The organism is Bacillus sp. CHD6a (assembly GCF_001293645.1).
Taxonomy (GTDB): Bacteria; Bacillota; Bacilli; order Bacillales; family Bacillaceae_I; genus Sutcliffiella_A.
Window position 1 is genome coordinate 1 of the sequence record NZ_LBMD01000021.1, and the last position, 57,671, is coordinate 57,671.

General features: G+C 40.5%; 56 protein-coding genes (1 of these 56 running past the window's edge). 8 read left to right on the plus strand and 48 right to left on the minus strand.

What is annotated here, in order from left to right:
* Positions 1–587: 587 nt before the first annotated feature.
* The 3 genes from AAV98_RS14625 to AAV98_RS14635 form a co-directional block, all read right to left on the minus strand.
* Entirely contained in the window at positions 588–1,310 is a 723-nt protein-coding gene (locus AAV98_RS14625) for an amino acid ABC transporter ATP-binding protein (protein WP_060666292.1), read from the minus strand.
* Positions 1,303–1,929 (minus strand): amino acid ABC transporter permease, encoded by a 627-nt coding sequence (locus AAV98_RS14630; RefSeq protein WP_060666364.1) that lies wholly within the window; start codon positions 1,927–1,929, stop codon positions 1,303–1,305. Before AAV98_RS14630 ends, AAV98_RS14625 begins: the two co-directional genes overlap by 8 nt.
* 117 nt (positions 1,930–2,046) lie before the next feature.
* Positions 2,047–2,838, minus strand: a complete 792-nt coding sequence (locus AAV98_RS14635) for a transporter substrate-binding domain-containing protein (protein ID WP_060666293.1) — start codon at positions 2,836–2,838, stop codon at positions 2,047–2,049.
* Positions 2,839–3,106: 268 nt separating this feature from the next.
* Between AAV98_RS14635 and AAV98_RS14640 the strand changes: the two genes are divergently transcribed.
* The gene (locus AAV98_RS14640) at positions 3,107–3,631 is read left to right on the plus strand and encodes a hypothetical protein (RefSeq protein ID WP_060666294.1); all 525 of its coding nucleotides are present in this window, start codon (positions 3,107–3,109) and stop codon (positions 3,629–3,631) included.
* 123 nt (positions 3,632–3,754) lie between these two features.
* On the opposite strand, the gene AAV98_RS14645 is transcribed toward AAV98_RS14640, so the two are convergent.
* The 9 genes from AAV98_RS14645 to AAV98_RS14685 all read right to left on the minus strand — a co-directional run bounded on the left by AAV98_RS14645 (position 3,755) and on the right by AAV98_RS14685 (position 15,625).
* Positions 3,755–4,261, minus strand: a complete 507-nt coding sequence (locus AAV98_RS14645; protein ID WP_060666295.1) for an RNA polymerase sigma factor — start codon at positions 4,259–4,261, stop codon at positions 3,755–3,757.
* Positions 4,262–6,499 (minus strand): sensor histidine kinase, encoded by a 2,238-nt coding sequence (locus AAV98_RS14650; protein ID WP_060666296.1) that lies wholly within the window; start codon positions 6,497–6,499, stop codon positions 4,262–4,264.
* Positions 6,477–7,169 carry a response regulator transcription factor gene (locus tag AAV98_RS14655; protein WP_060666297.1) on the minus strand — a complete coding sequence of 231 codons (693 nt, stop codon included), beginning with the start codon at positions 7,167–7,169 and terminating at the stop codon, positions 6,477–6,479. Before AAV98_RS14655 ends, AAV98_RS14650 begins: the two co-directional genes overlap by 23 nt.
* A 259-nt stretch (positions 7,170–7,428) precedes the next feature.
* Entirely contained in the window at positions 7,429–8,073 is a 645-nt protein-coding gene (locus AAV98_RS14660; RefSeq protein ID WP_060666298.1) for a hypothetical protein, read from the minus strand.
* A gap of 27 nt (positions 8,074–8,100) precedes the next feature.
* The gene (gene amyS, locus AAV98_RS14665) at positions 8,101–9,687 is read right to left on the minus strand and encodes an alpha-amylase (protein ID WP_442853687.1); all 1,587 of its coding nucleotides are present in this window, start codon (positions 9,685–9,687) and stop codon (positions 8,101–8,103) included.
* Positions 9,688–9,969: 282 nt separating this feature from the next.
* Entirely contained in the window at positions 9,970–10,407 is a 438-nt protein-coding gene (locus AAV98_RS14670; protein WP_060666300.1) for a BrxA/BrxB family bacilliredoxin, read from the minus strand.
* 182 nt (positions 10,408–10,589) lie between these two features.
* On the minus strand, positions 10,590–11,609 hold the full coding sequence (gene meaB / locus AAV98_RS14675; RefSeq protein ID WP_060666301.1) for a methylmalonyl Co-A mutase-associated GTPase MeaB: 1,020 nt from the start codon (positions 11,607–11,609) through the stop codon (positions 10,590–10,592).
* Entirely contained in the window at positions 11,602–13,779 is a 2,178-nt protein-coding gene (gene scpA / locus AAV98_RS14680) for a methylmalonyl-CoA mutase (protein ID WP_060666302.1), read from the minus strand. Before scpA ends, meaB begins: the two co-directional genes overlap by 8 nt.
* On the minus strand, positions 13,769–15,625 hold the full coding sequence (locus tag AAV98_RS14685) for a methylmalonyl-CoA mutase subunit beta (RefSeq protein ID WP_060666303.1): 1,857 nt from the start codon (positions 15,623–15,625) through the stop codon (positions 13,769–13,771). The genes scpA and AAV98_RS14685 overlap by 11 nt, the downstream gene beginning before the upstream one ends.
* 205 nt (positions 15,626–15,830) lie before the next feature.
* On the opposite strand from AAV98_RS14685, the gene AAV98_RS14690 reads away from it, so the two are divergent.
* On the plus strand, positions 15,831–16,259 hold the full coding sequence (locus AAV98_RS14690) for a hypothetical protein (protein ID WP_060666365.1): 429 nt from the start codon (positions 15,831–15,833) through the stop codon (positions 16,257–16,259).
* A gap of 61 nt (positions 16,260–16,320) precedes the next feature.
* Here AAV98_RS14690 and AAV98_RS14695 read toward each other — a convergent pair whose 3' ends face one another.
* From AAV98_RS14695 to AAV98_RS14740, 9 genes are all read right to left on the minus strand, one after another.
* Entirely contained in the window at positions 16,321–17,283 is a 963-nt protein-coding gene (locus tag AAV98_RS14695; RefSeq protein ID WP_060666304.1) for an NAD(P)-dependent alcohol dehydrogenase, read from the minus strand.
* Positions 17,284–17,609: 326 nt separating this feature from the next.
* Complete coding sequence (locus AAV98_RS14705; protein ID WP_060666306.1) at positions 17,610–18,953, minus strand: dihydrolipoamide acetyltransferase family protein; 1,344 nt, start codon at positions 18,951–18,953, stop codon at positions 17,610–17,612.
* Positions 18,954–19,173: 220 nt separating this feature from the next.
* Positions 19,174–20,157: an alpha-ketoacid dehydrogenase subunit beta gene (locus AAV98_RS14710; protein ID WP_060666307.1), complete on the minus strand. Its 984-nt coding sequence runs from the start codon at positions 20,155–20,157 to the stop codon at positions 19,174–19,176.
* A gap of 12 nt (positions 20,158–20,169) precedes the next feature.
* Entirely contained in the window at positions 20,170–21,162 is a 993-nt protein-coding gene (locus AAV98_RS14715; RefSeq protein ID WP_060666308.1) for a thiamine pyrophosphate-dependent dehydrogenase E1 component subunit alpha, read from the minus strand.
* 275 nt (positions 21,163–21,437) lie between these two features.
* Positions 21,438–22,862: a dihydrolipoyl dehydrogenase gene (gene lpdA / locus AAV98_RS14720; RefSeq protein WP_060666309.1), complete on the minus strand. Its 1,425-nt coding sequence runs from the start codon at positions 22,860–22,862 to the stop codon at positions 21,438–21,440.
* A 16-nt stretch (positions 22,863–22,878) separates the two neighbouring features.
* The gene (buk, locus tag AAV98_RS14725; protein WP_197284304.1) at positions 22,879–24,006 is read right to left on the minus strand and encodes a butyrate kinase; all 1,128 of its coding nucleotides are present in this window, start codon (positions 24,004–24,006) and stop codon (positions 22,879–22,881) included.
* Between the two features lie 71 nt (positions 24,007–24,077).
* Positions 24,078–25,181: a branched-chain amino acid dehydrogenase gene (gene bcd / locus AAV98_RS14730; RefSeq protein ID WP_060666311.1), complete on the minus strand. Its 1,104-nt coding sequence runs from the start codon at positions 25,179–25,181 to the stop codon at positions 24,078–24,080.
* A gap of 179 nt (positions 25,182–25,360) precedes the next feature.
* Positions 25,361–26,260: a phosphate butyryltransferase gene (yqiS, locus tag AAV98_RS14735; protein ID WP_060666312.1), complete on the minus strand. Its 900-nt coding sequence runs from the start codon at positions 26,258–26,260 to the stop codon at positions 25,361–25,363.
* Between the two features lie 135 nt (positions 26,261–26,395).
* Positions 26,396–28,447, minus strand: coding sequence for a sigma-54 interaction domain-containing protein (locus AAV98_RS14740; RefSeq protein WP_060666313.1), 2,052 nt, complete (start codon positions 28,445–28,447; stop codon positions 26,396–26,398).
* A gap of 184 nt (positions 28,448–28,631) precedes the next feature.
* Here AAV98_RS14740 and AAV98_RS14745 point away from each other — a divergent pair, with 184 nt between their 5' ends.
* Positions 28,632–28,874 carry a DUF2627 domain-containing protein gene (locus tag AAV98_RS14745; RefSeq protein WP_060666366.1) on the plus strand — a complete coding sequence of 81 codons (243 nt, stop codon included), beginning with the start codon at positions 28,632–28,634 and terminating at the stop codon, positions 28,872–28,874.
* Between the two features lie 28 nt (positions 28,875–28,902).
* On the opposite strand, the gene AAV98_RS14750 is transcribed toward AAV98_RS14745, so the two are convergent.
* The gene (locus AAV98_RS14750) at positions 28,903–29,628 is read right to left on the minus strand and encodes a glycerophosphodiester phosphodiesterase (RefSeq protein ID WP_060666314.1); all 726 of its coding nucleotides are present in this window, start codon (positions 29,626–29,628) and stop codon (positions 28,903–28,905) included.
* A 92-nt stretch (positions 29,629–29,720) separates the two neighbouring features.
* Between AAV98_RS14750 and AAV98_RS20015 the strand changes: the two genes are divergently transcribed.
* On the plus strand, positions 29,721–29,879 hold the full coding sequence (locus AAV98_RS20015; protein WP_082380909.1) for a YycC family protein: 159 nt from the start codon (positions 29,721–29,723) through the stop codon (positions 29,877–29,879).
* 93 nt (positions 29,880–29,972) lie between these two features.
* Here AAV98_RS20015 and spo0A read toward each other — a convergent pair whose 3' ends face one another.
* The 15 genes from spo0A to accB form a co-directional block, all read right to left on the minus strand.
* A complete protein-coding gene (spo0A, locus tag AAV98_RS14755; protein WP_060666315.1) occupies positions 29,973–30,764 on the minus strand; it encodes a sporulation transcription factor Spo0A in 792 nt (263 codons plus the stop codon).
* Positions 30,765–31,036: 272 nt separating this feature from the next.
* A complete protein-coding gene (gene spoIVB, locus AAV98_RS14760; protein WP_082380910.1) occupies positions 31,037–32,332 on the minus strand; it encodes a SpoIVB peptidase in 1,296 nt (431 codons plus the stop codon).
* Positions 32,333–32,850: 518 nt separating this feature from the next.
* Positions 32,851–34,557: a DNA repair protein RecN gene (gene recN, locus AAV98_RS14765; RefSeq protein ID WP_060666316.1), complete on the minus strand. Its 1,707-nt coding sequence runs from the start codon at positions 34,555–34,557 to the stop codon at positions 32,851–32,853.
* Positions 34,558–34,579: 22 nt separating this feature from the next.
* Positions 34,580–35,029 carry a transcriptional regulator AhrC/ArgR gene (gene ahrC, locus AAV98_RS14770; RefSeq protein ID WP_060666317.1) on the minus strand — a complete coding sequence of 150 codons (450 nt, stop codon included), beginning with the start codon at positions 35,027–35,029 and terminating at the stop codon, positions 34,580–34,582.
* A 92-nt stretch (positions 35,030–35,121) separates the two neighbouring features.
* Complete coding sequence (locus AAV98_RS14775; RefSeq protein ID WP_060666318.1) at positions 35,122–35,958, minus strand: TlyA family RNA methyltransferase; 837 nt, start codon at positions 35,956–35,958, stop codon at positions 35,122–35,124.
* 6 nt (positions 35,959–35,964) lie between these two features.
* Complete coding sequence (gene dxs / locus AAV98_RS14780; protein ID WP_060666319.1) at positions 35,965–37,857, minus strand: 1-deoxy-D-xylulose-5-phosphate synthase; 1,893 nt, start codon at positions 37,855–37,857, stop codon at positions 35,965–35,967.
* A 22-nt stretch (positions 37,858–37,879) separates the two neighbouring features.
* Positions 37,880–38,479 carry a hypothetical protein gene (locus AAV98_RS14785; protein ID WP_060666320.1) on the minus strand — a complete coding sequence of 200 codons (600 nt, stop codon included), beginning with the start codon at positions 38,477–38,479 and terminating at the stop codon, positions 37,880–37,882.
* A 769-nt stretch (positions 38,480–39,248) separates the two neighbouring features.
* Positions 39,249–40,133, minus strand: coding sequence for a polyprenyl synthetase family protein (locus AAV98_RS14790; protein WP_060666368.1), 885 nt, complete (start codon positions 40,131–40,133; stop codon positions 39,249–39,251).
* A 12-nt stretch (positions 40,134–40,145) separates the two neighbouring features.
* A complete protein-coding gene (locus AAV98_RS14795; protein WP_060666321.1) occupies positions 40,146–40,382 on the minus strand; it encodes an exodeoxyribonuclease VII small subunit in 237 nt (78 codons plus the stop codon).
* Entirely contained in the window at positions 40,375–41,730 is a 1,356-nt protein-coding gene (xseA, locus tag AAV98_RS14800) for an exodeoxyribonuclease VII large subunit (RefSeq protein WP_060666322.1), read from the minus strand. Before xseA ends, AAV98_RS14795 begins: the two co-directional genes overlap by 8 nt.
* Before the next feature lie 84 nt (positions 41,731–41,814).
* On the minus strand, positions 41,815–42,690 hold the full coding sequence (gene folD, locus AAV98_RS14805; RefSeq protein ID WP_060666323.1) for a bifunctional methylenetetrahydrofolate dehydrogenase/methenyltetrahydrofolate cyclohydrolase FolD: 876 nt from the start codon (positions 42,688–42,690) through the stop codon (positions 41,815–41,817).
* Positions 42,691–42,717: 27 nt separating this feature from the next.
* The gene (gene nusB / locus AAV98_RS14810) at positions 42,718–43,119 is read right to left on the minus strand and encodes a transcription antitermination factor NusB (protein WP_060666324.1); all 402 of its coding nucleotides are present in this window, start codon (positions 43,117–43,119) and stop codon (positions 42,718–42,720) included.
* A 378-nt stretch (positions 43,120–43,497) separates the two neighbouring features.
* Positions 43,498–43,902: an Asp23/Gls24 family envelope stress response protein gene (locus tag AAV98_RS14815; protein ID WP_060666325.1), complete on the minus strand. Its 405-nt coding sequence runs from the start codon at positions 43,900–43,902 to the stop codon at positions 43,498–43,500.
* Between the two features lie 21 nt (positions 43,903–43,923).
* Positions 43,924–45,276, minus strand: coding sequence for an acetyl-CoA carboxylase biotin carboxylase subunit (gene accC, locus AAV98_RS14820; RefSeq protein ID WP_060666326.1), 1,353 nt, complete (start codon positions 45,274–45,276; stop codon positions 43,924–43,926).
* A gap of 16 nt (positions 45,277–45,292) precedes the next feature.
* Positions 45,293–45,808: an acetyl-CoA carboxylase biotin carboxyl carrier protein gene (accB, locus tag AAV98_RS14825; protein ID WP_060666327.1), complete on the minus strand. Its 516-nt coding sequence runs from the start codon at positions 45,806–45,808 to the stop codon at positions 45,293–45,295.
* A gap of 1,217 nt (positions 45,809–47,025) precedes the next feature.
* Here accB and AAV98_RS14830 point away from each other — a divergent pair.
* A complete protein-coding gene (locus tag AAV98_RS14830; RefSeq protein ID WP_060666328.1) occupies positions 47,026–48,003 on the plus strand; it encodes a nuclease-related domain-containing protein in 978 nt (325 codons plus the stop codon).
* 65 nt (positions 48,004–48,068) lie between these two features.
* Here the strand turns inward: AAV98_RS14830 and AAV98_RS14835 are convergent, their stop codons facing one another.
* The 9 genes from AAV98_RS14835 to AAV98_RS14875 all read right to left on the minus strand — a co-directional run bounded on the left by AAV98_RS14835 (position 48,069) and on the right by AAV98_RS14875 (position 54,109).
* Positions 48,069–48,722: a SpoIIIAH-like family protein gene (locus tag AAV98_RS14835; protein WP_060666329.1), complete on the minus strand. Its 654-nt coding sequence runs from the start codon at positions 48,720–48,722 to the stop codon at positions 48,069–48,071.
* A 3-nt stretch (positions 48,723–48,725) separates the two neighbouring features.
* Positions 48,726–49,394, minus strand: a complete 669-nt coding sequence (gene spoIIIAG, locus AAV98_RS14840; protein ID WP_060666330.1) for a stage III sporulation protein AG — start codon at positions 49,392–49,394, stop codon at positions 48,726–48,728.
* Between the two features lie 6 nt (positions 49,395–49,400).
* Positions 49,401–50,024, minus strand: coding sequence for a stage III sporulation protein AF (spoIIIAF, locus tag AAV98_RS14845; RefSeq protein ID WP_060666331.1), 624 nt, complete (start codon positions 50,022–50,024; stop codon positions 49,401–49,403).
* A gap of 12 nt (positions 50,025–50,036) precedes the next feature.
* A complete protein-coding gene (gene spoIIIAE / locus AAV98_RS14850) occupies positions 50,037–51,209 on the minus strand; it encodes a stage III sporulation protein AE (RefSeq protein WP_060666332.1) in 1,173 nt (390 codons plus the stop codon).
* A 27-nt stretch (positions 51,210–51,236) separates the two neighbouring features.
* Positions 51,237–51,626, minus strand: a complete 390-nt coding sequence (spoIIIAD, locus tag AAV98_RS14855) for a stage III sporulation protein AD (RefSeq protein WP_082380912.1) — start codon at positions 51,624–51,626, stop codon at positions 51,237–51,239.
* A gap of 16 nt (positions 51,627–51,642) precedes the next feature.
* The gene (gene spoIIIAC / locus AAV98_RS14860) at positions 51,643–51,846 is read right to left on the minus strand and encodes a stage III sporulation protein AC (protein WP_060666334.1); all 204 of its coding nucleotides are present in this window, start codon (positions 51,844–51,846) and stop codon (positions 51,643–51,645) included.
* A gap of 459 nt (positions 51,847–52,305) precedes the next feature.
* Positions 52,306–52,821, minus strand: coding sequence for a stage III sporulation protein SpoIIIAB (gene spoIIIAB, locus AAV98_RS14865; RefSeq protein ID WP_060666335.1), 516 nt, complete (start codon positions 52,819–52,821; stop codon positions 52,306–52,308).
* A complete protein-coding gene (gene spoIIIAA, locus AAV98_RS14870) occupies positions 52,818–53,750 on the minus strand; it encodes a stage III sporulation protein AA (protein ID WP_060666336.1) in 933 nt (310 codons plus the stop codon). Before spoIIIAA ends, spoIIIAB begins: the two co-directional genes overlap by 4 nt.
* Before the next feature lie 77 nt (positions 53,751–53,827).
* Positions 53,828–54,109 (minus strand): YqhV family protein, encoded by a 282-nt coding sequence (locus tag AAV98_RS14875; RefSeq protein WP_060666337.1) that lies wholly within the window; start codon positions 54,107–54,109, stop codon positions 53,828–53,830.
* 152 nt (positions 54,110–54,261) lie between these two features.
* On the opposite strand from AAV98_RS14875, the gene AAV98_RS14880 reads away from it, so the two are divergent.
* Entirely contained in the window at positions 54,262–55,767 is a 1,506-nt protein-coding gene (locus tag AAV98_RS14880) for a glycine betaine uptake BCCT transporter (protein ID WP_060666369.1), read from the plus strand.
* A gap of 45 nt (positions 55,768–55,812) precedes the next feature.
* Complete coding sequence (locus AAV98_RS20605; protein ID WP_168864693.1) at positions 55,813–55,986, plus strand: hypothetical protein; 174 nt, start codon at positions 55,813–55,815, stop codon at positions 55,984–55,986.
* A 41-nt stretch (positions 55,987–56,027) separates the two neighbouring features.
* On the opposite strand, the gene AAV98_RS14885 is transcribed toward AAV98_RS20605, so the two are convergent.
* Positions 56,028–56,735: a nitroreductase family protein gene (locus AAV98_RS14885; protein ID WP_060666338.1), complete on the minus strand. Its 708-nt coding sequence runs from the start codon at positions 56,733–56,735 to the stop codon at positions 56,028–56,030.
* 110 nt (positions 56,736–56,845) lie between these two features.
* Complete coding sequence (locus AAV98_RS14890) at positions 56,846–57,259, minus strand: RrF2 family transcriptional regulator (protein ID WP_060666339.1); 414 nt, start codon at positions 57,257–57,259, stop codon at positions 56,846–56,848.
* A 208-nt stretch (positions 57,260–57,467) separates the two neighbouring features.
* Here AAV98_RS14890 and AAV98_RS14895 point away from each other — a divergent pair, with 208 nt between their 5' ends.
* Positions 57,468–57,671, plus strand: partial view of a hypothetical protein gene (locus tag AAV98_RS14895; protein ID WP_231687751.1) — the 5' portion only. Its footprint extends 141 nt past the window's final position; 204 of the gene's 345 nt are visible here — the first part of the coding sequence; its start codon is at positions 57,468–57,470; its stop codon lies beyond the right edge, outside the window.

Below are 57,671 nucleotides of genomic sequence, written 5' to 3' on the forward strand. Positions count from 1 at the left end.
TTTTTCCGTTAACATTGTCCTCACTCACGCACTATGAGGACAGGGTTTCTCTTTTTTGGCTAACATTGTCTTCATTCACGTTCTATGAGGACAATGTTTCTCTTTTTTCGCTAACATTGTCCTCATTCACGCCCTATGAGGACAGGGTTTCTACTTTTCCCGTTAACATTGTCCTCATTCACGCCCTATGAGGACAATGTTTCTCTTTTTTGGCTAATATTGTCTTCATTCACGTTCTATGAGGACAATGTTTCTACTTTTCCCGCTAACATTGTCCTCATTCACGTCCTATGAGGACAGTGTTTCTCTATTTTCGTTAACATTGTCCTCATTCACACCCTATGAGGACAATGTTTTTACTTTTCAGCTAACATTGTCCTCATTCACACCCTATGAGGACAATGTTTTTACTTTTCCGCTATCTTTGTCCTCATTCACGCCCTATGAGGACAGTGTTTCTACTTTTCCGCTAACATTGTCCTCATTCACGCCATATGAGGACAATGTTTCTACTTTTCCGCTAACATTGTCCTCATTCCAAAAAAAGAAAACCAACTCCTCAAAATAGAGCTGGTCCCTCGTTGAACTTACAACATCTTTTCCAAAAACACTTTCGCACGCTCGGACTTAGGCATTGTAAAGAACTCAGCAGGCGGCGCATCCTCCACCAACATTCCATCATCAAGGAATAATACGCGATCTGCCACTTCGCGTGCAAAGCCCATTTCGTGTGTTACAATAGCCATCGTCATTCCCGTTTGCGCTAGTGACTTCATAACTTCAAGCACCTCTTTTACCATTTCTGGATCCAGTGCAGAAGTTGGTTCATCAAACAACATAACTTCCGGGTCCATAGACAGTGCGCGGGCAATCGCAACACGCTGCTTCTGACCACCTGAAAGACGATTAGGATATTCTTTTGCTTTCTCAGCTAGTCCAACTTTTGCAAGCAAGTCCATCCCTTTCGCTTCCGCTTCCTTTTTCGAAATTCCTTTTACCGAAACTGGAGCATAGGTTAAGTTTTCAAGAACCGTCTTGTGAGGAAACAAGTGAAAGTGTTGGAATACCATCCCAAGGTTCTGACGTACTTTATTAATATTCGTTTTCTTATTTGTAGCATCTTGGTCTTTAATCCAGATGTGACCGGAAGTTGGCTCTTCCAATAGATTCATACAGCGAAGTAATGTGGATTTACCAGATCCCGAAGGCCCGATGATTGCCACTACTTCCCCGGCTTTTATTTGAGTAGAAATTCCTTTTAGCACTTCTAGCTTGCCAAATGATTTGTGTAGTTCTTCTATTTTAATCATAGCGTCTCATTCTCCTTTCAATGAGCTTGCCAACGAATGTCAGAATCATTACTAGTACGTAATAGATAAGTCCAGCGAAAATAAAAGATTCCAAATATGCATACGTGTTTGAAGCAGTCATAAAGGAACGTCTCATAACATCCATTACCCCGATAACCGTAACTATTGCTGATTCTTTTGTAAGAGTTATATATTCATTCATTAGTGCAGGTAAAATATTTTTCAATGCTTGAGGTAAGATAATGTCTTTCATCATTTGGCGATATGGCACACCAAGGGCCATAGCTGCTTCTCGTTGTCCTTTATCGACAGCCATAATCCCTGCACGAATTACCTCAGAGATATATGCCCCTGAGTTTAACCCGAAAGCAAGAATGGCAGCAGTTACTGGTTCAAACGTTATACCTGTTGCTTGAGGCAACCCAAAAAATATTAACATTAATTGAAGAACAAGCGGTGTTCCTCTGAAAATGGAGGTATAAACATCCGCAAAGATTTTAAGTAGTTTTATTCTACCAATTTTACATAAAGCCAAAAGCGTTCCTATGATAAAACCTAGTATCCCCGCTAGTGATACGACTTGAAGCGTAACCTTCACACCAGCAAGAATATAATCCATGGAACCTGTGATGGCACTAAAATCTAAGAAGTCTATCGTCAAGTGCTACCAGTCCTTTCAGTCATAATAACAAGAAAATCAAAAGGGGAATACTGCACCCTTTTGATAGCGTAAAGCTTATTCCTCTTCTCCACCAAACCATTTGTTAATTAACTTTTCCATCTCACCGTTCTCTTCCATCTCTTTTAATACACGGTTAAATTCCTCTGTTAATTCACTGCCTTTAGGAAGGGCAATCGCAGATCCTTCTTCATCAGACTCAAGCGTGAATCCAGTCAAATCACCATCTTTTTCCATGAACCCTTTCATCACTGTATCTTCAATGATCGCTGCATCAAAACGACCTGTTTTTAGATCTTGTACAATTTGTGGGATGCGGTCGCGGTTTTCAATTGTGATAGTCACTTCTTCTGCAATTTCTTCCGCTTTGTCATACTGAATCGATCCCATTTGCACACCAACCGTTTTACCTTCTAAATCTTCTAAACTAGTAATATTGCTATCTACTAATGAAACAATCATGTGATTTGCTGTATAATATACATTTGTAAAATCAACTTGTTCTGCACGCTCTTCTGTCGGTGTCATACCAGCCAAGATAAGATCAATATTTCCTGATTTCATCGCAGTGATTAAACTTCCAAAGTCCATATCTTGCACTTTCAATTCATAACCAAGCTCTTCTGTAATAGCTTTTGCGAGGTCAACGTCAAATCCGATAATCTCTTCTCCAACTTCCGTATCAATATATTCAAATGGTGGGTAGTCAGCGGAAGTCCCCATGACTAAAACTTTCTTGCCATTTTCACCTTCTCCACTCGTTTCATCCCCATTATCAGATGTTCCACAAGCGGACAACAAGCTTACTACTAAAATACTAATAAATGAATACAATAACCATTTTTTCACAATAATTTCCCCCTGTTCTTTTTTCAGAAAAATTAAAAAATTTATTCTAATTATGAAACAAACCTACATTTAAATCAAGTATTATAATGTGTATGTTTATTCGAATAAATGTATTTTAACACAAGTTAATATTTATGCAATATAGTTAATAAAGATAAATATTATTTTTATATTTTTATTATTCTGAAATATTCACTTACTGTTATAGTTCCATTAGTCTAGGTTCATGTTATACTTGCAATGAACTAGAAAAAGGAGGTGATTTAAGATGAACACAGATGCTAAATTGGATTTGATTTTAAATAGGATGTTGGATTTTAAGGATGACATGAAAAAAGATTTAAGTGAGTTGAACGACAAAACTTCCATCCTTTCTGAAAACCAGATGCTAATGAAGGAAGAGATTCGCGGACTTAACGAGAAAACTTCCACACTCGCCAAGAATCAAATCCTAATGAAAGAAGAGATTCGCGGACTTAACGAGAGTACTTCCACACTCGCCGATAATCAAATGCTTATGAAGGAAGAAATTAGCGGGCTTAGTGAAAAGACATTCATGCTTTCTGCAGGACAGAACAAGATAAAAGAAGAACTCCATTCTTTGACAAGTACTACTAGCACACTTCGCGAGGAATTCTATTTATTCAGGCATGATGTGAACAAAAGATTTAATGAAATCTACGCTACCTTAACAAGGATAGAAGAGGATCAAACTAAAGACATTGAAGCGATACTAGAAGAAATATCTGCAAAATTGGATGAAAGAGATCAACGTGAGAATCAAAATAATTAAACCCGTTAAATATGCCCTTGGAGTTTGTCCCCGTAAGAATTCTCTAGTAAAACATTAATTCAAATCACTACAAAAAAAGTGCACGGAGCACTTTTTACGAAAGTGGTCCCTGCACTAATATGATTAAGCACTCAATTCTACTGCCATTTGTTCTTTTAACTTCCTTCGAGCTCTATGGATCTTCGACTTCACAGTAGCTGGATTCATCTTTAACGCCTTAGCAATTTCCCGCTCTTTTAGTCCTCTTTCCATTTTTAAACCGAGCAGTTTCTTGTCTTCCGTTGTGAATCCTTCCATCTTTTCATCTAGGAGCTCCTTTAACAGTTTCACTTCCACTTCTGCTTCCACGTTATGACCTGCTTCTTTTCCTAGACAATCTAACAGCTCCAATTCCATCGGACATCCTTTGTTTTTTCGCTCTCTTCTGACAAAATCAATAGCTGTTCTCGAAGCAATTACGCAAAGCCAAGCACCTATTTTTTCCATTTCCTCTAAGCTATCTAACTTCTTATACGCCTTTATGAAAGTTTCCTGCACATTGTCTTCAGCTAAATGGCGGTCGCGTATAACGGCTAAGCTCACGTAAAGCACTCTTTCATAATGCTCATTATATATTGTCGTGAAATCCACCTATTCCACCACTCTCAAACAGATATTCACTTTGAATAAATCGCCGTCCGTTTCAATATCCAGACTTCCTTCATGAAGATCGATGATAGATTTTGCAATAGCAAGACCTAGTCCAGATCCCTCAGTATGCCTGGAGGTATCCCCTCTTTTAAAGCGTTCGTATAATTCCTCACTTTGATCATTCAACTCGTATTTTGATACATTTTTAAACGTAATTTTCGCTTTGTTTTCAAACTGATGGACTTGTATATATACTCGTGAATTTTCAAGGGAGTATTTCACGATATTACCTATTAAGTTATCAAATACTCGCCACATTTTCTGCCCATCTACCATGGCATATAAAGGTTTATCCGTGTTGGCAACACGAAATTGTAAATTAGATTCCTTCAATGAATCATCATATTCCGCCAAGGCTTGTTGAAGGAGCTGGGTTAAATCTACACGCTCTTTTACAAGCTCGATATTCCCGCTCGCCATTTTGGAAACTTCAAATAAATCTTCAATTAATCCCTTTAATCGTTGTGACTTTCTATCAATAATCTCAAGGTAAGCGGACCGGTCCTCAGCTGTCAGGTCGTTTTTCTTCAAAAGCTCTGTGTAAGTGATGATCGAGGTTAACGGTGTTCGAAGATCATGGCTGACATTTGTAATCAGCTCTGTTTTCAAGCGCTCACTTTTTGCCTGCTCGTTTAAAGATACCTTTACCCCTTGATTCAATACATTTATGTTTGCTGCCATTTTAGCAAGGATGGAATTTCCCTTTACTTCCATTGGCTCCCCTAATTTACCTGATGCCATCTCCTCTGTTTTGATGGAGATCTTATTGAAATAACCGACACTTTTTACTAAAAGAATGAACGTCGGCACCCCTATAAAAACAGCAAAGAGGAGATACAGCAGGAAGAATGCTATATCAATGAAAATGATAAAGAAACCAAAACCTAGTCCAAAGACTATCGCAAGCAGAATGAATACTTGGATGCCTGTCGTTGTATTTAGGAAAGCTTCCTTAACGACTTCATAGATGTGTTGATATACTTTTTTACAAATTTTTAAAATCATAAAAAATAAACTATTCTTCCAAAGGTGATTGAAGTCCGTTTTACGCTTCATACTATTTGACATATAGCGTAACTGGAAGTAAGTGAATAAACATAGGATTGTAGAGATCATCACACTTATAACAAATTCAGTTAAATACATAGTAGAACTATAGGTTAGCTGATTGATACAATCATGAACCCACATTAGACTGAAAACGACTAACAAAGCGGAGAAACCTAGCACTATAAAGCTAAGGTCAATTGGAATTTTGTCATAAAGATTTTGCCATTTTCCTCGTTCCTTTGATACGGAAACAACTTTTATCATCGCGACAAACCAAATCAATAAAGCAATTAAAGATCCTATCCCAAGTCTCCAAAACCAAAGCTTATTTTCTTCAAAACGAGTTATTGCAATCATCAATTCGCTATTCGAAGCCAGTTCTTTTGGTACCCCTATTGTCCCTTCAAAGTCCCCGCTCGCTTCAGCTATTATTTGGTATAACCAGTCTTCATAAGGCCAATTACTAGAATAGAAATAATCCTTCCCAAAAATCATATATTCCGTAACATATTGCATATTGTTTTCGCTAAAAAATTGGTCTGCTGATGCTTTTTTCACACCTGTATTGCTATAAATTTCTCCTTCTTGTTCAAAAAAGTATTGAAGCTCTTCATAAAACCTTGATGGATACGATTGAAAGTTTGAATCTTTAGCAAAATACTCTTCCACTATTTGTTCTTTTTCCGCTCTTACTTTCTTCTCTACATGCTCATCACTTGAGAAGTTTTTTCGAATATCATCTAACACTTCATCTCTTTCTGCAACGAGCTCTTCAGGTTGATCACTTATTTCACCATTCTCTGCTAGTTGAATTTTTTCTTCATATTGATAGCGGATATTATTCAACTGCGCATCTAAGGAACCGTACTTATATCGATGTTTTTCTATTTCTTCCATGGAAACGGCAATCTTTTCTTTCACACTTTCCTCTGATATCGAACCAAACTCATTTATAAGCAAGTAGTTGGCATATTCTTGTAACTCATATTGAAATTCTTCCGTCTCAAAATAACTTCCCTGATTAAACCTATCTAAATTATAGATAAAATAAAAGCTCCCACTTATCGCACATACAAAAGTTAGTGCCATAAAAAAAGCGATTATTCTATTTCTCCATCTTGTACCCAATCCCCCATACCACCTTTAAATATCTTGGATTTTTTGGATCTATCTCTATTTTCTCTCTAATTTTCCGAATATGTACCGCCACCGTATTTTCCGCATTGTAGCCCGGTTCATTCCATACCCTTTCGTAAATATCATTGATGGAAAATACTCGTCCAGCATTAGTCATCAACAGCTCCACTATCTTGTATTCAATCGGCGTAAGCTTGACCGGATCTCCTTGAACCGTAACTTCCTTCGACTCTTTATCAATGGTCAGGCCGTTCAAATCAATGATTTTTTTAATTCCTTCGTATGTTCCAAGTGAGACATACCTCCTGAGCTGCGACTTCACTCTTGCAACAAGCTCCATTGGATTAAACGGCTTAGTTACATAATCATCTGCTCCCACTTGCAGTCCGAGAATTTTATCGGTATCCTCACTTTTGGCACTTAGAATGATAATTGGGATGTTTTTTTCCTCTCGAATTTTGTGCGTCGCAGATATCCCATCAAGCCTTGGCATCATGACATCCAATAAAATGAGATGCACCTGATTTTCATGCAGCATTTCTAGCGCTTCCACCCCATCTTGAGCTTTTAACACCCTAACACCTTCATTTTTTAAATAGATTTCAATTGCATCTCGTATTTCCTTCTCATCGTCCACTACTAATACCGTATAGTTCGTCATCTCTCACCCTTCTCCCACTTACCATTGTTTCTCTATGTACACATCATATATGGTAAATCTTAAGTATTATTGAAGAATTTTCTTAAGAATTTCTTAAGTTACTAACCTATTATATAATTGTTACGAAGTGGGAAACATGGAAACATTAATTTATATATAAGAATTAATCATAAATTCTATTAGAAGTAAGCTATTTTTTGTTTTGTATAAAAAAAAAGCCACAAAAATCCAGTTAACTGGTTTTGTAGCTTTTTTCATCTTATGTGAGACGAGGGACATGTTCCCACAACTTGTAAAATTTTTGAAAATTATTATCCTTGTAAGAAGTGTTTTCTCCTATTAGCTCTACATAGAAAAACAAATTGTCTGTTAGGTTATCTTCGTTTAAATTAACGGTATATTCCCACAGTTCTACCTTGCTATATGGAATGTACTCTTTAAACCTCGCTTCACTAATTAGTGAGTAGCTCTCATTAAAACATACAAATCGAACACTTTTCTTGTTATACGAAGATGTTGTCAAAATGGATCCTGTTAGTTTTAGGTGTTGTAAATATAGTAAATGATGTTTAATTATTGATTCTTCAAGAACAATATCTCCAAATCTTCCTCCAATATGATAATCCTCTGTTATATAGGAAGAAGAAAGGCTTAATTGAAAAGTAAGCCCTTCTGCTAATAATCCTGAATGTTTCGTTAGCAAGATATCAAACTTGATAACTCTTTGATTACCCAATACCGTTACATTCGTAGAATGGACTTTGTCAGAGTGAGCACCTATTGAATAGTTCATCATAGGTTCTTTATTATCCATTGTGCTAATAGGGACGGTTGCATACGCTTCTAATTTATACATGTTATATGATAGATCACTAATTTCCGCATGTAGCAGCGCAATCTTCATTTATTTATTCTACCCCCAGAAGAACAGTTATTGCTTCACCCAAACAGAAACAGACCCTCCGTTAACAGAGAAATTCCCCCATCCATCTGCGTTTATTGTGACGGTGCCGGTTTTATTCCCTGTTATATCTCTCCAGACTTGTCCTGCTTTATTTTTACCAACATACATCCATTTACCACCACCAGGACCATCTGACATAATGGTGGCAAGTCCTGAATTTGGATGAGAACTGTCGCCCTCTCTTGTCCATCCGATAATATCTTGATGATCAAAATAGTCATGCTGTAATCCATACGCATAAGTTTGACGCGCCTGTAAAATCGGGTCTATTTTTGTTTTTAATGCGGGAACACCATTGTTTGGGATACCGTTATAATCTCCATAAAAAACGGAAGGATAACCTTGTTCCCTCGTCAGGATTAATGCATATGCTAGTGGTTTAAACCATGATTGAACAAAGGATTCCAATGCTTGCCCAGGCTGGGAATCATGATTATCAACAAATGTGACCGCATGTCTAGGGTGCTTTTGCACGACAGAACCATTTAGAATATTTCTCATATCATAATATCCACCGCTGCTAGATGCATTGTACAAATTATAGTGAAGAGGGACATCAAAAACCGAATGGTTCCAGCTTGTTTTATTCAAATAGTTTTCAATTGCACCAAGGTCATTTTTCCAAAACTCTGCCACTGCAAACATTGGTTTGCCTGTGGTGTTACGAACATGTGTAAGCCAATCTCTCGTAAAGCTATATTTTATATGTTTCACTGCATCAATTCTGAATCCATCAAGATTTAGAGTATCGGTATACCAAACACCCCAGTTTCTAAGTTCATTAATTACTTCAGGGTGATCCATATCAACGTCTGCATACATTAGATAGTCATAGTTACCATTCTCTGTATCGACTTCCCAGTCCCATGCCTTGCCTGTTCCTCTAAACTTATAAATCTTGTTTTGAAGCTGACGGGACTGATCCCAATCTGTCCCATCAAAATGATACCATCGCCATTTAAAGCTGGAATGCGTATTTCCTCGGCCAGGAAAATCAAACTTTGTCCATGCTTCAATTGCATACTCTCCTGAGGTTTCCTGATTTCGGTTGCTGCGGTTCACTTCCACTGCATTTACCATTTCGGTACCATCTGCTGCACCTTTATGATTCATGACGACGTCACCATATACCTGAATACCTTGATTCTTTAAAGATGACACTGCAGACTGAAGCTGGCTGCGGGTTCCATATTTTGTACGAATGGTACCTTTTTGGTTAAACTCACCTAGGTCATATAAATCATACGCTCCATATCCTACATCATTTTGTGAAGTCCCCTTCCAAGCAGGTGGAATCCACACAGCTGTTATACCTTTACTCTTTAAGTTAGCTGCGTCGTCTCTTAACCTGTTCCAATGATTTCCATCGTTTGGCAAATACCATTCAAAATACTGCATCATGGTTCCATTGGTGCCATTATGGTGAGCTTGCGCTGGTTCAGATGTATACGGAATCAACACCGCTACAGCTAGAATTATTGTTAATACAAAACTTACAATTCGGTTCTCAAATTTCATAACATACCTCTCTCCCTTTTGTGCAAACGCTTTCATAATATTCCAAAAAAATAAGTCTCTTTTGATATCACACCCCTACTCTTTTTTTCAATGTGCAAACGTTGGTATAATTTTCATAGATGTCCTTTTCAAATTTATATTAACATGACGATTTTCTCATGTGCAACCGTTTTCTTTTTATTCCGAAAATAATGAATCTTTATTCCTATTAGTTTCTCTTACATTTCTTTGATGGTGGAGGATCTAGCGGTAAATATAAATTTTCAACACAACATAAAAATGCCGATCCCATATTTGGAATCGACATTTTCTTAAATCTTATAGCTCTTCACAATGCTCTTCAAAATACCCTTGAAGCTTTGTGATAACAGACATTGGCGCATGGCCTTCAATTTCGTGTCTTTCTACCATCGTTACAATTTTGCCGTCCTTCAATAAGGCAAAAGAAGGAGAGGATGGCGGATAGCCTTCGAAATATTCGCGTGCTCTCTCCGTTGCTTCTTTATCTTGACCGGCAAATACCGTAACCAAGTGAGTTGGGCGCTTGTCATAATGCACCGCATGTGTTGCAGCTGGACGAGCGATACCGCCGGCACAACCACAAACAGAGTTCACCATTACAAGTGTCGTTCCTTTACGTCCAAATGCTTCTTCTACATCTTCTACCGTTCTAAGTTGCTCATAACCAGCATTATCCATTTCTTCTCTGGCAGTACGAACAACATCATTCATAAACATATTAAAATCGATATTCATGTTGTATCACCTCACGTTTTAAACTACTCTTATCATACCAATTTTTTTCAAATAAAAAAACAAAAAAGGTTTATTTTCTAATTTGGCGGGTATTATATCAGTACCATCTAGATGTCCATACCCCTATACTCCCAGATGAAGGAAAGTGAAATGCTCACTTTCCTTTTTTTTGTGCACGCTAATTAATGTTTGTAACTTCCAACTAACTTCTCTACCGCCAAAGATACAGAAATTTCTTCTTCTTCTACTTGCTTCTCTAGCATGGGTATCTGCTTTTTCACTAGTTCATCTTCAAAAAACATCCGCTCAATCTGATCCTTCAAAGAAGTATAGAACCAAGTCTTCTTTTGTGCATTCCTGCGGTCAACAAAAACTCCTGCTTCTTTTGTTCTTTCCATGAAATCTTGAACGATTCTCCATGTCTTATCAACATTCACATTATTCAAAGCGGAACAAGTAAAGGTCTTTGTTTCCCATCCTTCTGTTGCAGGCTGCAAGAAGTGAAGGATTTGTTTGTATTCATGAGCAGTTTTCTCGGCTCTTGTTTTATTATCTCCATCCGCTTTGTTCACCACAATCGCATCCACAAGTTCCATAATGCCTTTTTTCATACCTTGCAACTCATCGCCCGCACCTGTTAGAACAAGCAGTAAGAAGAAATCGACCATATCACGCACTATGGCTTCACTTTGTCCGACTCCAACAGTTTCTACTAAAATTACATCATAGCCAGCTGCTTCACATAAAAGTATGCTTTCACGCGTTTTCCTATGAACTCCACCCAATGTTCCACTAGAAGGAGAAGGACGGATGAACGCCTTAGGGTGCCTAGCAAGCTGCTCCATTCTGGTTTTATCCCCTAAGATACTTCCACCTGTCTTAGAACTGCTGGGATCGACTGCAAGCACAGCGACTTTATGGCCCTGCTCGCACAAATACAATCCAAAAGCTTCAATAAAAGTACTCTTACCTGCACCTGGAACGCCGCTAATTCCGATGCGGACAGTTCGACCAGTCGAAGGCATGATCTCTTGTATAATCTCTTGACTTTTATGAAAATGTCGTGTTGCATTGCTTTCCACAAGTGTGATGGCTTGAGCAAGGTCCGAACGGACTCCGGCTTGGATACCTGTTATGATATCCGCTGTACTTCGCTCCACTTTCTTGAGCACCTTTTTTCGAGGTTTACGCTCTTTACTCATGCGTCTCTTCCACTTCTTCATAGCCAAGGCGTTCGTAGATTTCCTCTAGAACTTTTTCCGCGGCACGAGGGATAACCGTTCCAGGCCCGAAGATAGCAGAAGCGCCTTTGCTATAGAGGAATTCATAATCCTGCGCTGGGATTACCCCGCCAATTACCACAATGATGTCTTCACGATTCAATTTTTTCAGCTCTTCCACGAGTTGTGGAAGAAGTGTTTTATGCCCGGCAGCAAGGGAACTGATGCCAATAACGTGCACGTCATTTTCCACTGCTTGCAGCGCTGTTTCTGCAGGTGTTTGGAAAAGAGGTCCGATATCCACATCGAATCCAAGGTCAGCAAATGCCGTGGATATGACTTTTGCCCCCCTGTCATGGCCGTCCTGTCCCATTTTTGCAATCATAATCCTCGGTCTTCTTCCTTCAAGCTCAAGAAATTCCTCAATTTTATCCTTCACAGTCTTCATCTCTTCCTCATTGGAAAATTCACTGCTATATACGCCGCTGATCGAGCGGATAACAGCACGATGGCGATTGGCTACCTTTTCAATGGCATCTGAAATCTCTCCTAAACTCGCGCGGGCGCGGGCAGCATCCACGGCCAGCTCCAGCAGATTGCCTTTCTCTGTGCGGGCGGCATCTGTCAGTGCTTCAAGAGCAGAAATAACTTCCGTTTCATCTCTGTTTTCACGAAGGTCTTGCAAACGAAGGATTTGCTTTTTACGAACTTCGGCATTATCAATGTCCAAAACATCTATTGCCATGTCTTCTTTTTCCAAACGGAATTTGTTCACACCAATGATGGATTCTTTGCCTGAATCGATTTTTGCTTGACGACGTGCAGACGCCTCTTCGATTCTCATCTTCGGTAATCCAGTTTCAATCGCTTTTGCCATACCACCAAGCTCTTCTATTTCTTCAATATGTGCCCAAGCTTTATCAATCAATTCCTTTGTCAAGGTTTCCACATAGTAAGAACCAGCCCAAGGATCAATTACTTTGGTTATCTCCGTTTCCTCCTGCAAATACAACTGTGTATTACGAGCAATACGTGCGGAAAAGTCCGTAGGTAGTGCAATGGCTTCATCCAATGCGTTGGTGTGCAAGGATTGTGTATGCCCATTGGCAGCCGCTAAAGCCTCAATGCAGGTACGCGTCACATTATTAAATGGATCCTGTTCGGTTAAGCTCCATCCAGACGTTTGTGAATGGGTCCTTAAGGCCATAGACTTTGAATTTTGAGGTGCAAACTCCTTCATCATTTTCGCCCAGATAAATCGAGCGGCACGCATTTTTGCCACTTCCATAAAAAAGTTCATACCTATTGCCCAGAAGAATGATAGTCTTGGCGCAAACTTATCAATATCAATGCCAGCTTCCAATCCTGTTCTCACGTATTCCAGGCCGTCAGCAAGCGTATAGGCAAGCTCAATATCAGCAGGCGCTCCCGCTTCTTGCATATGGTAGCCAGAAATACTGATACTATTAAACTTCGGCATATGCTGGGACGTGTATGCAAAAATATCTCCGATAATTCGCATCGACATCTCAGGAGGATAAATATACGTATTACGAACCATATATTCTTTTAAAATATCATTCTGAATAGTCCCAGAAAGCTTCTCTGGACTTACCCCTTGTTCCTCCGCCGTAACGATGTAAAAAGCCATAATCGGCAGGACCGCACCATTCATCGTCATCGACACAGACATTTTATCCAATGGAATTCCATCAAAAAGCACCTTCATATCGAGAATGGAATCAATAGCAACACCAGCTTTTCCAACATCCCCTTCTACACGCGGATGATCAGAATCATAGCCACGGTGTGTAGCAAGGTCAAAGGCAACCGACAACCCTTTTTGCCCCATTTCCAAATTTCTTCTATAAAATGCATTGCTCTCTTCTGCTGTCGAGAAACCGGCATACTGACGAATCGTCCATGGACGGTTAACATACATCGTAGGATAAGGTCCACGCACATACGGTGCAATACCTGGAAGAGTTTCTAAGTGATCGGCTCCATCCAAGTCGGCCTTTGTGTAATTTGCTTTCAATTTAATCTGTTCATTAGTTTCATAAAATAGTTCTTCCACCGCTTCGTTGGAAAGTGGCACTTGATTAGCTGTGGTTTCCTTATTTAGTGTTTTAGTTGAAAAGTCAGGCTTCATTGTCGGTCAACCCCATTTCTTGGTGTATCTTTATTAATTGCTCATAACAGTTGGAGCGCATATGGATAAAATCAACAACTCCTGTTTCCTGCAGCTCTTTTTGACGAGTTGCATCAGGCAATCCAGCAACCAATACTTTACGGTTTGGCGAATGGACAGCCATAATCGCTGCATTTAACAACTCTTCATAAGTGTCATCACTGCCACAAATGCATACATATCCAGTTATGTTTTGATCAGATACCCACTCCACCATTTCTTTAGCATTTTCAAAGCTTGGGCTGACTACAGGCTGAAGTCCTCCTACTTGGAAAAAGCCTGAAGCAAAGTCAGTTCGTGGCTTGTGTGATGCTAATGAACCAAGGTTAATCAAGGTAACTTTTGGCGCTGTCCCCTGTGTTTCCTGATACAACTTCGCTTGGTAACGTAAGCGTTCAAAGGCTTCAGATAGCCTTAGGGGTTGAATCGCCTGTATTTTTTCTGGAGCATGCTCATTTTCTTTGGTACGTTTTGTGCTTATTTGCCACTTTAACTCCTCTTGAAGATTGGCAAACATATTGATACCCACCAACACTTTTTTCCTGCTTTGGACATCCTTAAGACGCTTTTCTTTTATCTCCGCAATACGGTCTTGAAGGAAATTCGTTCGCAGAGCTTCCATTATTCCCCCAAGCTTGTCCAGCTCCTGAAACAACTTCCATGCCTCATCAGCTAATTGATTTGTTAGCTTTTCGACATAAAATGAGCCTGCTGCTGGATCCACAACTTTGTCTAAAAAGCTCTCTTCTTTTAAAATAAAGTGAGTATTTCTGGCAATTCTTCGTGAGAATGCGTCCTCACCTTGCAGGTAGCTGTCCACATTCAAACTATCTGCTCCCCCAACTGCTGCAGAGAGTGCCTCTGTTGTTGTCCGCAGCATATTGACATACGGATCTAAATTTGACTTTGTGAACATGGAGGTTGTTGCATGTAATGTCATTATCTGTGCTTTTTCATTCCCTCCAAAAGCCTCCACAATATTTGCCCATAGCACTCTTGCCGCCCTCAGCTTGCTAAGTTCCAAGAAAAAGTCACTTCCAACAGGAAAAGTAAATGCTATTTCCTGGGAAGCCTCTTCAATGGACATCCCTCTGTTCATAAGCGCCTGTAAGTATTCAACTGCTGTTGCCATAACAGCTGTGAGTTCCTGCACGGCATTGGCGCCCCCGCAGTGGTAAGCATTGGACTGAATCCACACTGTTTTAAGTTTTGGAGCATTGTTTTCCTTCCATTCGATATTGGATTTCATTTCATCATAATACTGCTCCAATGGCTGATTCAGTGATCCTATTGCTGCAAGCTCGCCAATTGGATCAGCTCCAATGATTCCTTGCATACTCTTCGTTTCCAACTGACTATCAATTAACGCATTGATGAACGTTGTGGCACAGGGGCCTGCATGTACTTGGAGTGTTATGTCATTTAATGAAATATTATTTAATAAAGTCTTTAAGTTTGTTTGGTCTTTTATCATTAATGCATTAGCTTCTGTTGATGGATAAGAGGCAAAATGAATGGATTGCAAGCCGCTTTCTAGTTCCGCTTTCAGTTGAGCATTTAATTCTGCAAATGAATCAGATCCATATAATTGCTGGCTGACTGTCCAATCTGCATTTTCTATTAATTGTTTGGATGCATTATTTCTATCATCTTCAGTATATACCGGGTTACGTGTAATGCCTTCATATGTAACGGTATTTAGCTTGGATACAGGCTTCCCCTTTAACGCTTTTTCTGCCTGCTCAGCCCATTCTTCCATTGTCACTTTCGGGAAACTATTGTTTTTCATTTCTTTTAATCTACTCATCTTTATCCCCTCGTTCCCTTAATTACGTAATCGCTTACAAATTTAAATTTTTAAAAAGTTCATATATTTATTTTAATATAGTTATGTTGGCACGGCAAATAAAGAAAGCATTGGAATTACTTATTTTTCGGTGGTATTCACCCGTCAAAAAAACTATACTTACTATATAAATGCTAGTTTCAAAAAAAGGTAGTGATTGGTAGCGATGTTATACATATGGAATATTGAAAACATAATCAATGAAACATTAGAGGAGCTTGGTTTAGATATAAACTTTGAATTTGACAATAACATGAAAGCACCAATGAGTTTTAACATCTCCACTAACACGATTAAATTCAATTATTTGCAGATCAATGGGTACAAAGCCAAAATAAATCATAAAATTAGAGAATCCGACGAAAACTTTGTAAAACTCATACTTTTTCATGAAGTCGGCTATTACCTGGATTTTAAGAAAAACAAGCATGACTTAAGAATCTTAATGTATGGTGGGGAAGATGAAAAGGAAATCATGATGCGTCAAATTGAAAAAAATGCGTGGGTATTTGGAAGAACGGTTGTACCTGCTCACCTTTTGGATGCTTATGATAAGATGCGAGAGTTGGATGGGATGTTCTTGACGACAAGTTAATAGAATAACTAAAAAAGGGAGTAGGATACATAGCGGTTCCTACTCCCTTTTTAAATTCTTATCAATCGTAGTTTTCATCAACAATAACCCCAACATTTCCTTTTTTGTGTCCCTTTTCCACATAATTGTGAGCAACAGACAATTGTTCCAACGGATAGCTTTTATCAATAACTGCTTTATACTTGCCTTTTTCAATAAGTTCTTTCAAAAACCTGATGTCGTCTTCTTTTTCCAATGCAACACCGGAAATTATTTTATAGCCGCGTGCCATGCCACTCCAATACCCCTGCACCATCTGAGTAGCTCCTGCTGCGCCAAGAATCCAGGTTCCTTTTTTCTTAAGAGTTTTCTTGACCGCTTCATAAGGAATTTTCCCTACAGTATCAAAAATGACATCATAAATTTCTCCGCCGATTTCCTCTTTGGTATAGTCAATTACTTTATCTGCCCCTAAAGATTTAACCATTTCGACATTAGTTGTGCTACATACCCCAGTAACTTCAGCACCGTATAGTTTGGCTAGTTGAATGGCCGCTGTACCGACTGCACCTGATGCCCCGTAAATGAGAATTTTTTGCCGTGATTGTATATTTGCTTTTCTTAGAAAATGAATGGCAGTGTGCCCTCCGAATGGAACAGTGGCCGCTTGAACATAGCTTAAATTGTGTGGTTTTAATACGACAACTCCATTTTCTGGAAGACATACAAATTCTGCGTAAGTACCTAAGCTCATCCCTGTAGATCCAAAAACCTGGTCCCCTGCTTTAAATCGAGTCACTCTACTTCCAACTGACTCAACTATTCCTGCCATTACTCCGCCAAGAATGGATTTCTTTGGACGAGTGAGCCCAAAGAACAATTTCACTGCAACCGGATCCGCCTTTCTTAATCGCCAATCTGCGGCATTAACAGCTGTCGCTACTACTTTAATTAGAATTTCATTATCTTTTGGAACTGGTTTATCGACCTCTTTTATTTGAAGGACCTCTGGTGGACCATATTTGGTATACACAACAGCTTTCATGGACTGCCTCCCCTGAATAAAGTTATTTAGTTGCCTGCAACCATTGTATGTTGGTCCACCAGGAAATACGTCCACTTGTCTGTAGGACATTTAAAAAAACGGCCGTCCAAAATGGCGATCAAAACTTTTCGGGCGATTCTAAAGGTCTTTCGGGCGATATTTCGAAAAAACGGGCGAAAATTTAAATTTACGGGCGATTTTGAACTGCAATCGGGCGATATTTCGAAAAAACGGGCGATTTTCACAAGTAATCGGGCTAAAACAAAAAAACCGACAAAGCCCTCCCTTTAGAAGGACCTTATCGGTTTCCACAAATACCTTACCTATTAATAAATAGAAGTATTATCTTTAGACATTTTCTCAATGATTTCTTTAACGCGAGCTAGGAAGCGTCCGCATACCAGACCATCAAGTACACGGTGATCCAGAGACATACATAGGTTTACCATGTCGCGAACAGCAATCATGCCGTGGTCCATTACTACTGGACGTTTCACGATGGATTCCACTTGCAGGATGGCTGCTTGTGGGTAGTTGATGATTCCTTGTGATTGTACAGAACCGAATGAACCAGTGTTGTTGACAGTAAATGTTCCACCTTGCATCTCTGCAGATGTTAATTTACCAGCACGAACTTTGTTGGCAAGATCTGTAATTTCACGAGCAATGCCTTTGATTGTCTTCTCATCAGCGTTGCGGATAACCGGCACATAAAGTGCGTCATCTGTTGCAACGGCGATTGAAATATTGATGTCTTTCTTCTGAACGATTTTGTCGCCAGCCCACATGGAATTGATTTGTGGGAATTCTTTCAATGCTTGCGCTACCGCTTTTACGAAGAATGCGAAGAAAGTTAGGTTGTAGCCTTCTTTTTTCTTGAACTCGCTCTTCAAGGAGTTGCGGTATTCTACAAGGTTTGTTGCGTCCACTTCAATCATCGTCCAAGCATGTGGCGCTTCGTGCTTGCTACGCAGCATGTTTGCAGCGATTGCTTTACGTACACCTGTTACAGGGATTTCGATGTCGCCTGCTTCCACTGGTACGTTTACTGGTTGAGCCGCTTTTGGTGCACTTGCTGCTACCGGTGCAGATGGAGCAGTTGATGCTGCAGGCGCAGCCTTTGGAGCTTCCACTGCTGGAGCTTGAGTAGCTGCAGGTTTGGAAGCTGCAGTAGGAATGTTACCGGAATCGATCACCGCTTGGATGTCTTTTCTTGTAATACGTCCGCCTGCGCCGCTTCCTTTTACTTGCTCAAGATCTACATTGTTTTCTTGTGCAAGACGAAGAACCGCTGGAGAGTAGCGACGTTTGTTTGGTGCGTCTGCATCATCTTCTACAGCTGGTGCTGTTGGTGCTTCAGATTTCGCTGCAGGTGCAGGTGCACTTCCCTCTTTTGGTGCGTCAGAAGTAGCTTTTGCTTCTCCGCCGCCTTCTGTTTCGATATAGCAGATGATCTCTCCAACTGCTAATGTATCACCATCTTCTGCTACAAGTTCCTTGATTGTTCCTGTAAATGAAGAAGGGATTTCTGCGTTAACTTTATCTGTCATGACCTCTGCAAGAGGGTCGTATTTGTTTACTTTGTCGCCTACGCTTACGATCCAGCGGCTAATTGTTCCTTCGGTTACGCTTTCTCCAAGCTGTGGCATTGTAATTTTTTCTACTGCCATGATGAGAACCTCCTTTAATCGGTTGGCTCTGTTGAACTCTGCAGTTGATCTCCGTTCCAGGAGCTTGCTTTCCGCGGGCGGTCCGGGAGCCTCCTCAGGCTACGCCTTGCGGGGTCTCCCATGTCCCTTCCTCCCGCAGGAGTCAAGCTCCTTCCACTACAATCAACCGCAGGAAACTCAACATTACCATTCTTTCACTCTTCCACTTAAAAATCAGGTTTTAGTATTGAGCAAGCTCACGCATCGCTTTTTCTACTTTGTCTGGGTTGACCATGAAGTATTTTTCCATTGTTGGAGCATATGGCATTGCAGGCACGTCTGGTCCAGCAAGACGCATGATTGGTGCATCAAGGTCGAATAAGCAGTTTTCTGCGATGATGGCAGATACTTCACTCATGATGCTTCCTTCTTTTGTATCCTCTGTAAGTAGAAGTACTTTTCCTGTTTTGGAAGCAGCTTCCACGATTGCTTCCTTATCAAGTGGGTAAACCGTACGCAGGTCAAGAATGTGTGCGGAGATTCCGTCTTGTGCAAGACGCTCTGCTGCTTGAAGTGCAAAGTGTACACATAAACCATATGTGATAACTGTGATGTCTTCACCCTCACGTTTTACATCCGCTTTACCGATTGGTAGTACGTAATCATCTGTCGGCACTTCGCCTTTAATCAGGCGGTATGCACGTTTGTGTTCAAAGAATAATACTGGATCTTCGTCACGGATTGCCGCTTTCAATAATCCTTTTACATCATAAGGAGTAGAAGGCATGACAATTTTTAAACCAGGTTGGTTCGCGAACACTGCCTCAACTGATTGAGAGTGGTAAAGGGCACCGTGAACTCCCCCTCCGTATGGCGCACGTACAACTAATGGACAAGTCCAGTCGTTGTTAGAACGGTAACGGATTTTCGCCGCTTCGGAGATAATTTGGTTAACTGCAGGCATGATGAAGTCCGCGAACTGCATTTCTGCAATTGGACGCATACCGTACATTGCTGCACCGATTGCCACACCAGCGATTGCTGATTCAGCAAGTGGCGTGTCGATAACTTTGTCTTCACCAAATTGATCGTAAAGACCGGTAGTCGCTTTAAAAACTCCACCTTTTCTTCCTACGTCTTCCCCAAGCACAAATACTTTAGAATCTCGTTCCATCTCTTCACGGATGGCCATTGTTACTGCATCTATATAAGAAATAACTGCCATGATGGTTCCCCCTTACTCTGCGTAGACATGCTTCATTGCGGATTCAGCATCTGCATATGGAGCATTTTCTGCGTATTCTGTTGCTTCGTTTACTTCTTTTGCAATTTTATCGTTCATTTCTTTTTCTTTTTCATCTGTTAATACGCCAGCCTCTTTTAAGTAAGCTGCAAAGCTGATGATTGGGTCATTCGCTTTTGCTGCTGCCACTTCGTCACGCTCACGGTATGCACGATCGTCGTCATCACTGGAGTGAGGAGTCAGACGGTAAGAGATAGCCTCAACAAGTGTAGGGCCTTCGCCACGACGTCCACGGTCTGCTGCTTCTTTAACCGCTGCATATACTTCAAGCGGGTCGTTTCCGTCAATAGTGATACCAGGCATTCCGTATCCTAATGCACGGTCTGAGATTTTCTCACATGCCACTTGTTTTTCATAAGGAACAGAAATTGCATATTTGTTGTTTTCGCACATGAAGATTACTGGCAGCTTGTGTACCGCTGCATAGTTAGCGCCTTCATGGAAGTCCCCTTGGTTGGATGAACCTTCACCAAATGTTACAAACGTACAAAGGTCTTTTCCTTCTAAACGCCCACCAAGTGCCACTCCAACTGCGTGTGGTACTTGTGTTGTTACAGGGGAAGAACCAGTTACGATGCGGTTTTTCTTTTGACCAAAGTGACCTGGCATTTGACGTCCGCCTGAGTTTGGATCTTCTGCTTTTGCGAAACCGGAAAGCATTAATTCCGTTGCTGTCATACCAAAAGTAAGTACAACACCCATGTCGCGGTAGTATGGTAGTACGTAATCTTTTTCGCGATCTAGAGCGAATGCCGCTCCTACTTGAGCTGCTTCTTGACCTTGGCAGGAGATTACGAATGGAATTTTTCCTGCACGGTTAAGTAACCACATGCGCTCGTCAATGCGGCGAGCTAATAACATTGTTTCAAACATTTCTAGTACGTTTTCATCTGTAAGCCCTAAAGCTTGGTGACGATTTTCTGCCATTTAAGTTTACCTCCTATATGTAGAGAGTTGGGAGCATGTAGCTCCTCTAACAATTAAATCAATATCGATGTAGGCTGTTGATTTCCGCTGCAGGCACTCGCTTTCCGCGGGCGGTCCGGGAGCCTCCTCAGGCTTCGCCTTCCGGGGTCTCCCATGTCCCTTCCTCCCGCAGGACAAGGAATGCTTCGACAGCAAGACATCGCACGAAGAAAATGCGTAGCATTTTCGAGGAGTCTCGTGCCTTCCGCTTCAATCAACATTCCTTCTTGCAATTTTTAAGAATGTATTGCTTTTCCATCTACTGCAAGAGCTGCTTCGCCGATTGCTTCGGACAGGGATGGATGAGGGTGGATGGTGTGTCCGATTTCCCAAGGTGTAGCATCAAGGACGCGCGCAAGGCCAGCTTCAGAAATCATATCTGTAACATGCGGTCCAATCATGTGAACACCTAGGATATCATCGTTTTCTTTATTCACTACTAGTTTCACAAACCCATCAGATTCACCATAAACAAGTGCTTTTCCGATAGCACGGAAAGAGAATTTGCCAGTTTTCACGTTGAAGCCTTTTTCTTTTGCTTCTTCTTCCGTGTAACCGACAGATGCCACTTCAGGACTTGAGTACACACATTTTGAAATCATGGAATAATCGATTGGAGCAGGATTTTCATTTGCCATATGTTCCACTGCTACTATTCCTTCGTGTGAAGCAACGTGTGCAAGCTGTAAACCACCGATTACATCACCAATTGCATAGATGTGGGATTCTTTTGTTTGGAAAAAGTCATTTGTTTTAATGAAACCTTTTTCTACTTGAATGTCTGTATTTTCAAGACCAATGCCTTCTACGTTAGCTTGACGGCCAACGGATACTAGCATTTTCTCAGCCGTAAAGGATTTTTCTTCTCCTTTATGCTCGGCTTTAATTGTAACCGTTCCCTCTGCTGTTTCCAGTGTATCTGAAAGAACCTTCGCACTTGTCACTACTTTGATGCCGCGCTTTTTCAATAGACGTTGCATTTCTTTGGATACTTCTTTATCTTCTGTTGGTAATACACGATCTGCATACTCCAGTACCGTTACCTCTACTCCGAAATCATCTAACATGGACGCCCACTCGATTCCGATTACGCCTCCACCAACGATGATAATTGATTTAGGAAGTTCTTCTAATGATAATGCTTCATCAGAAGTCATGACTTGTGTTCCATCAATTTCAAGTCCAGGTAGAGAACGTGGACGAGAACCAGTTGCTACAATAACGTTCTTTGGGATTAACATTTCATTCTCATCACCATTTTCAAACTCAACAGAGATTGTTCCTGGCATTGGAGAGAAAATGGAAGGTCCTAAGATACGGCCTGTTCCGTAAAATACATCGATTTTACCTTGCTTCATTAGATGTTGCACACCGCCGTGAAGCTGGTCGATGATTTTTTGTTTGCGTTCTTGTACTTTGAAGAAGTCTAGTTTTACTTCTCCTGAGATTACCCCGAACTCTTCACTGTTCTTCGTTTGCGCAAATACTTCTGCACTGCGAAGTAATGCTTTACTTGGGATACATCCTGCATGAAGGCATGTTCCCCCAATTTTTTTCTTTTCTACCACTGCTGTTTTTAAGCCAAGTTGAGATGCACGAATAGCCGCGACATACCCGCCTGTTCCGCCACCTAGGATGACTAAATCATATTCTTGTGCCATTATTCCTTGCTCCCTTCTAGCTCTGTACTACTTTTGTGTCTACAACCGTTCCAGGATATACTTTTGCTACTTCCTCTCCACGTAATACGCGAAGTGCTCCTTCTGTAAGAGCTTGTAGTTCGTTTTCCCCTGGTTGTACGATAACGTCTGCAATCCAGCTAATGCGCTCGGAAATCTGTTTAACAAACCCTTTTCCGTAAGCAAGTCCACCTGTCAAAATGATGGCATCTACTTTTCCTGCCAGTACTGCACTTGCGGAACCGATTTCTTTGGCAACTTGATATGCCATTGCATCGTATACTAGAGCGGCCTTTTCATCGCCTGCTTCAATCATTTGTTCCACTTTCACTGCATCATTAGTGCCAAGGTATCCAACAAGGCCACCTTGTCCTACAAGCTTTTTCATTATTTCATCACGATAGTGATCACCTGAGAAGCATAACGATACAAGATCACCAGCAGGGACCGTTCCAGCACGTTCGGGACTGAACGGGCCGTCTCCATGAAGGCCGTTGTTCACATCAACTACTCGACCTCCAACGTGTGTCCCAACAGTGATACCTCCACCCATGTGAGTAACAATCAGATTTAGCTCTTCATATTTTTTTCCAAGATCTTTGGCTACCCTGCGCGCAACCGCTTTTTGATTCAAAGCGTGGAAAATACTTTTGCGCTCAATTAGAGAAAATCCTGATATACGAGCGATGTCAGACAGTTCGTCTACTACTACCGGGTCAACGATGAAAGACGGGATATTCAGTCCGGTAGCGATTTCATAGGCGATAATTCCCCCAAGATTAGATGCATGCTGACCAGCAAAACCGATCTTTAAATCATGTAACATTTCTTTATTAACGGAGTATGTTCCACCTTCAATTGGACGAAGAAGCCCACCGCGGCCACATACTGCACTAAGTTTGGAAATGTTGATGCCTTCTTGATCTAATGTCTCAAGAATGGTTGTTTTTCTGAATTCATATTGATCATAGATACTTGCAAAGGAATTAATCGTTTCGCTATCGTGACGTAAAGTTTTTTCAAATACAGAACGTTCATTATCAAATACGCCGATTTTCGTTGATGTAGATCCTGGATTGATGACAAGTATGCGATATTCCTTTTCTAACACTGTTGAAACCTCCATTTCAGACGGACGGCAAACGAGAGAATTCATCATCAGCCCGTTTGCCCCTTCTGAGAAACTTAATATTTATATTAGCGTCCGTTACGACGGCTTAAAATATGATGTCCATTTTGTAAAAATTGACTGCGAGAATTTTTCATTCTTTCAATACGCTCTTCAGCAAGACGATCAGCTGCACGGTAAGTCGGTATACCGTCACGCTTTGCAATTTCTATTACTCTCTCAATGTTGTCGTAGATTCCTTCTACTTTTTTCATTGCACGTTCACGGTTGTAACCGTATAGCTCATCCGCTACGTTAATTACACCACCAGCATTGATTACATAATCAGGAGCATAAACGATACCCATTTCGTGGATGATATCTCCATGTTTTGTATCAAGCAACTGGTTATTAGCTGCACCAGCGATAACTTTTGCTTTTAATTGAGGAATCGTTTCGTCATTGATTGTTGCTCCAAGTGCACATGGTGCATAGATGTCGCAGTCTACACTGTAGATGTCGTTGATGTCTACTGCTCTTGCACCGAACTCTTCTACTGCACGGTTAACCGCTTCTTTATTGATATCTGTTACGATAAGCTGAGCACCTTCTTCGTGAAGATGACGGCAAAGGGTGAATGCCACGTTACCTACACCTTGAACAGCTACTACTTTACCTTCTAATGAATCTGTACCAAATGCTTCTTTCGCTGCAGCTTTCATTCCTCTGTATACTCCGAATGCTGTTACTGGAGATGGGTTACCGGAAGAACCGAAAGCAGGCGATACACCTGTTACATAGTCTGTTTCTTCATAGATCAAGTCCATGTCTGCTACAGTTGTACCAACATCTTCTGCTGTAATATAACGTCCGTTCAATCCTTGGATGTAACGGCCGAAAGCACGGAACATTTCTTCGTTCTTGTCAGTGCGTGGGTCACCGATGATAACTGTTTTTCCCCCACCGAGGTTTAATCCAGCTGCAGCGTTTTTGTATGTCATTCCTTTTGCAAGACGAAGTGCATCTTCAATAGCTGCACCCTCGTTTGCGTAAGTCCACATGCGTGTTCCGCCAAGTGCTGGCCCAAGTGTAGTATCGTGAATAGCTATGATTGCTTTTAGTCCTGATTGTTTGTCTTGGCAAATCACCAATTGCTCGTAGTCGTAAGTCTCCATATATTTGAAAATTTCCATGATAAAATTCCTCCCCAAGATAGTAAATGATTTTTAGTTTTAGAAATTTGTTCTACACCGCTGTTGATTTCCGATAAAGGTTGCGCTTTCCTAGGGGCTGACGTGAGCCTCCTCAGCTACGCCTGCGTAGTCTCCGCCCTTTTCTCCAATCAACAGCTATGTTTTTTATGAACTTTGATTTATTTCACAGAACAAACTGCAAGGGCTAGTGAGTTTAGTTTACTCTCTGCTGAGTCAGCTCTGGATGTTAACACTATCGGTGCTTTTGCGCCGGCAATGATTGCTCCGACTTTTGCTTTTGCAAAATAGATTAATGATTTATATAAGACATTTCCAACTTCAATGGTCGGAACAAACAAGATATCCGCTTGTCCTGCCACGTCACTTTGAATTCCCTTATGTTCAGCAGCAAGCGCGGAAACGGCGTTATCCAAAGCTAGTGGACCATCAATGAGGCAGTCCTTTATTTGACCTCTATTATTCATTTGTGTTAGAAGGGCTGCATCCACCGTAGCTTGCATCGCAGGGTTTACTACCTCTACGGCAGCGAGTGGCGCAACTTTCGGGAGTTCAATCCCTAGTGCTCTTGCGACCTGGACAGAGTTTTGAACAATCTGCACTTTTTGTTGAAGATCTGGTGCCACATTCATTGCTGCATCTGTTACAAATAGTAATTGTTCATATCCCGGCACTTCAAATGCGGCAACATGGGATAACACATTGCCCGTCCGCAACCCGTACTCTTTGTTTAACACTTCTTTAAGAATGGTTGCTGTTGGAACATTTCCTTTCATCAATACATCTGCTTCGCCGCTAGAAACAGCTTTTACAGCAAGTTCTGATGCCTTCTTAGCACCATCAGCAGAAACTATTTTCAGTGCATGGTGAGATGGATCCACATTGTGCTCTTTCAGTAATGATAGTATTTTCTCCTCATGTCCAAACAGAATAAAGGAAGCCAACTGCTTGTTTAAGGCATGAGAAACCGCTTCGATCACTTCTTCATCTTCGGCTGCTGCAATTGCTACCACTTTAGAAGTGAGCTGGGTTGCTTTGGTGATAAGTTCCTCTAGTTTCATTTTCTCAACCCTTCCTTTCTACGCCAATTTTATCTATGCAAGAAGCGTGCCAACTTGTTTTTTGTGAAAACGCTTCATTTTACCCCTTGCCATCAAGCAATATTTTTCATACCATGCAGTTTTTTGCATGCATCATTAATCAATCATGAATTTCTCCATTTTATAATAAAGATTTCTAATCGATACTCCGAGCTCTCTAGCAGTCTTTGTCTTGTTACCTTTATTCTTCTTTAATATTTTTTGGATAATTTTCGCTTCGTACCCTTCCAACATTTCAGCTAAAGTGTAATCACTAGAAACTGTTTCTGCAGATTCCTGTATTACTTTATCGCCACTGATGGCCAAGTCCGGAATATGTTCCTTGTCAATAAACACTTCATTAAACGTCATAAAGATTATGGCTCGTCCGAGGACATTCTCAAGCTCTCTAACATTACCCGGCCAATCGTAAGCAGCAAGGTGGTTGATCGCTCGTGGAGTTAATCCTTCTACATTTCTTCCGTAATCTTGATTTATTTTTCTAATAAGATGTTCACTTAACGCTTCAATATCTTCTTTTCTTTTACGTAGTGGAGGAATATGGATAGGCATTCTGTTTAAACGATAATAAAGATCCTCACGGAATGACCCGTCCGCAATCCCTTTTTCAAGATTAACATTTGTGGCAGCAATCACTCTGACGTTAATGGTAATTGCTTTTGTTCCACCGACGCGTATGATTTCATTTTCTTGCAGAACCCTTAATAGTTTTGCTTGAGTATTGGCAGATAATTCTCCAATCTCATCGAGGAAAATACTACCGTTATTCGCTTCTTCAAATAGCCCTTTTTTCCCGCCTCGCTTGGCACCGGAAAATGCACCTTCTTCATAACCGAACAATTCACTTTCCAATAAAGATTCAGAAAGAGCAGCACAATTAACTCTGATAAATTTGTTATATTTGCGGCTGCTTGCGTTATGAATAGCGTGGGCAAAAAGTTCTTTCCCTGTGCCGGACTCCCCGCGCAATAAAACAGTTGCTGGTGTTTTCGCCCCAAGTTTTGCTTGTTCAATGGCAAGGCTCATTTCTTCAGAAGATCCGATAATATCCTCAAAAGAGTACTTCGCTTCGAGTGTTCTGATAATCTGTCTTGCCCGGTCCAACTCAGTGGTAAGCGTCTGTATTTCAGAGACATCGTGGATAACACCCACACTGCCTTTTAACTTCCCATCCACTATTATTGGTGCGACGTTTACAATGACTTCTTTTTTAGACGGCCCTACTTTTAAGTTCACACCACGAACAGCTCTTCTAGTTTCCAGTACCTTCATATGCATACTGTCACCTTCATAAATATCTGCTGTTGCAGGCTTACCTATGACTTGTTGTTCTTCAAGTCCAGTCAACCTTGAGTATGCAGGATTTATCATTAAACCTCTGCCAAATTCATCGACCACAGAAATTGCTTCATCAGACGACTGAATGATCGCTTCCAGCATGGTTTGAATTCCTTTAAGGTTTGTCACTTCCTCTGCAAGGTTCATAACTTCTGTGATGTCCTTGAAAACAGCAAATGCACCAATTACCCTCCCATCCTCATCAATAAGAGGAGATCTTGTTGTAATGATTTTTTTACCGTTTTCAAGTAGCATTTCTTTGTTTTTCTCTACTTTTTGCGTATGTATCACATCTTGCAGTCTGCTTGTCGGAACATTTTCCAAGATATGTTGACCAAGCATATGCGCTTTTTTAATTCCTACTATTTTTTCAGCACTTTTATTGTAGATGATAACCTTGCCGTATTGATCAACCACCATCAACCCATCATGTAACAGATTAAATATGAGGTCGCGTTTGTGGGATTCATATTTCATTTTTGCAATCAGTTCTTCTTTTTCTTCCACTAAAGTGGCTGTAATATGAGCCACAGTTCCAGGAACAAGAACTGTTCTGGGGTTCTTTTCCTCGCGAATTTCGCGAAACACCTCGTCTGAACCAGTCGCTTCAATGATGATATCTACCTTCTCAGATAAGAAATCTTTCCAATTACATCCGACAGTAATACCCATGTCTTTTGCAAGCTCCAAGCCGGGTGCCGCCTGGTTAATATCGACAACAGCAAGCAAGTGGAACATTCCTGAATGCGTTAACATTTTTAAAATCGCAGAACCGCCTTTACCAGCACCAACTACTAACACTGTCTGCATAATAAACCCCTCTACATCTATCACATAGATTCTCTTACTGGACAATTGAAAGAAAATTCACAGTCTTCTATAAAAGGTATGAAATTTCTTGCATACTTTTATCTTAAATGTTTTTACTCTTCTATGCAAGGTATTTTCTGCTATAATGGAAACCGAAAGCTTTGAAAGTGAGGCAACAATTAATATGCAACGAATAATTGCTTTAATCATTTTATTGATTCCAGGAATCATAGCTGTTTATGGAATAAAATTGATGCGTGATATGGTATTTAATATTGCTCATCCTTTAATCCCTTCATTAACCTTGCAATTCATTATTGGATTTTTATTCTTTTTAATGGGATTATGGTTTGTCGCCGGTTTCATTTTTCACCGAGACCGCAAGCGGAACAATGTTCAAAAACGCTTCCAAAAAAGAGACAAATAAGAAAACCGGCTGTCTCATGGCAGCCGGTTTAGTTTTGATATTTTATTTGTACAGCTTTCTTAGGGTAATCCGTGAAAAATCCTGCACACTTTTCTTCAAACAATCTTTTCATGACTTTTTCATCATTGACCGTAAAAGGTCTGACAGTTACTCCTGCATGTTGAGATCGTTGAATGACACTTGGAGTTGCAACCTTAATATGAGGGTGAATACCACTTCCTCCAACCCACTTTGTATATTCCCACGGCTTATAAATTGCTTCCATATACAAAACAGCTTTTTCTATGTTTGGCGCTAACGTATTCAATCGAGCAATGCTGTAATGATTAAAGCTTGAGAAGATTATCAGGTTTTCCATCTTATATCTGTCCACTAGATCAAGCACTTTCTCCTCCATTCCCGCATAGGGAAGAATGCTGTTCTTTAGTTCAATATTCACTATCGTCTGCTTTCTTGACGCCCACTCCAACACTTCTTCCAATGTAGGAATTTGTGCATGTTTGTAATGCTTTTTAAATTTATGTACAGCATTTAATTTTTTCAACTCATGCCATGTCATATCTTGTACAAAACCTTTACCGTCGGTTGTTCGATTCACTTTTTCATCATGAATGACTACAGGAATGCCGTCTTTGCTTAGTTGAACATCTAATTCAATCCCATCTGCTCCATCTTTGTATGCTTGTTCAAAGCTAATCATCGTATTTTCCGGATGAGTACCAGCTGATCCCCTGTGACCGAAAATTTTCGTCATTTTTACACACCTTTCTACTAGAGTCTTGTCAGAAATAATTGTAAACGAACGTATTATTTAGTAAAATTTTTAGATGAAGCGAGGTGAACTACATGCGTCCATTACAAATATCCGCTGAAACCGCTCAAAAACTTGCTGAGGCTTTGAATGTGCCCATTGAACAAATCATGCATCTTCCTCAACATATTCTTATTCAAAAACTTGTAGAGATAGAGCGTAATGAATCCAGTAACAGCAATCATAAGGAGTAATTCTACTTTTTGATAAATGAACATAAACAAACCCAACATACAAATTTGCATGTTGGGTTTTTCAATTGCTGGTGTTTCTTATATCTTACCCTCTCAAGAAGCTCTGTGCTCCAGTCTCAGTTTATCCGCAACCATTGCAATGAACTCACTATTTGTAGGTTTAGCTTTTGACATTGATACTGTATAACCGAACAAAGAAGAGATGCTGTCGATATTACCACGTGACCAGGCAACTTCAATCGCATGGCGGATGGCACGCTCAACACGGCTCGCTGTGGTATTGTATTTTTTCGCGATATCAGGATATAAGACCTTTGTGATGGATCCCAATAATTCAATATCATTGTACACCATGGAAATTGCTTCGCGTAAGTATAGGTAACCTTTGATGTGAGCTGGCACTCCAATTTCATGAATGATACTTGTAATGTTTGCATCAAGATTTCTACCTTTAGGTTCTGGGCTGGAGGAACGAACAGATGATGAACTTGATCTCTTAAGGATTGGTGAAGCCTTTCCACTCACTTGACGGATGTTGCTCACTAGATTTTCCATATCAAATGGCTTTAGAATAAAATAGGAAGCTCCCAAGTCTACCGCTTTCTTTGTTACATCTTCCTGTCCAAAAGCAGTTAACATTATTACGTTAGGAGATTTTTCTAGATTTAAACCACGCATTTTTTCAAGTACTCCTAAACCGTCTAGATGAGGCATAATGATGTCTAGTACTAACACATCTGGATTTTTATCTTGAAGCAACTGAAGACATTCTTGACCATTGTGAGCTACCCCTACAACTTCCATGTCCTCTTGCGCTGAAATATACTCTTCCAATAGACCGACCAATTCACGGTTGTCATCTACAACACATACTTTAATTTTCATTTAACTAGTTTCCTCCTCAGTCCCTATACTTTCTATAAAGCATGACGCCTTAAATTTTATTCTAAATGTTAAATTCGACAATGCAACCTCTTTTCCTTTAAAAAATTTAAAAAACCGTAAAAATTATATAAAATCTTTATTTTTCTCCAGAATACTCTTAATTTCGACGTATATCGCAAACTGTTACATTTATTGGATAATATGTCGAATAATCTTTATCATTTTCATCTTAACGTAATTACAAACAAAACAAAAGAAAAAAGTGAGCTGTTTTAGCCCACTTTCTTCTCTTTGTCTTTTTGATAAATATCAATGCCCGCTTCGTTCAGCATCCATTCAATGTGAACCCCATAACCGCTTGTAGGGTCATTTACGAATACATGGGTGACCGCACCGATTACTTTGCCGTTCTGTATAATAGGGCTTCCACTCATTCCTTGAACGATTCCCCCTGTTTTATCTAAAAGGGCTGGGTCCGTAATCTTTATGACCATTCCCTTGGTGGCAGGGAACTTCTGTGGAATACTACTCAGTACTTCTACATCAAACTCTTCAACCTTATCCCCTTCGACCACTGTCAAAATCTTGGCAGGGCCTTCCTTCACCTCAGAAGATAATGCGATTGGCAAAGCTTTGTCCATAATGCCATTTTCAATGTCTTTATGCAGGGTTCCAAAAATACCGAACGGACTATTCCTTGAGATATCACCGATGGCCGAACGGTCGCTTGAAAATCGTGCAAGCTTTTCACCCGGAACACCATTACTACCTTTATCAATGGAAGTTACCGTGGATCGTACGATTTGACCATCTTGGACAATGATTGGTTTTTTCGTATCCATATCGGATATTACATGACCTAATGCTCCATATTTCATGGTGATGGGGTCATAAAATGTCATGGTGCCAATACCAGCTGCAGAATCGCGTATATATAATCCAATTCTAAAGGAGCTTTCTTGCTTGTCTTTTAAAGGAAAAAGTTTCGTTTCAATGGTTTCTTTTTCACGTGTGATAACAACATCAAGGGGATTTCCGGTTTTTCCGGACTCTTGTACGAATGGAGCAACGTCACTCATTTGTTCAATGGTTTTCCCATTTATCTTTGTTATAATATCGCCAACCTGAATGCCCGCTATTTCTCCGGGTGATTTCTTTCCATCTTCTGTGTCCACTTGGTGATGACCTACTACTAATACACCTAAGGTATTTAACTTCACGCCGATCGATTGACCACCAGGATACACTTTATATTCAGGTATGACATCTACATTGACTTTCTTTACAGGGATACCGGCCAGTTCTAGAACAACCTGACCTTCCCCAGCCTTTTTGCCTTGAAATCCTAACGTTTTATCGTTTGCCTCAATCCCGAGAGAGGAAGAAGAATCGTCATTCACTTTAGCAGTCACCGGAACGGATGACTGGAAATGTAATCCTTGTCCTTCAAACATCGTTAATTTATTTGGGATTTGGACATACTCTTTAAATGGTTGACTTACACATAATACCATGATTGAAACAAGGAGAAATACACCAACAATTTTTCTAATTATATCTTCTCTCAAACATTTCACTCTCCTCGGTCCTATCCCACACCATTCATGGCTACATTATATAATTTTGCCTTGTCAGGCTACATTTATAACAACGATATTAATTTAAATGCTACCCTTTATGGATAGTTATGTTATTTGAGGGGAATAGGGATAATAATTGGGAGTAGGAATGGGGAATATTATGTAAAATGGGCCAGCTTTGGAAACGTCAATGTTGAATTTCAGTGAACGATGAACGACTTTGCACGGGCTTGAGGGCAAATTTAGTCGTTTCTACAGTTGGTGAAGTGCAATCAAATGGCTTCCCTTTTTGTGGCGTAAGAGCCGTTTGAGATTTGACCAAACAACGCCTTTTAGTGTCCGAACCCTGCCTTTATTGAGTGTATAAATGTCTAAACATCAAACAAAGTTGTCCGAACCGTTTTACACACACTAAAAATGACCCAAAAAGCTTATAAAAATTGCTGATTTTGTACAAAACTACAAAAAACCGTCCACATCTCCAAATGTGAACGGCACACTGCTGGTTACCCCTGCTTAATATTCCCTGCAATCTGCAATAGTTCCCGTGCATGCTCCTTCGTCAAAGAAGTAATTTCCACACCCGAAATCATCCTGCCAATTTCCCGGACCTTTTCATCTTGATCCAATCCACGTACCTTGGTTTTCGTGCGCTCACCAGATACTTCCTTGCTGATGAACAGATGGGTGTCTGACATGGCAGCAACTTGAGGTAAATGCGAGATACAAAGCACCTGCGAATCAACCGAGACCTGGTAGATCTTCTCCGCGATAGCTTGTGCGACCCTGCCGCTGACTCCGGTATCGACCTCATCAAAAATAATGGATGTGATACCTTGGTGTCTTGAGAAGATACTCTTCAAAGCAAGCATTATTCGCGAAAGTTCCCCTCCAGAAGCAACTTTTGCCATTGGCTTCAACGGCTCCCCTGGGTTTGTTGTCAAATAGAACTCCACCACATCCACACCGTTTTTCCCAAACATGACATCACCTGATGCCTTTTCCTTTTTTACATCCATATTTACATCAAAAATGGCTTTTTCCAAGTACAAGTCTTTCAGTTCTTTATGGATGCTCTTCATTAATTTTTCGGAAGCTTTTCTACGTGCATCAGTGAGTGATTTCGCTTCTAAAACAAGATCTTGCTTGAGTGACTCCAATGATTCCTGCAACTGGTGTATATGTGAATCACGGTTTTGTAAAGTTTCAAGCTCTTCTTCTATTTTTGCCCCGTATTCTAATATCTCTGCAACTGAGCTGCCGTACTTCCGCTTAAGTTGCTTAATTTCATTCAATCTTCCTTCAATAAAATCAAGGCGGTTTGGATCAAACTCAAGCTGATCTATTTCGTCTCTAATACGATATGATAACTCTTCTAATTGATAATAAGAATTGGATATAATTTCATACACATCTTTAAGGTTTTTATCAATTTCTTCTAAACCTTCTGATTCAGACATAGCTTGTCCGACCCAATCAAGCCCTTTTTGTTCTCCGTGCATGGCATGGTAACAGTTGTTGAGCGATTGATATAGGCGTTCAAAGTTGCTGATTTTGTTTCGTTCTTCCATCAAATCATCTTCTTCATTAATAGTTAGTTGTGCATTGTTGATCTCTTCAGCCTGGAATTGCAATAAATCAAGTCGATGAGCAACCTTTTGCTCATTTTCAGTGAGTTCTAGCAGCCTTTTTTCAACGTCCTTAAAAGAAGAATAAATATTTCTATACTCTTGAAGTTCCTTTTGAACGGCCACTCCGCCAAACTGATCTAAAAGAGAAAAATGCAAGTCCGGATCCATCAGCTCTTGGTGTTCGTGCTGACCATGGATATCCACCAATGTTTGTCCTACTTCCCTTAGCAGGGCAATGGTGACAAGCTTTCCATTAACACGACAAACACTTTTTCCGGTAACATGGATTTCTCTTCGCAAAACAACCATTTCGTCTTCTATATCAATTCCAAGCTCTTGACAAACTTTATAAGCAGGGTGCTGTTCATCCTCAAGCAGAAATAATCCCTCTAGTTCCGCTCTTTTTTCACCAAATCGGACAAATTCATGGGATCCCCTTCCACCAGCCAACAAGTGGATGGCATCAATGATAATGGACTTACCCGCTCCAGTCTCTCCGGTTAAAACCGTTAATCCTTTATCGAAGGATACGGAAAGGGATTCGATTATCGCAAAATTTTTAATGGTTAACTCAGCAATCATATCATCACATCCTCGCGTGATTTTATAGCATATTAATAAAGCGATCGGATAACTCTTTTGCATCCTCCGGTGTACGACAAATAATTAAACAGGTATCGTCACCACAAATAGTTCCTAGAATTTCCGACCAATCAAGATTATCAATTAGGACACCGATAGCATTAGCATTACCCGGCATCGTTTTCATCACAATCATATGGCCTGCGATGTCTATTTTCACAAACGCATCCATCAAAGAGCGTTTTAGTTTTTGCAGAGGATTAAAGCGTTGATCTGCTGGGAGGCTGTATTTATATCTGCCGTCTAATAGCGGAACTTTTACAAGATGAAGCTCTTTAATGTCCCTTGAAACAGTTGCTTGGGTTACATTAAACCCTAAATTTTTCAAGCGATCGACTAGCTCGTCTTGTGTTTCAATTTCGCTATTTGTAATTAATTCTCTAATCTTTATGTGTCTTTGGCCCTTTGTCATGTTGGCACCCCTTAATAATCTATATAACCTAGCTTTATGTTAATGGAAACCTTTCAATATGTAAAAGAAAAAAGGAACAACCATCGTAATAGTTATTCCCCTTTTTCGACCTTCAATTGTAGGTGCGCATCTGCAACTAGAGCGGATATGGAAGTTTCAAAATTATTTTCTGCGTTTTCATCTGTATGCCCATTCCATTGCAAATGAAGAAGGAATTCAATGTTACCCTCTCCTCCCTTAATCGGGGAGTAAGAGGCATTCATTACGTCATACCCTTCCTTCAAGCTGAAGTCAATAATCTTATCCATCACCGCTTCGTGTATCTTCGGTTCACGGACAATACCTTTTTTTCCAACCTGCTCTCTTCCTGCTTCAAATTGAGGCTTAACAAGTGCCACTACGTCACTACCCGATACAAGCAGGGTTTTTAAAACCGGTAGTATAAGTTTCAATGAAATAAATGAAACATCAATGCTGGCAAAATCCGGCATGCCCTCGTTTAAATCTACCGGAGTAACGTATCTGAAATTGGTTCTTTCCATCACCACGACTCGTTCATCTTGACGGAGTTTCCATGCAAGTTGATTATACCCTACATCAAGTGCGTAGCTAAGCTTTGCTCCATTTTGCAGTGCACAATCCGTAAAGCCCCCTGTAGAAGCACCGATATCAAGAAGTATCTTGTCTTTAACATCCAAGTTAAAGACTTTTAGTGCTTTCTCCAGTTTCAACCCGCCTCTGCTTACGTATGGCAATACATTGCCTTTGACAGTCAACGCTGCATCTATTGCTACTTTTTCACCGGGCTTGTCCAGCCGTTGTTCGTTTGAATATACAAGTCCTGCCATAATGGAGCGCTTTGCCTTCTCACGAGTTTCCACAAGTCCGCGCTCCACTAAAAGTACATCTACTCTTTCTTTTTTCGCCATATTTCCTTAAGCCCTTTTTTGTTTTCTTCTAGCTGCAATCAATTTAACATTTTCCACAACTTTTTCTGTAGTTAAATCTATTTCCTGTAGCAGCTCCTTCACACTTCCATGTTCAATGAAGCGATCTGGAATTCCCATTCTTACCACTCGGTTCGTATAGCCATTATCACTAGCAAACTCGACAACCGCACTACCAAATCCACCTTGAAGCACTGCTTCTTCAATAGTGACAAAAGGTATACCTGATTTGAAGAGGTCATGCAATAACGCCTCATCCATCGGTTTAATAAATCTAGCATTCACTACTTTAACTGATAGGTTTTCCTTTTTCAGATAATCGGCCGCTTCAAGCGCCATTCCGATAGTCGTTCCAAACGTAAGGATAACTGCATCCGTTCCTTCTTTCAGAACTTCCCAAGAACCGATTGGCAGCTCTTTTAATTCTTCATCCATTTTGACACCTAATCCGTTACCACGTGGATAGCGAAGCGCAATCGGGCCTTCGTCATATTTATTTGCCGTATATACCATGTGTTGGCCTTCGTTTTCATCTTTAGGCATCATTAGAACCATGTTTGGTAAATGTCTTAGGAAGGCGATATCAAACACACCTTGATGTGTTTCACCATCTTCCCCAACTAAACCGGAACGATCAATTCCAAAGAAAACATTTAAGTTTTGACGGCATACATCATGCACTACCTGATCGTACCCTCTTTGCAGGAAAGTAGAATAAATAGCTAAGAAAGGCTTCATTCCTTGCGTAGCAAGTCCCGCTGCCATCGTTACAGCATGCTGCTCAGCAATTCCAACATCAAACATGCGATTTGGGAATTCTTTCGCAAAACCTTCAAGCTTAGATCCTACAGGCATTGCAGGTGTGAGAGCCACAATACGCTCATCTTCACGCGCAAGCCTGCGGACTGTTTCACTAACTACACTGCTCCAAGCTGGCGGACCGCCAACTGGCTTCAGGAAATCACCTGTTTCAATTTTATAAGGTCCCGTTCCATGCCATGTACCAATAGTGTCCAATTCAGCCGGTTCATACCCTTTTCCTTTTTTGGTAACAACATGTATGAGCACCGGTCCTTCTGTTTTCTTGGCATATTTAAGGTTTTCAATTAAATCATTGTAATTATGTCCATCAATTGGTCCTAAGTACGTAAAACCAAGTTCTTCAAAAAACATCCCACTGACAACAAGGTACTTCAAACTGTCTTTGATGCGCTCAGCCGTTGACGCCAGTTTCCCGCCAACTGCAGGTATTTTCTTAAGAAGCACTTCCAGTTCGTCTTTTACCCAATTGTACTTACCAGCAGTACGCATTCTTCCAAGGGCACTATGCAATGCACCGACATTGGGAGCAATAGACATTTCATTATCATTCAAGATGACAATCATGTCTTTCTTTTCATGACCAATATGATTTAATGCTTCAAGTGCCATTCCGCCTGTTAAGGCACCATCCCCGATGATCGGAATAACATACTCATCGGTTCCTTTGATGTCACGTGCGGCAGCCATACCCATCGCTCCGGAAAGAGAAGTGGAAGAATGTCCCGTTTCCCATACATCGTGCTCAGACTCATTCCTTTTAGGAAACCCACAGAGACCTTTATATTTACGCAACGAACCAAAATCACAGGCTCTTCCTGTCAAAATTTTATGGACATAGGCCTGGTGACCAACATCCCATAAAAACTTATCTTTAGGGCTGTCAAACACTTTGTGCAATGCAACAGTAAGTTCAACTACCCCAAGATTCGGCCCGATATGGCCACCTGATGTGGAGAGCTGTTCTATCAGAAATCGTCTGATATCCTCACTAAGGCCCTCCAGTTCATCTATAGACATTTTCTTTAAAAATTGCGGATTTTTAATCTTTGTAAGATCCAAAAGGGATCACTCTCTTTCCTTGCTAATTTCGCTTATTTTTACGCTTTTTATTATCTTTCAAGACCACAATGTTAAATTTGTCTTCTAGTATATAAAACAGCCTTCCCACTTGAAACAGAATAGGCGTAGAATACTGAATGGCCATCGATTTTCCGAAAGCCTTTCCTCCCACTGTAACAGCTGCCACAACGCTTGTGAAGACAACAGCCACAAAATAATGAAACAAAGAGTCTTCTGTTTGGCCCACCGAAAGGGTGAAGGAAATGACTACAATAGCAGATGCAGTTCCACTGATAATTCCAGAAATATCACCGATAACGTCATTACAAAAACTTGCAAACCGATCTGCATTCCTGACAATCTGTATGGCTTGTTTGGAACCGTTTACCCTTTCCGCAGCCATCGCGTGAAATGGAATTTCATCTGCAGCTGTGGAGGCAATACCAAGCATATCGAAAAAAATACCGATAAAGACGATGATAAACACAATGACCATTCCTACTGCCCATGTTACTCCTGAAAGTAAGTAGGTGGAAACAATTGAAAAAATAGCCGCTAACACGAGTGTGATAACGGCGATAGCTAAACTCCAATTTATTGCATCTTTCCATTTATTAACCATAGTATAAAATCCCAACTCTATATAAGTAAGCTTTTGTAGTTATCTTACATTTTATTATAGACAAAAATTTTTAATCCACCAAACTTCAATCGTTTTTATGTAGAAGTGGTCATGTATTGAGTAAAAACTGCGGCTTAGGTCCAGTAGGTTTTCCCAAGCAAGTACCAGATGTCGCCATACTGGCGGTTTCCCTTTAAACCTGCCTTAGCCGTGTCGCCATCGACTAGACTGGATTACCACTTAGTCCGCACTATAATCCCCAATACATGTCTTATAAATAGAACAGTCTAGGAGTTTTCCTCTACAGCCCTTAAACCTTGTCTTAGCCTCTTTTGCAGAACGGATTTCATATGGAATACATAGATAGATTCACCGGCCTAGTGAAAAAATCCCCTACCATAATCCCCTCCGACTCCACTCAAGGCAGGCTACGCTGTTTATACCTAACCCAGTTAGATATAATACAGGTTTATCACCATTCCACTACTTGCTCCCCTAGGGGATTAACAAGCGTAAGAATGGGCCTCCACGGAAGTAGGGTCTTCGCCCACATGCCATTGTGGATCGCCCTACTACCTTAACTCCCAGCATCAACCCAAGGCTGGGCGCCTCAAGCCGACACAAGGAACTTCATCGATGTGCCCTTTAGCGGATTTTTAGGCCCGCCTTCAGAAAAGGTGGACTGACTAGAATACTGCACCACTCATTTGTACCTTATACTATACCACAAAAAGAGGAAATGCTCAATTTTCACTGCTACTTTTGTCGATTAGTGGTCCCTTTTGGCAATTAGATCGCAAAGTTGTACCAAAAGATCCGATTCTAACGGAATGTCTGCTAGAATTTGCTTCGCCTCCGTAATATGATATTCTAACTTTTCTTTTGCACCATCCATCGTTAGTAGTGAGGGATAGGTCACTTTTTCGTTAAGGGTATCTGATCCTACAGGCTTGCCAATTTTAGATGCATCCCCTTCAATATCAAGAATGTCATCCCTGATTTGGAATGCAAGGCCTAAGTGATCGGCAAAATGCTCTAACTTGGCAATTTGCTCTTCTGTTGCATCCCCGAGTATTGCACCAGCAACTATGCTATAGCCCAGAAGTTTTCCTGTTTTGTTTCTATGTATATATTCAAGGTCTTGAAGTGAAAGTAGTTTTCCTTCTCCTTCCATATCCGCAACCTGTCCTCCAACCATTCCTCTTGGTCCGGAGGCTTTGGCTAATTCCTTCATGAGGGTGACGACTTTCATTGGCTGGACGTCCAGATTTAAAAGGTCCTCCATCACCTCAAAGCTATGAGTGAGCAAGGCATCACCAGCCAGTATTGCCATCGCTTCACCATACACTTTATGATTAGTAGGTTTTCCGCGTCTGAAGTCATCATCATCCATACTCGGAAGATCATCGTGCACTAGAGAATACGTGTGTATCATCTCCACTGCACAAGCTACAGGCATTCCCAATTCTTCCGATTTTCCGAAAGAATTTAATGTTGCAAGCACTAATAAAGGTCTTAATCTCTTTCCGCCTGCCTTTAGTGAATAATTCATGGATTCCAGTAAAACTTCTGGTGCTTCAACAGAATTCATATAGGAATAGAGAGCATCCTCTACCAATTTCTTTCTATCTTTCATAAAAGTTTGTAAATCCATCAGCTGTGACAATTAAGCTTCATCCTCCTGTACTTGGAATGACTCCAATTCGCCATTTTCTTTTAAAATCTGCTCCATCTCTTCTTCTACATGAGAAAGTTTATCATGACAGAGCTTGGACAATTTCATCCCTTCTTTGTAAAAAGAGATGGCCTCTTCTAATGGAACATCTCCTTCTTCAAGTTTTTCTACAATGTTCTCCAGATCTTTCATTGCTTCTTCAAATGTAACTTCCTTTTTTTCACTCATTTCCTTTTCGCTCCTTCACTTTTTGTACTTCACATTCTAACCGGCCATCTTGAAGGTGAACTTGAATGGTATCTCCTTTTGCTGCCTGATCCACCTTTTTTATTATAGTGCCATCATCCTGGTATGCTAGGCTGTAACCCCTGTTCATGATTTTAAGAGGACTTAAAGCATCCATCTTAGAAAGTTTATGTTGAAATTCCCATTGTTTCTTTTGAAGTGTTTGTTGCATCTGCCTCGTTAGCAACTTCGTCTGTTGTTCAAGTGTAAGTTTATCTGCTTCCCATTGCTTTTTAGGATGGTTTCTAGCAAGCCTTCCCGCAAGTTGCTCCCACTTATCATGCTTGCGTTCCGCCAATCGTTTCATCGCCATTTCTAAATTATCCATGGTTCGGTCCAGGTCTTGTTGCTTTTGCGCATATAAGTTCTTCGGAAACCTGAATGCATATGATTTTTGTAAAGCTGTCAATCTGTCCTTGTAATGTTGCATTAACTTGTTGGAAGCTCTGTGTAATCGGAATTTACGGTCAGAAAGCCTCTCCATTAATTCGTTTATATGCGGAACAGCCAATTCTGCCGCTGCAGTCGGTGTAGGTGCACGCATGTCCGCTACGAAATCAGCTATGGTAAAGTCTGTTTCATGACCAACTGCTGAAATGATAGGTAGCTTTGACGCAAAAATTTCTCTAGCTACGACTTCTTCATTAAACGCCCATAATTCTTCAATCGAACCTCCACCACGGCCAACAATAAGTACATCAAGGTCAGGAAGTATGTTGGCGGTTTGTATAGCCTTAACGATAGATGGCGCGGCATTCACACCTTGTACTAAAGCAGGAATAACAAGTATTTTCGTTAATGGATATCTCCTTTTCAACGTGGTGATGATGTCTCTGACAGCAGCACCTGTTGGGGAGGTAATTACTCCTACAGCACGAGGATATTTAGGTAGGTTCTTTTTGTATTCAGGTGAAAACAGCCCTTCCTGTGAAAGCTTCTTTTTCAGCTCTTCATAAGCTAAAAACAGACTACCCACGCCATCAGGCTGCATTTCTTTTATGTACATCTGATAGGACCCATTTGCCTCATAGACCGTTATTTCACCACGAACAAGGACCTTCATCCCTTCTTGCGGTTTAAAGGCAAGGTTGCGGTTCTGCCCCGCAAACATGACTACTTGGAGTCGAGCGTTTTGGTCTTTTAGGGTGAAGTACATATGCCCTCTGCTATGTTGCTTGAAATTGGAAATCTCCCCTTTCAGCCAAACATCTTGCAAATGAGGGTCCACATCAAACTTTCTTTTAATGTATTTTGTTAAAGCAGTAACCGTTAAGTACCTGCGTTCACTCATAATCGTTAACTCCTTTTTGAAGCATGGTGATACGAAAAAAAGACGGAAGAACATTAAGTCCCATCCATCTTCTAAGATATCATATTACCTGGAAAACGTCTTGTTTTCACAGGCTTCATTTTGTGCTGATAGTAACGTATTGTGAAGCAACATCGTAATCGTCATCGGACCGACCCCTCCAGGAACAGGTGTGATATAGCTCGCTTTTTCTTTCACAGAATCAAAATCCACATCTCCACACAGTTTACCTGTCTCTAGTCTGTTAACCCCAACATCAATTACAATCGCCCCATCCTTCACGTATTGAGGACCAATTAGTTTAGCACGACCAACTGCAGCGATTAAAATATCGGCTTGTTTGGTAATGGAAGCTAAATCCTTTGTACGAGAATGACAGTAAGTAACAGTAGCATCCTCTTTTAGAAGCAATTGCCCTACTGGCTTCCCTACGATATTACTTCTTCCAATAACCACAACATGCTTACCAGAAATAGAAACGTCAAGTGACTTAATCATTTCCACAATTCCATATGGCGTACAAGGGAGGAATGATTTCTGGTCAATCATCATTCTACCGATATTTACTGGATGAAACCCGTCCACATCTTTATTAGGGGAAATATGTTCAATAACAGCCAGTTCATCTATATGATCAGGCAAAGGTAATTGCACCAGAATGCCATGCACAGAAGCATCACCGTTAAAATGAGTGATTCTTTGCAGCAATTCTTCTTGCGTAATGGAACTTGGGTATTTTTCTAAAATGCTATTAATCCCAGCTTCTTCACAAGCTTTCTGTTTGGCTCGAACATAGGATTGAGAAGCAGGGTCTTGCCCCACTAAAATGACAGCCAAGCTTGGTTGAATATTCTTTTCCGTATGTAGCTCAGAAACCTTTTCTTTAATAAAAGCTCTCTTTTCCTTTGCAAGATCTTTACCTGATACGATAACTGCTGACATGAATAGCTCCCCCTTTTATGCTACTACTTATGCATTATTTTCAATGGTAGTTTTTACTTTAGATAGGACTGCGTTGATAAATCCGCTCGATTTGTCATCTCCAAATGTTTTAGCAAGTTCAATCGCTTCATTCATGCTGACATTAACGGGAATTTCTTCGACAAACATCATTTCAAAAACAGTCATACGAAGAATGGTGCGGTCCACTGTTCCAAGTCGTTCAAGGGACCACTTCTCCAAATGGGATTTCAACGTGGAATCGATTTCTTCCTGATGCTCTTTCGTGCCTAACACGATACTGCTTAGGAAATCATCCGGTTTTTCCCCTTCTTCTAATACATTTATAATTGCTTCATCAGGCGCAATATCACTTAAATCCATTTGAAAAATGGCTTGAAGCGCCTTTTCTCTTGATTCACTACGTTTCATTGTTCGATCTCCTTATCGTGCCTTACTAGTATAAAAAGATAATAGCACATTTTTATAAAAAAACACATGTTTTTCATTCGTTTTCTAACTAAATTACATACAAACTGATTATGTTTTCTTTAAATGTTCGGAATTAACCGTTTTCACATTTGCTCTTGGGGGAGCTCAAAAGGTGTCATTCTTCTATTTAATGATGTCAGTTTCATCTTTACCGAGATACATCTCTACTATACTTTTCACTAAAGTCCTGTTAAAAGTAGCGACTAAAATTGTACCTAATTATGTGAGGGAACACAAGGGAAACTTGGCATAGTAACTTTCCCGAACAAAAAAATTGTAGACACCCATCTAATGAGAGTGCCTACAAAGTTGGTATTATTAAATTTCTTGCTCTACTTCCACTTCATTCTTTTGTGCTTCAAATTGTACGCCGACAACATGAATATTAACTTCTGTAATTTCCAAAGCAGTCATATTCAACAATGCTTGACGAATGTTGTCTTGTACTTTTTGTGCAACTGTAGGGATGGAAATACCAAACTGCATCACACAGAATACATCCACTTTAATGCCTTCTTCAGAAAGATCGACTTTTACGCCTTTACCGTGGTTCTTTTTCCCAAGTCTCTCGACCACACCAGCTGCAAAGTTACCGCGCATCGCCATAACACCTTCCACTTCAGAAGCAGCAATTCCGGCAATAACTTCGATGACTTCAGGTGCAATTTCAACCTTGCCAAGTGAGTTGTTGTTTTCCATTTCCAATAGGTTTCTTTCGGTCATAATTAACCCTCCTAATAATAGTTAAGAATTCATGACATCATATTTCTCAAGAAATTTCGTATTAAAATCCCCATCTTTGAACTTTTCGTGATCCATTAATTTTAGATGGAAAGGAATCGTAGTATGAACGCCTTCAATAATAAATTCGCTTAACGCACGTTTCATTCGTGAAACAGCTTCTTCACGAGTTGCTCCATATGTGATTAGCTTTGCCACCATAGAATCGTAAAATGGCGGTATGCTGTATCCAGGATAAACTGCGGAGTCTACCCGAACACCAAGGCCTCCTGGCGGTAGGTACATCTCAATCTTCCCTGGGGAAGGCATAAAGTTCTTTTCAGGATTTTCAGCATTGATACGGCACTCAATCGACCAGCCGTTGAAAACAACATCTTCTTGCTTGAGAGATAATGTTTCACCAGATGCAACCCGAATCATTTCCTTAATTAGATCCACCCCTGTCACCATTTCCGTAACAGGATGCTCTACTTGGATACGGGTGTTCATTTCCATGAAGTAGAATTTTCTATCTTGATAGTCATAAATAAATTCTATCGTACCTGCACCCATATAGTCCACTGCTTCAGCAGCTTTTACTGCCGCTTCACCCATTTGAGCACGAATTTCTTCATCAAGGACAGGTGAAGGTGTTTCTTCTACAAGCTTCTGAAGACGGCGCTGGATGGAACAATCACGCTCACCAAGGTGAATCGTATTGCCATGACCATCTGCCATTACTTGAATTTCTACGTGACGGAAGTCCTCGATGAATTTTTCCAAATACACACCTGGATTACCGAAAGCAGTAGCCGCTTCCTGTTGGGTGATAGAGATACCTTTTTTCAGTTCCTCTTCGTTTCTGGCTACACGGATACCTTTACCGCCACCGCCTGCCGTAGCTTTAATGATAACAGGATACCCAATATCGTTGGCAATAGATATACCGTCGTTAATATTCTCGATAATCCCTTGGGACCCGGGGACAATCGGTACACCAGCTTTACGCATTGTTTCACGCGCCACATCTTTCGTTCCCATCTTGCTGATTGCTTCTGGACTTGGTCCAATAAATGTAATGTTACATTCACGGCAAAGCTCAGCAAAATCAGCATTCTCTGCAAGGAATCCGTACCCAGGGTGAATAGCATCTGACGCCGTAAGTTTTGCCACGCTAATGATGTTGGTGAAATTAAGATAACTGTCTTTTGACGTTTTTGGTCCTACACAATATGCTTCATCTGCCAACTGTACATGAAGGGATTCTTTATCCGCTTCCGAATAAACAGCCACAGTCTCAATATTCATTTCTTTACATGCACGAATAATACGTACGGCAATTTCTCCTCTATTGGCAATCAATACTTTTTTTATCATGAGTGTCGCCCCCTCCTTATATTGTTTTTACAAGGAATAAAGGTTGACCATATTCTACTAATTGGCCATTATCAACCAAAACCTCGACAATTTCGCCTTTGACTTCTGCTTCAATCTCATTGAACAGTTTCATTGCTTCTACGATACAAACAACTGAGTTTTCACCGACTTTACTGCCTTCCTGTACATATGCCGCTTGATCAGGTGATGGAGAAGCATAGAAAGTCCCTACCATCGGTGATGTAATTTTATGTAGGTTCGGATCTTCTTGTTTTGGTGCCGCTGTTTCTTGTTTTGCTTCCGCTGCAGGTGTTTGAGCTTGCTGAGCTGGAGCTTGTGCCATTGGTGCTGCCTGAGGTGCTTGTTGCTGTACTGCTTGTGGTGCTGGCGCAGCTAATTGCGTGCTCACGACAGTTTGCTCCGCATGTTTCTTCATTTTAATTTTGGAACCTTCATTTTCATACGTGAATTCATCTATATTGGATTGGTCAATCAACTTAATAATTTCTCTAATTTCTTGAATCTTTAACATATTTCGTTCACTCCTCGGTCCTATTGATGATTAGTTGCTGCATTGGTGTTGCTTGCTGTTGCTTAGATGTTGCTATGTACATTTTTTACAAAATAGTTCATATTCATCATACGATACAAGCTTCCGAAATTCAACTAAAAATAGTAATAGATATTATTACCTAGTGCTAAGTTTGGTTGATTGGCGAATTTAGGGTGCTGGTAGCGGTGGTGATTTGATGAAAACGCTTTAGTTATTATTATAGGGGATTTTGGTTGTGGTGGATAGGGGGTTCTCGGCGATATAGCTTGGATGGGAGTGGTAGTTTGAAAGGTTGTCCGAAGTACTGCGTCTAATTGTCCGAACACATGTCCAATTCAGGACTGAAGTGTCCGAAGTTTGGAGTAATTTGTCCGAACAATTTTTAGGATCTAAATAATGCGTTTAATTCTTGGATTTTTCGTTGATTACCGACAAAAGTTAAGCAACATGCTGTCACCACCGTGTGATTTTTTGCTAAATGTCCGAAGTTTTCCGGAAGTTGTCCGAAGTTTCCTGAAAGTTGGCCGAAGTTTTGGCGTAGTTGGCCGAAGTTTCAGAAAAGTTGACCGAACCAATTTTTCAAATGACCGAACACCACGAATTCTTGTCCGAACCACTAGACTTATTTGTCCGAACGCCCTTCTAATTTAGGACTAAAATGTCCGAAGTCACGAATAACTTGTCCGAACCACTTTTTACACGCTCAAAGAGAGCTGTTTTCTAAAGTTTTTCAGATATTTCAAAGTCATTTTCCTTAAAAATCAAGCATCAACCTTTGCCCACCTGTGTGATTTTCGCTAAATGTCCGAAGTTTTTCGGAAATTGACCGAAGATTCACTAAAGTTGACCGAAGTTTTCGCATAGTTGACCGAAGTTTCAGGAAAGTTGACCGAAGCAATTTTTCAATTGACCGAACCCCACAAATTATTGTCCGAACGCACACACCTAAGTGTCCGAACGCCCAAGTAATTTGTCCGAACCATTTTACACACCCCAACACCCCCTCATTTCTTAAGTTTTTCCCGTGAATACCAGACAACTTTGTACCAAAAGTTCAAAAGATTAATTTGCTAAAAGCTTTCTAATAAAACCCACCCCATACAAAAGATTCCCAGAAAATTTGACAAGTTTTGCAGGAAAAACATACCTCAATGTCAAAAACAATAACATCTCAAAGAAAAAGGAGCTGCATGCCTATGATCATATTGAAAGAACGTGAAATGTCTTTGAAAATTAAAGTATTAGAGGCTTTAAGTCGACGCCTGCCCCCTTCCAACCATATGTTGCTGAGGATAAAATCAGATCTTGGAAAAAACATAGCTGGTTTTAAAGGAGAAGAGTCGCTTCATTACTACTTGGACTTGTTACCCGAAGTAGAAGGGGAATTTTATGTCTTACAAGATATAAGGCTACCTTATAAAGGACATCACTTTCAAATTGACACACTTCTGATCTTCCCAACTTTTATCCTCATACTAGATGCGAAGTATATGAAAGGCACCCTCGAGTTTGATCCTGCTTTCCAACAACTCATTCAAAAATTCACCGAAAACGAAGTGGATAAAACTATTACTTACTCCGATCCCATTATCCAAGTGCAGACCCAACTCACTAAATTCAAAACATGGTTAAAAGACTATAAAATTCAGCCTGGCCCCATTGAAAGTTTAGTAGTCATTGCGAACTCAAGGGCAGAGATTAAATGTATTTCACACCCCAACCTCGTTAAGAACATGGTAGTTCGCAATACAGGGGTTGAATTAAAGGTGGCAGAGTTCATGAAAAAACACACAAAAGTAAAATTGGACGCTAAAGGGGTTCGTAAACTAAGCTCCCTCATAATAAAGAAGAACGAGCCCGTCACTTTTATAGATTTGGAAAAAGATTATGGAGTATCTCCAGATTGTATACTAAAAGGTGTACAGTGCCAAAAATGTCTCCATATAGGTTGCGAGAGAATATTTGGTTCTTGGTTGTGTCAAAAATGTAACAACACTTGCAAGGAGGCACATATCAAGCTACTTCAGGATTATAGGCTGTTGATCAGACCTACTATCACAGTTTCCGAGTTTCAGAAAATAACTGGAATTAAAAACGAACGAACTGCCAGACGTTTATTGCTTTCATCAGATCTATCGTACTCAGGTAACACCAGTCAAAGAGTCTATTTTTAATAAACCAAAACAAAAAAACCGAAGCCCCCTCACTTCCAGGGCTTCGGTATCTTGCCTATCTTATATTATTCGCCGCCTTCTTCCGTTACTGGTGGGAAGTCAAATGCGATATCTTCGTTACGTACATCTTTGAATTCTTGGCGTACCATGTGGTAGATGTCGTTTGCCATTTGTGGTGAGTGAGCGGCTGTTTTGACTGTTATTCGGATTTTGCCGTCTGTCACACGGACAAGCGCATCATCTACATCCTTATGGGAACGGATGGTGGACTCTAAGATTAGTTCTTTTTCAGAGATTTGTGCAAGTTCATTGTATTGGTCAACTGCTTTGGAGATTTCTTCTGCCGGTAGATCTGTACTTGCCATCATTTCTTTTAATTCAGCACGATGAGCGCTGCGAAGGTTTTCCAGTTCATAGCGCATTTCTGCCAGTGTCTCGTCAGAAGAGATATATTTTACTACAGCACTGCCATCTTCCTCAGTAGCTTCTTCGCCTTTAACGCCTTCCGCATTTTCAGTTCCTTCTTCTTCATCAGTACCAGCAGCTTCGCCTTCTTCACCACCGTGGTTTTCAGCGGATTCCGTGGCTGCTGGTTGTTCTGTTGCGTCATTTGCCAGTTGTTCACCGGCTTGTTGATCACCGATAAAGTAGTAAGCAGATAGGACAAAAACGAGACTTAACATCGTTAGTAACCATACGGTTTGTTTTTTTAATAACATGGATTATTCCCCCTCGGATTTTTTTGGAAGTACTGCTACTTTGTGCTGTGGTACGTCTAGCACTCTGGTGACAGCATCCAAAATCATTTGTTTTACATGTATATTTTCAGCGCCCTTTGCTACAATCAGAACTCCGCGTATGACCGGTTTTTTAGTTTCGGATACGACCGGAATTTCTTGTTCATTTTTCCTGATGACGAGGACTTGTTCTTCTTCTGAAGAATCAGTGACATCGCGTTTCCCACCTTGCTGGTCAGTTTCGACCGTTGTTTGCTGTGAGGTGGTTTTGTTTGTCTGAAAGACTTTCTTTTCGGAGGCATCGATATTTACAACGACAGATACGTCATTTACTCCGGTGATTGCCTCAAGTGCATCTTTCAGTTGATTTTCGAAGCTTGCCTCATAATCAGAGATTGTAGAAGGTGCGTTGGCATCGTCATTTTGTCCAAATACTGGTTCATCTTTCGGTTGTTCCTGCTTCATGGCTGGCAGAACCCCTCCGCCAGGAGAAGTTGCACTGTCTCCTCCAAAGAATAAATTTCCAAATAAGATGAAACCTACACCAAGGACGAGTATAACCGTCATGTATTGATATTTTGCTTTTTTATCTTTTGACTGATTGGTAAGCAGAGATTTTAGCCATGGAATGAATGCTTGGTTTTTCTTTTCCACCTTGTACTAATCCCCCCCTTCGACTGCTACTGAAATATTGGTTGGTTGTAGTTGCCAACGATCTGCTAGGAAATTTGCTATTTTACCTTCTTCTTTTGAGGAAGGTGCTGGTTCCTTTTGTCTGGAGGTGTCAATTTGAACAGGTTTTACAACTTGAATGGCTGTCTCGTCTTCCGATTGTTCCAGTAGAATCACAACGGATTCTATATTTTCTTCAATAGGTAATTCGGTAAGCTGGTCCTCATTTTTCACGACAACTTGCAAGTCTTTCACAGTTACACCATAGCTTTCTCTCAACTCCTCCTCCACATCTTCTTTCATTAGGACAGCCGCTTTATTTAAAATGTATGCAGCATGGGAGGCTTGTATTTCTTTTTTCTTCATTTCTATTAAATTTTCTGTGTTTTCTTTTGATGTGTAGGAAGAATGCGTGGTCATTTTTGCAAAAAGTTCATCCATATCTGTGGAAAGGAGCTTCAGGATGGGGGTGAGAATGACGACAATCAGTAGAAGTCCAATCACTAGTTTCGTATACTTTTGCATGGAAGAATTCGGAAGTAACATTTCTACTACCGTTGCTAAAAGAATAAATAGGATGATACTGGTGATCCATTCTGTTAAGTAACTCATTAACTCTCCCCCTTACCTGACCATCACGGTAATATTTCCTGCTGCTATGATGACCGTGATGCTTAAGAAGAACATAAAGGAGACAATAGCCAGGGCAGCAAAAATGTAGATGATGCTTTTGCTGATAATATCAAGACATTTTATGACGGTACCGCCACCAAGTGGTTGAAGAAGCGCCGCGGCAAGTTTATAAATAATCGCAATTGACAGGATTTTAACCGCCGGGAATGCTGCTAATAAAATCAAAGTGGCCACTCCAAGAATCCCGACTGTATTTTTTAACAACACTGAAGCAGTAATCACGGTATCTGTAGCGTCTGTAAACATTCTGCCGATTACAGGAATAAAGTTTCCGGTCACAAATTTGGCGGTACGTATGGCGATTCCATCTGTCACCGCTGCAGTTGCACCTTGGACAGAGATTACACCAAGAAATACGGTTAAATAGATTCCTAGAATTCCGATGCTTACATTTCGGAGTAACTGTGCAAGTTGGGTTACTTTGTAATGTTCACTTAGCGTACTGACAATGCTTAAGATGGCTGAAAGAAACAAGAGTGGAAGCACGACATATTGAATAAGCAGGCCGCTGGTATTCATTAAAAATAAAATGATAGGATGAAAAAATGCTGCCGATACCAATCCACCTGATGAAGCAATTAGCGCAATGAGGAGTGGCACTAAGGCGATGATGAACCCTGTCATGGCGGTTATTGCTTCTAGTGTGTATGAGATAACGATATGAAAACTGTTGAGGGCGATGATGATCAGAACCATGAAGACAACACTATAGGCGACTTTACTGACTGTTTTTTGCTCAAAGGCATTTTGAAGCGTTTGTAGGAACATGCTGAAGATGGTGAGTAAGATCAGACTGCCAAGCAGTTTTCCGTTCGCCAGGAGTTCATGGAATAAATATTTGAGGAAGCCTTTTGACCATTCTTCCAATGAAAAGGACTTGTCCCCTTTTACAAATTCCATGAACGAGCCTTTTTGGCTTTCTGGCAAAAATCCGCCGTACTCTTCCATCACTTCTTCCCAGTACACCTTAATTTCCTCCACATCAATTCCTTCTATTTGTTCTGTTACCAATTCTGACGGCGAAGAGGGTGAGGCTTGTACTATTTCAAATGGAATAAACAATAGGATCAACATGGCTGCAATGATTGCGAGAATGAGTTTCATTGATATGCTCCCCTCTGAAGGTTCATTTTAAGAAGGAATGAGATTAATGATGGTTTCGATGATGACGGTTAAAATAGGAATGGCCATTGCCAAAATTAATATCTTTCCGGCCAATTCGATTTTGGATGCGATGGCTCCTTGGCCGGCGTCCTTTGTGATTTGTGCACCAAATTCTGCGATATAGGCAATGCCCACAATCTTCAGAATGGTTTCAACATAGATTAAATTGACATTGGCATTAATCGCAATCCTCTCTAGCATTCTAATAACATCAAACACTTGCTCTACTAAAAATAAGAAAATCGCACAGCCGACAAATACGACTAGCATAAAGGCAAATGTCGGTTTTTGCTCTTTTACTACTAATGCAAGAAAGGTGGCGATTAAGCCAAGACCTACTATTTGGAGAATCTCGATAGGTCAACACCCCTTATCATTGGAACAGGAATACCGATTTTATCTTCTTGAATAGATCGTCGACGATGCTTGCTACCATAAAAAGAATGTAGATGAATCCGAGTAGGGTTACCCAGTGTGCGTATTCTTCTTTGCCGAGTTGTTTTAGTACGGTGTGCAGGAAGGCTACGACGATGCCGATGCCGGCGATTTTAAATATTACGTCTACTTCAATGCCCATGGACGCTCCTCCTATTTTTTACGGTTTGCTTTTGGGGATTTCTCTTAAGTTTAGTCGTTAATTTCCGCAGCAGCGGCTCGCTTTCCACTGGCGGTCCGGAAGCCTTCTCCGCTTTCGCCGAGGCCACTGAAAAATTCATTGATTTTAGAATTTATTTATTTAGCTATCGCTGTTGATTTCCGCAAAAGGCTTCGCTTTCCTAGGGGCGCTGCTGGAGCCTCCTCGGCTACGCCTGCGGGGTCTCCACCTAGCGCTATCTCCCTCAGGAGTCTTCGCCTTTTGCTTCAATCAACAGCTAGGAATAAATAAAAATTTTACGTTATCAGTTTTTCAGTGGCCTCGCTTTCGCCTGCGGGGACTCAACATAGTCGCTACTCCCCCGCTGGAGTCTCCGTCATTTGCTCCAATCCACGGCTAGAAAACCTCAAGTATATACAGTACTTTCTATTTCTCGTCCTGCTAAATCAATAAAATCACCAGCAGTAATCCTGATAGGACTCCGAGGCTTTTGACCATTCTTTCGTAGCGGTTTTGTTTGTCGCGGGCTTCTAGTTCTTCGCGTTCAAGGTGGGTTAGTGCCAGTTGGATGTGCTTTTGTTGGGTATAGCGATCGTGTTGGCCAAGTGTTTCGCCGAATTGTTTCATAATTTCGAGTTCGGCCGTTTTATATGCGGTGTTTTTCCAAACATCATCTAAGCTTTCTTGCCAGGCTTCTTTTACTGTAAGACTTGCTTTATCTAATTTATGGGCGAAGCTTTCAAAAAACCATGAAAGTGGTTTTTCCAATTGCTTGGAGATGTTTTTGGTCGCATCCGCAAGTGGAGTGTGACCATACATGATTTCAGCTTCAAGCGATTGCAAGGCCACCTTTAATTGTCTAAGTTGTCTTGGCCTTTCTGTCAGGTGCCTTGCTGCTTCAAAACCTGCCCAGGAAGTTGCCACGAGAATTAAAACTGCTCCAACTAATTTGATCATCTTCTCACACCCTCTTCCCGGAAGATCTCTTCCCCCACCTCATTAACTATTCTCTTAATGGAGCCTGGTCCATTGGATCTGGTCAGTTCCACGAACCGTTTAACTGCCTGGTATGATAAAATTTCCCTAAGACTAGGTCTGCTTTTTAATTCATCAAAAGAAAAAGCATGAACCGACATGAGAAGCCCCACTCCTGCATGGACGGCTTCCATCACTGCCTCGCTGTCTTCCATTCTTCCTATCTCATCCACGACGATGACATCAGGGCTCATGGAGCGAATCATCATCATCATTCCTTCTGCCTTTGGACAGCCATCGAGCACGTCAACCCTTTGTCCCAAGTCATGCTGAGGAATTCCATGTACACAACCAGCAATCTCAGAACGTTCGTCTACAATTCCCACTTTGCATGATGCCACTCGCTTTTCCTCACAGCCTGAGCTCATCATCCTTGCCAGGTCCCTTAATAATGTTGTCTTCCCGGTTTGTGGAGGTCCAATTACCATTGTGCTCAACCATCTACCTTTTTCGTAAAGAAATGGCAGTAGGGGTTCAGCAACTCCAATTTTTTGCTTAGCAATACGAATATTAAACGAGGAGACGTCGCGGATAGCCTTAACCTTTCCCTCTTCTGTAATCACTTTTCCAGCTAGTCCGACACGATGACCCCCATTAATAGTGATATATCCACGTTTGAGCTCCTCTTCCAGTGCATAGATGGAATGCTTGCTAATTTTGTTCAAAATGTGAATGGCGTCTGTTGGTGTCACTGTATACGATGGAAAAAAAGGTTTCCCTTCAATTATCAATTCCAAGGGTCGATTTACCCGGACTCTTATTTCTTCCATCCTGTTCAGTAAAGGTGGGGAAAGAGAATCAATTACACTGGTTATTTCATTGGGTAAAACGGTCTTAATACTTGCAAGCATACATATCCCCTTCTTGTCCTATTATTACTTACAATGTATGCGCGCCTGGACAATATATAACAACGGAATACATTTTCTCATTTATAGATCCCAAATAAGATAAACCCCAACCCAATTGCTATATATATCATTTTTGAAAAGGAGATCTCATCAGCCATGCTAATGAGACCTATCATCATGGTGGAAATAAATATGAGGGGCCCTACAACAGCTAACATCGAGTTCACCACAACTGCTTTTTTCACATCATTTAGACTGAGCATGATGATGGCAGCGGTAATTTCTAATAACCCAGAAAAGATTCGAATCCCTGCCATGGACAGAACAGACGGGTCGAAATGACTTAATAGTTTTTTCATGATCCTTTTGTCCTCCCTCTTGCAGCTGCAATTAGAGCATCTTGTACAACCTATGCTGAGGATGTAAAAAGAAGAAGTAAAACTAATTTGAAAGGAATCATGTAATTTAGGGAATGCTAGCGAAAGGATTCCATAGGAAAGGCGAGGATGTTATGAAGGGTATCGGTAAAGTTTTTTGGATTTCTGTTATCATAGCTGCTTTGTTTGTATTAATTGGGGTTATTTTCCCAGATCCCTTCAGTAAAGGAATGGATCAGGCAAACTCATTTATTCTAAATGTTTTTGGCTGGTTTTATCAACTGGCGGCTACTTTCTTTCTTTTGTTTGCCCTGTTTCTCATCTTTAGTAAATACGGCAAAATAAAGCTTGGAAAAGACAAAGATCTCCCAGATTACTCTACCTTGACTTGGTTTGCAATGTTGTTCAGTGCAGGAATGGGCATTGGACTAGTTTTCTATGGAGTAGCAGAACCAATCTCTCACTTCGCCACTCCTCCACTTGGGGAAGGCGGAACTGCTGCTTCTGCAAAATTAGGTCTTCGTTACACATTTTTACATTGGGGATTTCATGCGTGGGCTATCTATGCGACGATTGCTCTTTCTATCGCGTATTTCAAATTTAGAAAAGACGCTCCGGGGTTAATGAGTGCTACTTTATACCCTATATTAGGGGAGAAAACAAATGGAGCTTTTGGAAAAACAGTAGATATTGTTGCCGTTTTTGCTACGGTATTTGGGGTATGTGCATCACTTGGGTTAGGTGCACAACAAATAAACGGTGGACTGAATTATTTATTTGGCATCCCTAATAATTTCACCATTCAATTGACCATTATGGCGGTAGTTACCGTTCTATTTATTATTTCAGCAGGAACAGGTCTTTCTAAAGGGATTAAATACTTAAGTAACACCAATATGATTTTGGCTACACTTCTATTGTTTACTATGTTGTTTATCGGCCCTACCACTTTTTTGTTGAATTTATTTACCACAACTCTCGGGGAGTATATCCAAAATCTCCCGAGCATGGGACTTCGTCTTGCACCTTTCAATAAAGAAAATGCCGAGTGGATTGAAGGTTGGACCATTTTCTATTGGGCCTGGTGGATTTCCTGGTCTCCGTTTGTCGGAACCTTTATCGCGAGAGTGTCAAAAGGGAGGACAGTAAGGGAATTTGTCATTGCAGTGTTATTGGTTCCAACCCTTGTATGTGCATTTTGGTTCAGTGTCTTCGGAGGAACCGGCATACATATGGAGCTATTTGAAGGAGCAAAAGTATCTGCTCAAAGTTTTGAAGCTGGACTCTTTTACGTCTACAAACTACTGCCATTTGGTACCGTTTTATCGATCATTACCATTCTGCTGATTGCAACCTTCTTTATTACAAGCGCTGATTCTGCCACTTTCGTGTTGGGCATGCAGACAACCAATGGAGATATAAATCCTCCTTTCGTTGTAAAACTAACATGGGGTTTGATTCTTTCCGCCTCTGCTATAGTGTTGATGTATTCGGGTGGATTGGAAGGACTTCAAACTGCTATCATTGTGAGTGCTTTTCCTTTAACTTTTGTATTGTTGATGATGGCCTTCTCCATTTTTAAAGCATTTCGCTTGGAGATTAAGGGGAAGGTGCCTTTGAAGAAGACAAAAGAGAGTTGAGTTGGCAGTCTTAATTATACTACTTTGAGGAAAGGGTGTTTTACTATGAACTTTAAAAGTGAATTACAAGAAGCACAAGATATCATTCATAAAGCTCACCATCACTTAAAACAAGTTAGTTCAACTACAGCAGAATCTGAAGCTTGCTATTTCGCAATAGAAGAACTTGTAAAAGCTCAACAGAAGATCCAGCAAGTACAACAACAAATCAATGAATAAAACAAGAGTGCGCATCCAATGAAAATGCGCACTCTTTTCTATTAATATTTATCCCAGTTGACAACCTCATCAAGCGGGAGACGTGTTTTCTCAAATCCTGCTTTCGAACCTTTACCTAAAGAAATTAACATAATGGCCTCATAATTTTCTGGAACATTAAAGGCTTTTAAGAATTGCCCTTCATCGTAACCGCCCATTGGAACTGTATCATAACCTTTAGCCTTTGCTGCGAGCATTAATTGCATTGCGACTAGTCCACCATCTATATGAGCAATTTTCGCCAAGCGTTCTTTTGAAAAGCTTCCGTAACCATCAAGAATACTGTTCACATACATGTCTTTCACGTCTTCAGGCATTCTTCCCTTTTCAGCAATTGCACTATAGATACGGTCAGCGTTTTTGTAAGCATCTCGGTCACCTAGTACAGCGATAACAACGGAAGCATCCACAATTTGTTGCTGATTATTGGCAATTGGCAACAAACGCTCTTTTTCCTTTTGATCTTCAATAACTAGAAATCTCCATGGTTGAAGGTTACTAGATGACGGCGCTAATGTAGCTGTTTCAAGAATCTCTAGGATTTCACTTTTATCCAATTTAAATTCAGGATCATACTGTCTTACTGAACGGCGTTCCTTCGCAACTGTCAGAAAATCTGTATCTTCCAACTGCTTTGGAGCCTCTTTTGTTGTATCGATTTCTTTTACTTTATTTAAATATTCTTCTTTGCTCATCGTTTTATTAGACATGTTAATTCCCCTTTAACTGTATTTTCTACAAGAACAGTATATGTCGTTAACTGTTCTTTTGTCAACTACAGTTAATCCTAGCCAAAATAAAAAAGCGAAACAGCTATGTTTCACTTTTTCATTAAATCCGCTATGGTCTTTTGTTCTAAACCAGCTACGACCCAACTTTCCATTTCATCACGGAGAGCACAAAGGGATTCCCGAGTAGAGGGAGCAAAACATTCTTTACTTTCTACATTAAAAAATCCTTTAGGAAACGTCTCTGCTTTCATTGCATCATACACTTCGGACAATTTTATTTCACTTGGATCTTTGACAAGGAAATAGCCCCCATCCCGGCCTTCTTTTGCCTGAATCAAGTCAGTTTTAACCAGATGCCTTAATATTTTTCTTAAAAAGACAGATTTAGAATCAAGTTTTTCAGCCAATTTCCCGCTCGGGCATAGGCCATCATTATTAGCAAGCACGACAAGTGCCTGGATCGCTACACTAAACCATTTTGTACTCGTTACCTGTTCAGCCATTGTTTCACCTCTTCATCTACACTTCATTCTGAAACATCTCCTATAAAAAGTCAAAGTGTTTAGGAAGTTGTTGGTGATAGGAGACATGAAACCCTTGAGAATTGTTAAACGGTTTAATGTCTACATGAGTACATCCATTTTTACCTTACATAAAGATTTTGCATTTGGGCAAAATTTTAGTAACAATTCTAATTGGAGAACAACAGTGATGATTTTACTTTCTCTTTTCTTAATGTTAAGTGGGTTATTGATTATTAATACTATTTACGCTTATCAAGCTAAGCACATTGACTCTAATTTTCTCCATACCTTATGGTACTATATTAAACTTATACCTTTTTTTCTGTCTGCGAGTATGATGATTGGATACGGGGTGAAATTCCTTACAAAAGTCGTAGGTAATTTAACCTTT

Excerpts from the sequence above, each read along its gene's own strand:
- AAV98_RS14685 (WP_060666303.1), bottom strand. The coding sequence starts at position 15,625 with ATGAGTAGATTAAAAGAAATGAAAAACAATAGTTTCCCGAAAGTGACA.
- accC (WP_060666326.1), bottom strand. The coding sequence starts at position 45,276 with ATGATAAAAAAAGTATTGATTGCCAATAGAGGAGAAATTGCCGTACGT.
- nusB (WP_060666324.1), bottom strand. The coding sequence starts at position 43,119 with ATGAAACGTAGTGAATCAAGAGAAAAGGCGCTTCAAGCCATTTTTCAA.
- AAV98_RS14690 (WP_060666365.1), top strand. The coding sequence starts at position 15,831 with ATGTTATACATATGGAATATTGAAAACATAATCAATGAAACATTAGAG.
- buk (WP_197284304.1), bottom strand. The coding sequence starts at position 24,006 with ATGGAGGTTTCAACAGTGTTAGAAAAGGAATATCGCATACTTGTCATC.
- AAV98_RS14880 (WP_060666369.1), top strand. The coding sequence starts at position 54,262 with ATGAAGGGTATCGGTAAAGTTTTTTGGATTTCTGTTATCATAGCTGCT.
- AAV98_RS14785 (WP_060666320.1), bottom strand. The coding sequence starts at position 38,479 with ATGGTTAATAAATGGAAAGATGCAATAAATTGGAGTTTAGCTATCGCC.
- AAV98_RS14745 (WP_060666366.1), top strand. The coding sequence starts at position 28,632 with ATGCAACGAATAATTGCTTTAATCATTTTATTGATTCCAGGAATCATA.
- AAV98_RS14655 (WP_060666297.1), bottom strand. The coding sequence starts at position 7,169 with ATGACGAACTATACGGTATTAGTAGTGGACGATGAGAAGGAAATACGA.
- spoIIIAF (WP_060666331.1), bottom strand. The coding sequence starts at position 50,024 with ATGAGTTACTTAACAGAATGGATCACCAGTATCATCCTATTTATTCTT.
- yqiS (WP_060666312.1), bottom strand. The coding sequence starts at position 26,260 with ATGAAACTAGAGGAACTTATCACCAAAGCAACCCAGCTCACTTCTAAA.
- recN (WP_060666316.1), bottom strand. The coding sequence starts at position 34,557 with ATGATTGCTGAGTTAACCATTAAAAATTTTGCGATAATCGAATCCCTT.
- spoIIIAB (WP_060666335.1), bottom strand. The coding sequence starts at position 52,821 with ATGATCAAATTAGTTGGAGCAGTTTTAATTCTCGTGGCAACTTCCTGG.
- accB (WP_060666327.1), bottom strand. The coding sequence starts at position 45,808 with ATGTTAAAGATTCAAGAAATTAGAGAAATTATTAAGTTGATTGACCAA.
- AAV98_RS14790 (WP_060666368.1), bottom strand. The coding sequence starts at position 40,133 with ATGGATTTACAAACTTTTATGAAAGATAGAAAGAAATTGGTAGAGGAT.
- spoIIIAA (WP_060666336.1), bottom strand. The coding sequence starts at position 53,750 with ATGCTTGCAAGTATTAAGACCGTTTTACCCAATGAAATAACCAGTGTA.
- folD (WP_060666323.1), bottom strand. The coding sequence starts at position 42,690 with ATGTCAGCAGTTATCGTATCAGGTAAAGATCTTGCAAAGGAAAAGAGA.
- AAV98_RS14715 (WP_060666308.1), bottom strand. The coding sequence starts at position 21,162 with ATGGCAGAAAATCGTCACCAAGCTTTAGGGCTTACAGATGAAAACGTA.
- AAV98_RS14890 (WP_060666339.1), bottom strand. The coding sequence starts at position 57,259 with ATGGCTGAACAGGTAACGAGTACAAAATGGTTTAGTGTAGCGATCCAG.
- AAV98_RS14630 (WP_060666364.1), bottom strand. The coding sequence starts at position 1,929 with ATGGATTATATTCTTGCTGGTGTGAAGGTTACGCTTCAAGTCGTATCA.
- meaB (WP_060666301.1), bottom strand. The coding sequence starts at position 11,609 with ATGAGTAAAGAGCGTAAACCTCGAAAAAAGGTGCTCAAGAAAGTGGAG.
- AAV98_RS14795 (WP_060666321.1), bottom strand. The coding sequence starts at position 40,382 with ATGAGTGAAAAAAAGGAAGTTACATTTGAAGAAGCAATGAAAGATCTG.
- ahrC (WP_060666317.1), bottom strand. The coding sequence starts at position 35,029 with ATGACAAAGGGCCAAAGACACATAAAGATTAGAGAATTAATTACAAAT.
- AAV98_RS14775 (WP_060666318.1), bottom strand. The coding sequence starts at position 35,958 with ATGGCGAAAAAAGAAAGAGTAGATGTACTTTTAGTGGAGCGCGGACTT.
- AAV98_RS14740 (WP_060666313.1), bottom strand. The coding sequence starts at position 28,447 with ATGCAGACAGTGTTAGTAGTTGGTGCTGGTAAAGGCGGTTCTGCGATT.
- scpA (WP_060666302.1), bottom strand. The coding sequence starts at position 13,779 with ATGAAGCCTGACTTTTCAACTAAAACACTAAATAAGGAAACCACAGCT.
- AAV98_RS14750 (WP_060666314.1), bottom strand. The coding sequence starts at position 29,628 with ATGACGAAAATTTTCGGTCACAGGGGATCAGCTGGTACTCATCCGGAA.
- AAV98_RS14835 (WP_060666329.1), bottom strand. The coding sequence starts at position 48,722 with ATGTTATTAAAAAAACAAACCGTATGGTTACTAACGATGTTAAGTCTC.
- spoIIIAC (WP_060666334.1), bottom strand. The coding sequence starts at position 51,846 with ATGGGCATTGAAGTAGACGTAATATTTAAAATCGCCGGCATCGGCATC.
- bcd (WP_060666311.1), bottom strand. The coding sequence starts at position 25,181 with ATGGAAATTTTCAAATATATGGAGACTTACGACTACGAGCAATTGGTG.
- xseA (WP_060666322.1), bottom strand. The coding sequence starts at position 41,730 with ATGAGTGAACGCAGGTACTTAACGGTTACTGCTTTAACAAAATACATT.
- AAV98_RS20015 (WP_082380909.1), top strand. The coding sequence starts at position 29,721 with ATGCGTCCATTACAAATATCCGCTGAAACCGCTCAAAAACTTGCTGAG.
- spo0A (WP_060666315.1), bottom strand. The coding sequence starts at position 30,764 with ATGAAAATTAAAGTATGTGTTGTAGATGACAACCGTGAATTGGTCGGT.
- AAV98_RS14640 (WP_060666294.1), top strand. The coding sequence starts at position 3,107 with ATGAACACAGATGCTAAATTGGATTTGATTTTAAATAGGATGTTGGAT.
- AAV98_RS14625 (WP_060666292.1), bottom strand. The coding sequence starts at position 1,310 with ATGATTAAAATAGAAGAACTACACAAATCATTTGGCAAGCTAGAAGTG.
- AAV98_RS14875 (WP_060666337.1), bottom strand. The coding sequence starts at position 54,109 with ATGAAAAAACTATTAAGTCATTTCGACCCGTCTGTTCTGTCCATGGCA.
- AAV98_RS14660 (WP_060666298.1), bottom strand. The coding sequence starts at position 8,073 with ATGAAGATTGCGCTGCTACATGCGGAAATTAGTGATCTATCATATAAC.
- AAV98_RS14670 (WP_060666300.1), bottom strand. The coding sequence starts at position 10,407 with ATGAATATCGATTTTAATATGTTTATGAATGATGTTGTTCGTACTGCC.
- spoIIIAE (WP_060666332.1), bottom strand. The coding sequence starts at position 51,209 with ATGAAACTCATTCTCGCAATCATTGCAGCCATGTTGATCCTATTGTTT.
- AAV98_RS14710 (WP_060666307.1), bottom strand. The coding sequence starts at position 20,157 with ATGGCAGTTATTTCTTATATAGATGCAGTAACAATGGCCATCCGTGAA.
- AAV98_RS14695 (WP_060666304.1), bottom strand. The coding sequence starts at position 17,283 with ATGAAAGCTGTTGTGTATACCAAATATGGTCCACCAGAGGTCCTTCAA.
- lpdA (WP_060666309.1), bottom strand. The coding sequence starts at position 22,862 with ATGGCACAAGAATATGATTTAGTCATCCTAGGTGGCGGAACAGGCGGG.
- amyS (WP_442853687.1), bottom strand. The coding sequence starts at position 9,687 with ATGAAAGCGTTTGCACAAAAGGGAGAGAGGTATGTTATGAAATTTGAG.
- AAV98_RS14705 (WP_060666306.1), bottom strand. The coding sequence starts at position 18,953 with ATGGCAGTAGAAAAAATTACAATGCCACAGCTTGGAGAAAGCGTAACC.
- AAV98_RS14815 (WP_060666325.1), bottom strand. The coding sequence starts at position 43,902 with ATGACCGAAAGAAACCTATTGGAAATGGAAAACAACAACTCACTTGGC.
- AAV98_RS20605 (WP_168864693.1), top strand. The coding sequence starts at position 55,813 with ATGAACTTTAAAAGTGAATTACAAGAAGCACAAGATATCATTCATAAA.
- AAV98_RS14885 (WP_060666338.1), bottom strand. The coding sequence starts at position 56,735 with ATGTCTAATAAAACGATGAGCAAAGAAGAATATTTAAATAAAGTAAAA.
- AAV98_RS14830 (WP_060666328.1), top strand. The coding sequence starts at position 47,026 with ATGATCATATTGAAAGAACGTGAAATGTCTTTGAAAATTAAAGTATTA.